The following is a 52,647-nucleotide window of genomic DNA, read 5'->3' on the forward strand; positions in this document are numbered from 1 at the left end:
TCTGGCGTTGACTTTTGGCACGCTGTTGAGTTCTCAAGGAACGGACGCTTCCTTTGGACTCCCTCTCGGGCTTCCTCCGGGCGCTTCCCTTCGGTGTTTCACACTCTATCAGGCCTTTTCGGGCTTTCGAACCGCCGCTTTTCTGCAGGCATGCAGAAGCGCTCAATTCTTGAGTCGCGATCAAGACGCTGAGAGTGCCGCCCACCTCGGCCGGGCCGCAGTTGATTGCGGCTGGCTGTCCGGGGCAGGTCTCAGACAGTACAGCTCTGCTGTGGGCGAGGCAAATCGATTCAGCGGGACTCGCGGGGTGCAACCGGCCTCTGTCATGCGGAAGCGTCGATTCTTATGACTTACGCTCTGAACGGTGCGCCGTCCAGGACAGGTAGTGACGGCGGCCTGATGAATCTCCACCCCTGGGAGGCTTCCCATGACCACCGTGACGTCCCCGCTCGCCGGACGCGCCATCGGACTCGCGGCAGTGCCCGACCCGGTGTTCTCCGGAGCGATGGTGGGACCCGGTACCGCCATCGATCCCGTTCGTGAGCCGTCCGCCGCCGTCTCCCCCGTGGACGGTGTCGTCGTGTCGCTGCACCCGCACGCCTTTGTCGTCGTGGACCCCGAGGGCCACGGTGTGCTCACGCACCTCGGTATCGACACCGTTCAGCTCAATGGCGAGGGCTTCGAGCTGCTCGTGAACAAGGGTGACAACGTGACCCGCGGTCAGGAGATCGTGCGCTGGGACCCCGCCGCGGTCGAGGCGGCCGGCAAGTCCCCGGTGTGCCCGGTCGTCGCGCTGGAGGCCACCGCCGACGCGCTCGGTGAGGTGCGCGAGGACGGCGATGTGAAGGCCGGCGACCAGCTCTTCTCCTGGCAGTAGGCCGGGCGCCGTCGCGGACGGCAGGTACGACATTCATCGCGACGGCCCGGGCCGTCGCATCACAACCGGAGACGGGTGCAATGGAGACAACGCTGCGGGGCGTCGGGGTGAGCCACGGTGTGGCCATTGGCGAGGTGCGGCACATGGGTACGGCGGTGCTGGAGCCGCCGGCCAAGCAGATCCCGGCGGAGGAGGCGGAGCGCGAACAGGGGCGCGCCCGCCAGGCCGTCGAGGCGGTGGCCGCCGACCTGATAGCGCGCGGGAACCTGGCCGGTGGTGAGGCGCAGGCCGTGCTGGAGGCCCAGGCGCTGATGGCGCAGGACCCGGAGCTGATGGCGGACGTCGAGCGGCGGGTCGCCGTGGGCAGCACCGCCGAGCGTGCGGTGTACGACGCGTTCGCGGCCTACCGGGCGCTGCTCGCCGGTGCCGGGGAGTACCTCGCGGGGCGGGTCGCGGACCTTGATGATGTGCGCAATCGGATCGTGGCGCGGCTGCTGGGCGTGCCGATGCCGGGTGTGCCGGACAGCGATGAGCCGTATGTGCTGATCGCGCGGGACCTGGCGCCGGCCGACACGGCTCTGCTGGACCCCTCGCTGGTGCTCGGTTTCGTGACCGAGGAGGGCGGGCCGACCAGTCACAGTGCGATTCTCGCGCGGGCGCTGGGGGTGCCGGCCGTGGTCGCGCTGCCGGGTGCGGGTGAGCTGGTCGAGGGCACGGTGATCGCCGTCGACGGCAGCACCGGGGAGATCTTCGTGGAGCCGGGCCCGGCGAAGCGGGCGGAGCTGGAGCGGGCCGCGGCGGAGCGGAAGGCGGCGCTGGCCGCGTCGTCCGGTCCGGGCGCCACCTCCGACGGGCACAAGGTGCCGCTGCTGGCGAACGTCGGTGGCCCGGGTGATGTGGATGCCGCGGTCGAGGCCGGGGCGGAGGGCGTCGGGCTCTTCCGTACGGAGTTCCTGTTCCTGGACGACAGCAAGCAGGCGCCGTCCGAGGAGAAGCAGGTCGAGGCGTACCGGAAGGTGCTGGAGGCCTTTCCGGAGGGGCGCGTGGTCGTGCGCGTGCTGGATGCCGGTGCCGACAAGCCGCTGGACTTCCTGACGCCGGCCGACGAGCCGAACCCGGCGCTGGGCGTGCGGGGTCTGCGCACCCTGCTCGACCACCCCGAGGTGCTGCGGACGCAGCTCTCCGCGCTGGCGAAGGCCGCCGAGGGGCTGCCGGTCTACCTCGAGGTCATGGCGCCGATGGTGGCGGACCGGACCGACGCCAAGGCGTTCGCGGATGCCTGCCGTGCGGCGGGGCTGCGGGCGAAGTTCGGCGCGATGGTGGAGATTCCGTCGGCGGCTCTGCGGGCGCGGTCGATCCTGCAGGAGGTGGAGTTCCTTTCGCTGGGGACCAATGACCTGGCGCAGTACACCTTCGCGGCGGACCGTCAGGTGGGCGCGGTGTCGCGGCTGCAGGATCCGTGGCAGCCGGCGCTGCTGGATCTGGTGGCGCTGTCGGCCGAGGCCGCGAAGGCCGAGGGCAAGAGCTGTGGTGTCTGTGGTGAGGCGGCCTCGGATCCGCTCCTGGCGTGTGTGCTGACGGGGCTCGGTGTCACCAGCCTTTCGATGGGTGCGGCGTCGCTTCCTTATGTGCGGGCGACGCTGGCCAAGCACACGCTGGCGCAGTGCGAGCGTGCGGCGGCCGCGGCGCGTGCGGCGGACACCGCCGAGGACGCGCGGGCGGCCGCGCAGGCGGTGCTCTCCGGGGAGTGAGGCCGGGCGGCGCGCGGCGCCGCACGGGCCTGACGGCCGTCCCGCCTGTGTGGCGGGGCGGCCGTTCTTTTGTGTTCCGGTGTCCGGTGGCCGGTCAGGGGTGGCAGGGGTGGTCGGGCGGGGGTGTCACGGGCAGGCCGGGGGCGTAGCTGACGCCTGGTTCGGGTGGGACGGGCTCGCCGCTGTCGGCGTCGGTGCAGTAGGCGGTGAAGACCTCGCCGGCGCTGAGGGCGTGCGGCCAGGCGGCGCGCAGGGACCAGCCGCGGACCGTGTCGCGGGGTGTGTCGCGCGATGTGCCGCGGATCGGGTGGGTGGCCGGGTCGCCATTGGTGTCATCGGCCGGGTCGGACGCGGTGTCGTCGGGGTCGGGGGTGCTGCGGGAGACGATGCCGCCGGGGGTGCGCAGGGCGAGGCCGGCGGCGAGGACCGTGCAGAAGACCAGGGCTTCGTGTTCGTCGAGCCGGGGGCGGGCGCCGGGGCGGCGGCCGGCGTGCAGGACGGCGAGCAGGGGTGGATCGTCGGCGGCGATGGAGCAGACGAGGTGGTGGGTGCCGTCGCCGAGGGCGTCGAGGATGCCTTGGACGGCCTGGCCGGCGCGGGTGAAGGCGGCGTGGGCGAGGTCGGCGCCGCAGGTCTCGCAGCGGCCGGCTCGGGTGAGCAGGGCGGTGGCGTGGTCCCAGGTCGCCTGGCGGTCGGCCTCGGCGGCGAGTAACGGGAGGAGCTGGGTCAGCGGCTCGCCGTCGTAGGTGACGGTGGCGCCGGTGCGGGCCACTTCGGCGGTGTAGCGGCTGCGGCTGTCGGGCCGGTCGGGGTCCAGGGAGCGGTCGGCGCAGTACCGCGCGTAGGCGGCCGGGTCGAAGAGGCCGACGGTGGTGAGGACGCCCTGGGCGGCGCGGGTGCGCAGCAGGGTCTCCATCTGGCGGAGGTAGCCGGCGTGGTCGTCGAACGGGAAGCTGGCGTACCGGCGCATGGCGGTGAAGTCGCGCTCGTCGGCGAGGACGGCGGCGGCGCCGGGCATTTCGCGGCGCAGGCTGCGGCGGGCGGCGGCCGGGTCGGTGGGCCGGGATGTGGTGGTCATGGTTCCCCCTCGGTGGTGTCGGTTGCGGAGTGGCCGCCGGGCCGGGCGGGTGCACGGCCCGGCGTCCACTCGTCACCGAGAGTAATCGGGGGGTCTGACAACGGCGTCCGGCGCCGGGCCCGGGTGCGGGTCGGCGGGTCCGGATCCGGCGGCGGCCCGGGGTGTTACCGAGCTCGGTCGCGGGCCACCTGCTCGTAGAAGCGGAGGAGTTCGAGGTTGTCGACCGAGCCGGGGTTGACGGCCTTGTCGAGCGGGGTGCCCTGGAGGAGGCGTTTGACGGGCACTTCGATGCGCTTGCCGGTGAGGGTGTGCGGGACGCCGGGGGCCTCGATGATGTCGTCGGGGACGTGGCGCGGGGAGAGCTGTTCGCGGATGGTGCGCTTGATGCGGTCGCGGAGCGCGTCGTCGAGGGTGGCGCCCGGGGCGAGGTGGACGAAGAGCGGCATCCAGTAGCCGCCGTCGGGGAGTTCCAGGCCGATGACGAGGGATTCGCGGATCTCGGGGAGGCGTTCGACGGCTTCGTAGATGTCGGCGGAGCCCATCCGGACGCCCTGGCGGTTGAGGGTGGAGTCGGAGCGTCCGTGGATGATGACGCTGCCGCGGGAGGTGACGGTGATCCAGTCGCCGTGCCGCCAGACGCCGGGGTACATGTCGAAGTAGCTGTCGTGGTAGCGGGTGCCGTCGGGGTCGTTCCAGAAGCGGGTGGGCATGGACGGCATGGGGTTGGTGACGACGAGTTCGCCGACCTCGTCGATGACGGGCTTGCCCTGCGGGTCCCAGGCCTGCAGGTCGGTGCCGAGGCAGGGGGCCTGGAGTTCGCCGATGTGGACCGGGAGGGTGGGGACGGCGCCGGCGAAGCAGCTGCAGACGTCGGTGCCGCCGCTGACGGAGGCGGTCCACAGGTCCGCGCCGCTCTCCGCGAAGGAGTCGTGCAGCCAGCGGAAGCCGTCCGGGGGGAGCGGGGAGCCGGTGGTGGCGACGCAGGTGACGGCGGAGAGGTCGAGGTCGCGGGCGGGGTGGATGCCGGCCTTGCGGCAGGCCATGACGTATGCGGCGGATGTGCCGAAGACGGTGGCGCGGGTGGCCTCGGCGACCCGCCATTGGGCGGCGATGTCGGGGTGTCCGGGGCTGCCGTCGTAGAGGACGATCGTGGCGCCGACCAGGAGGCCGGCGACGAGGAAGTTCCACATCATCCAGCCGGTGGAGGTGTACCAGAAGAACCGGTCGTCGGGGCCGAGGTCGCAGTGCAGGCCGGTCTGTTTGAGGTGTTCGAGGAGGATGCCGCCCTGGGACTGGACGATGGCCTTGGGCAGGCCGGTGGTGCCGGAGGAGTACAGCACCCAGAGGGGGTGGTCGAAGGGAAGCTGTTCGTAGACCGGTTCGGTGTCGTTTCCGGTCAGGTCCGACCAGTTGAGGGCGCCCTCGGGGGCGGGGGTGCCGAGCAGGGGGATGTGGACGACGGCGCGCAGGGTGGGGAGTTCGGCGCGGAGTTCGGTGACGGTGTCGCGGCGGTCGTGTTCCTTGCCGCCGTAGCGGTAGCCGTCGACGGTGAACAGGACGACCGGTTCGATCTGCTGGAAGCGGTCCAGGACGCTGCGGGCGCCGAAGTCGGGGGCGCAGGAGGTCCAGACGCCGCCGACCGCGGCGGTGGCGAGCAGGGCGACGACGGCCTGCGGGACGTTGGGGAGGTAGCCGCTGACGCGGTCGCCGGGGCGGACGCCGAGGCGGCGGAGTTCGGCGGCCAGCGAGCCGACCTGGGCGCGCAGCTGCCGCCAGGTGACGGGGGCCGGTTCGTGGGTCTCGTCGACGTACAGCAGGGCGGGGGTGTCGGCGCGGGCCGGGTCCTCGCCGGCGCGCAGGGCGTGTTCGGCGTAGTTGAGGGTGGCGCCGGGGAACCAGCGGGCGCCGGGCATCGCGCGGTCGGCGAGCACGGTCTCGTAGGGGGTGGCGAACCGGACGTCGAACCAGGCGGCGACGGCGCGCCAGAAGGCGGGGAGGTCGTCGACGGACCAGCGGTGCAGGTCGGCGTAGCTCGTGGCGGGGTCGCCCGGGGTGGGGGCGGGGGCGCCGTGGCGGGCGGCGGCCCAGGTGTGGAAGCGGGTGACCTGTGCGCCGGCGATCCGGTCCGGGCCGGGCTGCCAGAGGGGTTCCGGCCGGTGGGCGGAGTGCGGTGCGGTGGTCATGAGGCGGCTCCCGGGTGGTACGCGGCGTATGCGCCGGGCGCGCACCATGGTGGGGGTCTCCCGGCCTGACGTGTGCGCGTGACACGGCTTGTCTGGACGATGCCATGTGATCGTCTTGTGCACCAGGGCCGACCGCCCACATTCGGGGGGTGCGGAATGTGGTGGGCCTACGTGGCCGGGGCGGCGCGGGCGGATTCCGGCCACCGGCCGCCCCACCCCGGGCCTCGGCGTGGCCGAGCGTGACCCCGTGCAGGTGAACGGCAGTTGAACGATGCCCGCCCGCCCGGGCGGCAATGGCAGGCTGACCGGCATGGACGGGCGTGATCTGGTGCGATCGGTACGGGTGGTCAGGGCGGTCGGGCCGGCGCAGGGGCTCCGCTCCGTGCGCGCGGCGTGGCGGGCGCGGCGGGCGGATGCGGTGGCGTTGCCGGCGCGTGCGCCGGAGCGGGCGCGGGTGCCGGGGGCGGCCACGGGGGCGGAGCCGCAGCCGGGCGGCGGGGTGATCCACTTCGCGCGGTCGTCGCTGCGGGTGCGGGTGGCGACCGGTGGTGCGGTGTTCTGCGGCTGGGGCGGTGCCGGGCCGGAGCCGTCGTACGCGCTGGCCGGGGCGTGTCCCGAGGTGGACGCGCGGGCGGTGCTGGAGCCCGATACGGAGGGCGGCTGGCGGGTGGTGTCCGAGCGGGTGCTGGTGGCGGTGTCCCGGCACGGTGCGGTGGAGGTGCGCACGCCGGGCGGGGCGGTGCTGCGGCGGGAACTGCCACCGCGCTGGTGGGACCGTACGGCGGGGCCGGACGGGGCGGGTGAGCGGGCCGGGGGGCCGGAGGGCGGCGACGGGTCGCGGTGGGTGCAGCGGTCCGAGGTGGCGGCCGATGCGCGGTTCTTCGGGCTGGGCGGCCGGGCACACGGGCCGCGGCTGCGGGACGGTTCCTACCGGTTGTGGAACACCGATCCGGGCGGCGCGTTCGTGCCGGGGGACGATCCGCTGTCGCTGACGATGCCGGTGCAGTTGGTGGTGGCGGACGCCGGAACACATCTGGTTTTTCACGACAATTCATGGGACGGCCGGGTGCTGCTGCGCGAGGGTGCGGAGGGCGCCGGTTCCGGGCACGACCGGCCGGGCACGTGTGAGCTGCGGATGGACGGCGGGCCGCTGCGCTACTGGGTGCTGGCCGGGACGCCGGCCCGGGTGCTGCAGATGTGGACGGCGCTGACGGGGGCGCCGGCGCTGCCGCCCCGGTGGGCGCTGGGGTACCAGCATGCCCGGTGGGGGTTCGGCGGCCAGGACGAGGTGCGCCGGATCGTGGCCGGCTACAAGGAGCGGGAGCTTCCGCTGACGGCCGTCCATCTGGACATCGACCACTTCGACCGCCACCGGGGCTTCACCGTGGACCGTGCGCGCTATCCCGATCTGCCGGGCCTGGCACGGGAGTTGCGGGCCGACGGGGTGCGGCTGGTGTCGATCGTGGACCCGGCGGTGAAGGCGGAGCCGGGGGACGCGGTCTACGAGGGCGGGGCGGCGGCCGATGCCTTCGTACGGGACGCGCGGGGGCGGGAGGTGCGCGGGGTGGTGTGGCCGGGTGAGTCGGTGTACCCGGATTTCACCGATGCGCGGGTGCGCAAGTGGTGGGGTGCGCTGTACGCGGAGCGGCTGGCGCAGGGTTTCTCGGGGTTCTGGCACGACATGAACGAGCCGGTGTCGTTCGCGCCCTTCGGGGAGCAGACGCTGCCGCGGTCGGCCCGGCACGCGCTGGAGGGCCGGGGCGGGGACCACCGGGAGGCGCACAACGTCTACGGGCTGGCGATGGCCCGGGCGGGGTTCGAGGGGCTGTGTGAACTGCGGCCGGACGAGCGGCCGTTCCTGTTCTCGCGGGCCGGCTGGGCGGGGCTCCAGAGGTACGGGGGCACCTGGTCGGGGGATGTCGCGACGGGGTGGGAGGGGCTGCGGGCCTCGCTGTCGCTCGTCCTGGGGCTGGGGTTGTGCGGGGTGCCGTACAGCGGCCCGGACGTCGGCGGGTTCTCCGGGGTGCCGTCGCCGGAGCTGTATGTGCGCTGGTTCCAACTGGCCGCCTACCTCCCGCTGTTCCGGACGCATTCCGCGGTGTGGGCGGGCCGCCGGGAGCCGTGGGAGTTCGGTATAGCCGCGCTCGACCACGCCCGCGCGGCGCTGCGCGAGCGGGAGCGGTTGCTGCCGTACTTCGTGACGCTGGGCCAGTTGGCGCGGCTGGCGGGGGCACCGTATGTGCGCCCGGTGTGGTGGAGTTCGCCGCGGGACCGGGCGCTGCGGGACTGCGGGGACGCGTTCTTGCTGGGGGACGCGCTGCTGGTGGCGCCGGTGCTGCAGGCGGGGGTGACCCGGCGGGCGGTGCGGCTGCCGCGCGGGCGGTGGTACGACACCGCGACCGGGCGGGCCTACGAGGGGCCCGGGCAGGTGTGGGTGGACGCGCCGCTGTCGCGGATTCCGGTGCTGGCGCGGGCGGGGGCGGTGCTTCCGGTGGCGGACGGGGACGGGGGGACGGAGCTGGAGGTGTGGGCTCCGGTGGCCGGCCGGGAGGGCGGCGGGCTGGTGGTTCCGGACGCCGGGGACGGCTGGCAACGGCCCACGGTGGAGCGCTTCGTGACGCGGCGGGAGGCAGACGGCCGGGTGGTCGTGGAGCGGCGGGACGGGGGCGCGGTGGGGTATCGCGTACGGGTGCGGGGGCTGGCGGAGGAGGTGCCGGCGGGGGCGGACGGGTGACGCGGGAGGCCGGTCCCCGCCCCAGGGCTGCGGGCCGGTGATCGGGGTCTTCCGCCGGGCCGCCGCGCCTGATAGACGGGGGCCATGCCGAGACCGATACTCGCTGCCGCGCTGCGCGGCGCCGCCACCGTCGCCGCTGCCGCCGCCCTGCTGGCCGTCACCGCGCTCTCCCCCGCCACGGCGGCCCCGGCCGCCCGGCCCGCCCCGCCGTCCACGTCGGCCCACGACCCCAGGGCACCCGGGGAGTTCGTCGCCCTGCGGGACATCGATCCCACCGTCCTCCAGGAGATGCGTTACGCGACCCCGCACAACTTCATGGGCGTCGCGGTGACCGGCTACCGGGCGCCGATCTGCCTGCTGACCAGGGATGCGGCGTGGGCGCTGCACCGGGCGCAGCGCGCGTTCCTGCGCCGGGGCTACTCCCTCAAGGTGTACGACTGCTACCGGCCGCAGCGCGCCGTGAACCACTTCGTGGCGTGGGCGGAGGACCTCGGTGACCAGCGGATGAAGGGCGAGTTCTATCCGCGGGTCGACAAGTCGACGCTGTTCCGGGACGGCTATATCGCCGAGAAGTCCGGGCACAGCCGGGGCAGTACCGTCGATCTGACGCTGGTGCGTCTGCCCGCGCTGCCCACCCGCCCGTATGTGCCGGGTGAGCCGCTGACGCCCTGTTACGGGCCGCGGGCGGCCCGCTTCCCGGACAACTCGCTGGACATGGGGACCGGGTTCGACTGCTTCGACACCCTGGCGCACACCCTCGACCCGCGGATCGCGGGCGTGCAGCGGGCGAACCGGCTGCTGCTCAAGGACGGCCTGGAGCGGGCGGGGTTCGTCAACTATGCGGCGGAGTGGTGGCATTACACCTTCACCCCGGAGACGTTCCCGGACACCTACTTCGACTTCCCGGTGTCCCGCCGGTCGCTGACCGGGCACCGGCCGCGCGGCTGACCTGGCGGGACGTGACCGGGCGCGGTGCCGTCAGGAACCGTCCCGGTCCGGGCGCAGCAGGGCAGGGTGCAGCAGGGCGGCGTCGCCCGCCCGGTAGAGGCGGGCACGCGGGCCGCCGCGGGCTCCTCCGCGGGCCGCGGTGGCGCCGGTGGGCTCGACGAAGCCGGGGACGGAGAGCACCTTGCGGTGGAAGTTGCCGGCGTGCAGCGGGCTGCCCCAGACGGATTCGTAGACGCCGCGGAGTTCGGCGATGGTGAATTCCTCGCCGAGGAAGGCGGTGGCCAGCGGGGTGTACTCGATCTTGGCGCGGGCGCGGTCCAGGCCGTCGGCGACGATCCTGGCGTGGTCGAAGGCGAGCGGCAGCGGGGCCGGTGCGTCCGGCCCCGGCGCGGTGCCGTCCGGGGTCCGGGGCACGGAATCACCCCCGTCGATCCCGTGCCCCGGACCCTGCTGTGAGGGACGCGGGCGGGCCGCGTCCGGTTCGCCGGAGGTCCCTGCCGTACGGTCCCGGTCCCCGGCCGCGCTCCCCCGGGGCGGCGTCCGGTCCGTACGGCCGTCCTGGCACGCGCCGAGGGCGAGCCGGGAGACCGGGATCCAGGCCGCGGCGGTCGCGTCGCCGCCGCCGCGGGCCTCGGGGAGGTCGGGGGCGAAGGCGAGGTAGGCGACGGTGACGACCGGCATCCGCGGGTCGCGGGCCGGTTCGCCGTAGGAGCCGAGCTGTTCGAGGTGGACGCGTTCCAGGTGGGCGGCGTCCAGGCCGGTTTCCTCGGCGAGTTCGCGGGCCGCGGCGGCGTCGAGGGACTCCTGGCCGGCGCGGACGAAGCCGCCGGGCAGGGCCCAGGCGCCGCGGAAGGGGCGGCCGCCGCGTTCGACGAGCAGGACGTGCAGCGCGCCGCCGCGCAGGGTGAGCGCGACGATGTCGACGGTCACGGCGATGGCGGGGAAGTCCCGGGGGTCGTAGGCGGCGAGGAAGGCGCTGTCGTCGCCGCGGTCGGTGCCGACTTGCTTGGCGCGCCGTCCCTTTCCGGTCATGACCGTCACCCCCCAGCGGTTGTTCTCACCCTGAGTCTTTCTCGGGGCGAGAACAACATAGCAATCGGGGTGCGGCACGGTCCAGTCCGTTCTTCTCGTCCGGGCCGGCCGGGTCCTCGGCGGCGCGGCCGGCCGGCGTATCGCGCCCGGTCGAACGCGGTGTGTGCGTTGCGGGGGCAGCCGTCCGTACGCTCCGGAAGGATGCGTGAACAGTGCGTTAATCACACATCGTGGCGGTCCGTCACGGGGCATGCTGCTGCCCGTGCCTGCGTGGACGGACCAGCTTCGCTTCGCCTTCCAGCCCGTGGTGAACCTCTCGACCGGTTCGGTCGCGGCGATGGAGATACTCGCCCGCCCCGAGCCGGGTGCGGCCGACGTCCTGACGTCCGCGCGGCGCTGCCCGGACCTGGACGCCGAACTGGCCGCGCTCGCGGTCCGGGCGGCGTCGCACCAGGAGACCCTGCTGCCGCTGCACGTCAACGTCTTCGCCGGCACGGTCGCCGAGCTGCCCCGGCTGACGTCGCTGACCAAGGCCGTGCACGAGGTGGGCCGGCGCCCGTGGGAGGTCACCCTGGACATCGGCGGGCCGTTCCTGCACGTCCCGGGCGCGGCGCTGCTGGAGTCGGTGGCGGGCCTGCGGGACGAGGGCTTCCGGATCTGCGCGGACGGGGTCGGCGACGGCGATCTGCCGCTGCGGCTGCTCGGCGCGCTCGCACCGGACCTGGTCAAGCTCGACCGGTCGCTGTGCGCGGGCCTCGACGCCGACCGGGGCCGGCAGGCGGTGGTGGCCGCGATGCGGGAGCTGTGCGAGCGGACCGGCGGGCTGCTGGCCATCGAGGGGGTGGAGACCGAGCGGCAGTACGCGGCGGTGCGGGACGCCGGGGTGCAGCTGGCGCAGGGCCATCTGTTCGCCCCGCCGGCGCGGCGGCCGGCCACCGACGTGTACCTGCCGCCGTCGGTGTCCCCGGTGGTGAGCGGGCCGGCCGCGGCGACGTACCGGCCGCCGTCCGGGCCGCCGGTGGCGCAGTTCCTGCAGCCGGCCGCGCTGTTGCCGATGACGGCGTCGGCGGGCGCGGTGCGCAGCCATCTCACGGGTTTTCCCGAGGTGTCGGGGGTGCTGCTGGTGGACACCGACGGGGTGCCGGTCCGGGCGATCGACCGGGACCGGTTCCTGCTGTCGCTGTCCGGGCGGTACGGGCATGCGCTGTACGCGGACCGGCCGGCGCTGCGGCTGGCGGACCGGCCGCGGACGGTCGGTGCGGACGCCACCGCCTGGCAGGTGCTCGACGTGATCGCGGAGGGCGACCGGGCGCGTACCGGGGACGACGTGGCGGTGGTGGACGAGCGGGGCCGGTGCATGGGCGTGGTGCATCTCGCCGACATCCTGCGGGCGTTGGCGGAGAGCCGGGTGGAGGAGGCGGCCCGGCTCAATCCGCTGACCCGGCTGCCCGGTTCGGACGAGGTCAACGCGGAGGTGGACCGGCGGATCGCCGAAGGGCGGGCGTTCGCGCTGAGCTGGCTGGACGTGGACGGGTTCAAGCAGGTCAACGACGGTGCGGGGTTCGCGGCGGGCGATGAGCTGATCCGCTCGGTGGGGCGGACGCTGGCCGGGGTCGCAGCGGACGAGCCGTCCTGCCGGGTGGGCCACATCGGCGGTGACGACTTCCTGGTGCTGGCCGAACCGGACGGGCTGGAGCCGTTCGCGGCCGCGCTGCTGGACGTCGCCTGGGAGGCGGGCGGCCGGCCGGTGACGCTGTCGCTGGCGACGGTGGTGTGCCCGCCGGGCAGCGTCGGCGGGCACCACGAGGCCGCGGCCGCGCTCGCCCCGCTGAAGAAGGAGGCCAAGGCACTGCCGGGGGCGAGCTGGGTGGTGGGCCGGCCGGGTTCGGCGGGTACGGAGGTGCGCCGGGGGGCGGTGGCCCGGGTGCCGGGCCCGGCCGGGCCGGAGGGGCTGTGGGCACGGGGCTGACGGCGGTCGGCCGGCACGGGGAAGGGCCGCCGTTCGTGGTCAACGGCCGCTGCTGCGGGCGACCTTGACGCTCCCTCAGCCCGGGTGAACACTTCCCCGTGCCATGTCGGCAGCGCCGCACTCCGGCGCCCCGGCCGGGTGGCAGCGGCTGCCCGCTGCCCGCCGGTGGCACGCACCCGACCGCGGAGGACCGGGGGACGTCCCCGGGCCAGGGACAAGGAGCCGCCATGTATACCAATGGGGACATCGTCGTCGGTGAAGTGATCGGTACCGCGATCCTGATTCTCTTCGGTGCGGGGGTGTGCGCCGCGGTCACCCTGCACCACTCCAAGGCACGTGGCGCCGGCTGGGTCGTGATCGCCTTCGGCTGGGGCCTGGGCGTGCTGGCCGGGGCGTACACCGCGGCGCCGCTGTCCGGCGGGCACCTCAATCCGGCGGTGACGGTCGGCTCGGCGGTCGCGGGCGGCACGCCGTGGTCGAAGGTGCCGGTGTACGTGCTGGCGCAGATGGTGGGCGCGGCGATCGGGGCAGTGCTGGCCTGGGCGCTGTACTACGCGCAGTTCGCCGCGAACGCCGAGGAGGGCAAGGCGCAGCCCACGCTGGGGGTGTTCTCGACCGCCCCGGAGATCCGCAAGCCGGTGGCCAATCTCGTCACCGAGGTCATCGCCACCGTCGGGCTGGTCCTGCCGCTGCTGTTCTTCGGGGAGAACAAGGGCATCGGGATCGGCCAGGTGCCCGGCGAGCGGGCCGGGGTGTACGGGTCGGGCATCAATGTGCTGCTGGTCGCGCTGCTGGTGGTGGGGATCGGGCTGTCGCTGGGCGGGCCGACCGGTTACGCGATCAATCCGGCCCGGGACCTCGGTCCGCGGGTGGTGCACGCCCTGCTGCCGATTCCCAACAAGGGGTCGTCGGACTGGGGTTACGCCTGGATCCCGGTGGCCGGGCCGCTGATCGGCGCGGTGCTCTCCGGACTGGTCCACCAGGCGGCATTCTGACCGGTGCGGCCGCACGAAGGCGGGCGCACCACGGGTGCGACCCGGGTACCCACTCGGAGCCAGGAGGCCTGACGGCATGAACCAGCACACCGAGAAGTACGTCGCCGCGATCGATCAGGGCACCACGTCGAGCCGCTGCATCATCTTCGACCACGACGGGTCGATCGTCGCCGTGGACCAGCGCGAGCACCGGCAGATCTTCCCCCGGCCCGGCTGGGTGGAACACGACGCGACGGAGATCTGGACGAAGGTGCAGGCCGTGGTGGCGGGTGCGCTCACCAAGGCGGGGCTGCGCGCCGACCAGCTCAGCGCGCTGGGGATCACCAACCAGCGGGAGACCACCGTGCTGTGGGACCGGGCCACCGGCCGGCCGGTGCACCACGCGATCGTCTGGCAGGACACCCGCACCTCGCAGCTGTGTGCGGAGCTGGGCGGCGCGGACGGCCAGGACCGGTTCCGCGAGGCCACCGGTCTGCCGCTGGCGAGTTACTTCTCCGGGCCGAAGGCGGCCTGGCTGCTGGACGAGGTGCCGGGCCTGCGGGCGCGTGCCGAGCGCGGCGAGATCGCGTTCGGCACCATCGACTCCTGGCTGATCTGGAACCTGACCGGCGGCATCGACGGCGGGGTGCACGTCACGGACGTGACCAACGCGGGCCGCACGATGCTGATGAACCTCGCGACCCTGCAGTGGGATCCGGCGATCCTGGCGGCAATGAACGTGCCCGCCGCGATGCTGCCGGAGATCCGCTCGTCGGCGGAGGTGTACGGCTCCGCGGTGGGCCAGCTCCAGGGGGTGCCGGTGGCGTCCGCGCTGGGCGACCAGCAGGCGGCGGTCTTCGGGCAGACCTGTTACGGCGTCGGCGAGGCCAAGAACACCTACGGCACCGGTTCGTTCCTGCTGCTGAACACCGGCAACCGCCCGGTGGCGTCGAAGAGCGGGCTGCTGACGACCATGGGCTACCAGCTGGGCGGTGAGGACCCGGTCTACTGTCTGGAGGGGTCCATCGCCATCACGGGTGCGCTGGTGCAGTGGTTCCGCGACCAGCTCGGCATCATCTCCTCGGCCGAGGAGATCGAGCAGCTGGCGGCGAGCGTCCCGGACAACGGCGGGGCGTACATCGTGCCGGCGTTCTCCGGTCTCTTCGCGCCGTACTGGCGCTCCGACGCCCGCGGGGTGATCACGGGCCTGACCGGTTTCGTCACCAAGGCGCATCTGGCCCGCGCCGTTCTGGAGGCGACCAGCTGGCAGACCCGGGAGGTGGTGGACGCGATGTTCCAGGACTCCGGGGTGCGGATCACCCAGCTGAAGGTGGACGGCGGGATGACCGCCAACAAGCTGCTGATGCAGCATCAGGCGGATGTGCTGGGCGTGCCGGTGATCCGGCCGGTGATCTCGGAGACCACCTGTCTGGGCGCGGCCTACGCGGCGGGGCTGGCCACCGGTGTGTGGCAGGACCTGGACGAGCTGCGCAGCCACTGGAAGCGCGACACCGAGTGGGTGCCGCGGATGGACGGTGCGGTCCGGGACCGCGAGTACGCCAACTGGCGGCGGGCGGTGGAGCGGAGCTTCGGCTGGCTGACCGAGGACGGCTCGTCGGCTTCCTAGCGGCGGGCGGCGGACGTACGGCCCGGGCCCCGGACGGCGGGGTGCGGGCCGTACCCGTGCGGCTGGTCCCCGGTCAGGGCAGGGCGGGCTCCCGGCGCCGGCCGCCGGTCCGCATCGCGTGCTCGACGACGGCGATCAGCACGTCCCTGGCCGAGTCCCGCTCCCGGGCGTCGCAGAGCATCACCGGCACGTCGGGGTCGAGGTCCAGGGCGTCGCGGACCGCGTCGGGCGGGTAGCGGTCGGCGCCGTCGAAGCAGTTCACGGCCACGGTGAAGGGCAGTTGGCGGCGCTCGAAGTAGTCGATCGCGGCGAAGCTGTCGGCGAGCCGGCGGGTGTCGGCGAGGACCACCGCGCCCAGCGCGCCGCGGGCGAGCTCGTCCCAGAGGAACCAGAAGCGGTCCTGTCCGGGGGTGCCGAAGAGGTAGAGGACCAGTTGGTCGTTGACGGTGATCCGCCCGAAGTCCATGGCGACGGTGGTGGTGTTCTTGGCCTCCACCCCCTGGAGGTCGTCGACCGGGCGGCCCGCCTCGGTCAGCCGCTCCTCGGTGCGCAGCGGTTTGATCTCGCTGACGGCGCCGACCAGTGTGGTCTTGCCGACGCCGAAGCCGCCGGCCACCAGGATCTTGAGCGTCACCGGGTCGGCGGCGACGGTCTGCTGACGACGGTCCGAACGCCCGAAGACCATGGGTACCTTCTCCTGTATTGCCGGGTGTGCGGGTGGTGCTCACGTCTGTGCCCCCGGGCGTGGTGGGGAGCGGGCAGCAGGCGCACAGGCACCGTACAACGTGCTCGGCGCGCCGCCCACTTGAGATCCGTCACGCTTGGGACACGGCCGTGGGGGCGGCCGTTCAGCGCGGGGCGAGGGTCTGGGGCCGGTCGAGGAGGCCCAGCAGGCTCACATGGCCGGCCTCGATGAAGGCGCAGAGCTCCTCCTCGGTGCCGTGCTCCGCCATCTGCCAGGTGATGGCGGCCTCTTCGGCGAAGGCCATCCAGGCGCGGGTGGCGACCTCCAGCCGCGGGGCCTGGGGCAGGCCGAGCCGCCGCTGCCCCTCGCGGACCCGGCGGGCGACCGTGGCGCGGGTTTCGTCGACGAGGTCGGCGACCGCGGGGTGGCTGCCCGCCGCGCCGCGTACCAGGGCGAGGTACACCTGACGGTGTTCCAGGACGTAGGCCACGAAACCGGCGATGAAGGCGCGCATCCAGGCGACCGGTTCCAGGCCGGCGGCCGGTTCGGTCGCGGCGGTGAAGCGGTCGCAGGCGGCGCGGACCACGGCGCGGTAGAAGTCGCGCTTGGAGTCGAAGTAGTGGAAGAGCAGCCCGCGGGAGATGCCGGCGCGCCGGGCGACCTCGTCGGTGGACAGTTCGTCCAGGGCCCGGTCGGCGAGCATCTCCAGCCCGATGCCGACCAGTTGCTCCCGGCGCTGGTCGGGGGTGAGTCGGGTGCCTCGCTTGCCGGACATGCCCGCAGTGTACGGCGGTGCCGGGCCGGGTCCGGGCGGCCGTGGCGGCCCGGCCAGGCGTCAGGCGTGCCGGGCGAGGTGGTCGAGGATCGGGGGCGTGACGAGCCCGGGGACCTCTTCGGGGAGCCAGTGGCTGGCGCCCTCCAGGACCTCGAAGTGGTACGGGCCGTCCACCCACTCCCCCGTCGACGCGGCCGCGCCCCGGCCCAGGGCGACGTCCTCGCTGCCCCACAGGAAGAGGGTGGGCACGGCGATCCGGCCGGCCGGCACCGAGATGACGGACTCGGGGGCGCGGTACCAGTTGAGGGTGGCGGTGAGCGCGCCCGGTGCCGAGAGCCGGCGGAGGTTGCCGTCGACCAGCGCCTTGGGGACCTTTCCGCCGTAGACGGCGCGCAGCCGGGCCGCGTCGTCGGCGAGCAGGGCCGCCTCGGCGGCGCCGTCGTCACGGCGGAAGAAGCGGACGTAGTCGAGGCGGTGATGCTGTGTGGGGTCCTCGGCGGCGGCCCGGTTGAGGGCCTCCGGGTGGGGGGTGGCCAGCACGCTCAGGGACTTCAGCCGCTCGGGGTGGGCGCCGGCCAGCGCCCAGGCGACCATGCCGCCCCAGTCGTGGGAGACCAGGTGGAAGCGGCCGGCGCCCTGGGAGTCGGCGAAGGCGAGGGCGTCGGCGACGAGTTCGGGGACGGCGTAGTCCGCGATCCGGGGCGGGCGGGCGCCGGGGGCGTAACCGCGCTGGTCGACGGCGACGGCCCGGTAGCCGGCCGCGCCCAGGGCGGGCAGCACCTCGCTCCAGCAGTCGGCGAACTCCGGCCAGCCGTGCAGCAGCAGGACGAGGTCCCCGTCGGCGGGCCCGCAGGCCAGGGCGTCATGGGTGTGCGGCCCGACCTGGATCTCCAGGCGCTCGAAGTCGGCGGGGGCCGGGGCCGGGGTGGCGTCGGTGGGCATGGTGGTGCCTCTCGTCCGGTGGCGGCCGGCCGCGGTGACGGCGGGGCACGGCCGCGGTGACAACGGAACAACTGATCACCGAGCCTAGCCTGTTGACCATTGCTCAACAAGCTCGGCGGTGCCCGGCCGGCCGGGCGTAGGGTGAGAACAGACGCGAGCCGCATGCGGAGCGGAGTGCGCGATGAACCGACGCCGCGGCACCGGACCGTCGCCCGAGGAACTGCTGGGACTCCTCGGCCGGCTCACCGGCCAGGTCATGGAACGGATCAAGCTCCAGCAGGCCCGGGTGGCACTCGCCGTGGAACTGCAGCGGCACATGCTCCCGCCGGAGCTCCCGGGCCTTCCGGGACTGACCACCGCGGCCCGCTACGTCCCGGCGCAGACCGGGCTGGACATCGGCGGGGACTGGTACGACGCCTTCGCCCTGCCGGACGGCTCCCTCGGCTTCGTCATCGGCGACGTCCAGGGCCACGACGTGGAGGCCGCCGCCTTCATGGGCCAGGTCCGCACCGGCCTGCGCGCCGTCGCGGGCGCCACCACCGACCCCGGCGACGTCCTGGAACGGGCCAACAACCTGCTGCTGTCGATGAGCTCCGACCTCCTCGCCACCTGCACCTTCCTGCGGTTCGAGCCGACCTGCGGCGAGCTCGCCGGCGCCCGGGCCGGGCATCTGCCGGCGGTCTGGGGCACCGCCGCCGGTACCGAGGTGCTCACCGACCCGGGCGGGCTGCCGCTGGGGGTCTTCCCCGACCAGCGCTACCCCGTCACCCGCCGCCGGCTGGACCGGTCCGGGGCGTTCGTCCTGCTCACCGACGGGGTGGTGGAGGGGCCGAGCTACCCGATCGAGCAGGGGCTGGCCCGGGTGGCCGGCATCGTCGGAGCGGCGTACGAGGCCGCGGCCGACGACCTGGCCGGCCAGGTGGTCGCGGTCGCCGATCTGACCGGGCACACCGACGACGCCGCCGTACTGGTGCTCCGTCACGACGGCGGCCCCTACGGGTAGGCGGGCGCGGTGGACGGGCAGGCGCCGAGCGGACCCGGCAGCGTGGCCGGGCGGATGCTCGCGGCCACGGCGGGGCACCGGGCGCTCGCCGTGCAGATCCTGTGCACCGCCGGTGCCTACTACGGCAGTGCCCGGCTCGGTCTGCTGCAGGAACTGGTCCGCGGGCAGGTCACCCCGCTGTGGCCGCCGACCGGGATCGCCCTGGCCGCGCTGCTGCTGTTCGGGCGGCGGGTGTGGCCGGGCATCGCCCTGGGCGCGTTCCTGGTCAATGTGTCGCTGGGGCCGTCGTTCCTCGTCGTGTGCGCCATCGTGGCGGGCAACACGCTCGGCCCGCTGCTTTCCCACGGGCTGCTGCGCCGGGTGGACTTCCACACCCGGCTGGACCGGCTGCGCGACGCGGTGGCGCTGGTGGGCCTCGGCGCCCTGACCGGGATGCTGGTGAGCGCCACCGTCGGCAGCGGGGTCCTGGTCCTCTCCGGGGCGCTGACCGGCGCCGGCTTCTGGCCCGCCTGGGCGGTGTGGTGGACCGGGGACGCGATGGGGGTGCTGGTCGTCACCCCGGTGCTGCTGCTGTTGAGCACCGTCCGGTGGCCGCCCCGGGGCCGCTTCCACCCCTACCGGTGGGCGGAGGGGGTGCTGCTCGCGGCCTGCACGTTCGCCGTCACCGAGCTCGCCGTGAGCAGCCCGATGAACCTGCTCTTCCTCGTCTCGCCGTGCCTGATCTGGGCCGCGTTCCGCTTCGAGCGGGCCGGCGCGGCGCCGTGCGCGCTACTGGTCTCGACGGTGGCGATCGTGGCCGCCGCCCAGCGCTCGGGACCGTTCGCGCACCACGACCTGTTCACGAACATGGTCACCCTGCAGGCGTTCAACGGGATCACCGCACTGACCGCGCTGCTGCTCGCCGCGGTCGTCACCGAGCGGCACACCACCCACCGGCAGATCGAGCAGGTGGTCGCCCAGCTGACCGAGGCGCTCGCCCGGCTGGAGCCGGGCCGGGCCGGGGAGCAGTGGCCGCCGCCGCGCCGCACGGACCAGGGCGACGGCGGCGGCTGACGTCCCGGCCGCTCACAGCGCCCGCAGACCGTCGATCACCTCGCGCAGCACCTGCTCGTCCGGCAGTTCGGCCGGCGGCACCGGCCGGCTGACCCGGACCAGGCCGGCGTCGAGCAGATCGCCGATCAGCACCCGGACGACACCGACCGGCAGGTCGAGCTCGGCCGCGAGTTCGGCGACCGACAGCGGCGCGTCCCGGCACCGCTCGACGATCTCGACGTGCTCCGGGGACAGCGTCCGGTCCTCGGCCGTCCTTGCCGCACGGCTCTCGGCGATCACCTGCGCGATCAGGTCGAGGCGCCCCTCCGCGGCGGTCCGGGTGCGCCCGCGGGTCATGGCGTACGGCCGGACGACGGGACCCGCTTCGTCGTCGAACCAGCGGGCCGCCTCCCGCTCGCGCGCCGCCCGGCCGCCCTGGTCGCTCATGGTGTCACCGTCGTCTGGCTCAGCTGGCCGGACCGGACCGGGGCGCGGTGCCCAGGTGCGTACCCACGCGCTTGACCAGCAGGGTCATCTCGTAGGCGATCAGCCCGACGTCGGAGTCCGCGTCGGCCAGCACGGCCAGACAGCTGCCGTCGCCGGCCGCGCTGACGAACAGGAACGCCTCGTCCAGTTCGACCATGGTCTGCCGGACCCCTCCGGCGCCGAAGTGCCGGCCGACGCCCTTGGCCAGGCTGTGGAAGCCGGAGGCGACCGCGGCCAGGTGCTCGCCGTCCTCCCGCGTGAGGTCCTTGGAGGCGCCGGTGGCGAGCCCGTCGCTGGAGAGGACGAGTGCCTTGCGGATCGCGCCGACCCGCTCGACCAGGTCGTCCAGGAGCCAGTTCAGCTCGCCGGATCCCTTCGCCGAGCCCGGTGTGGTGAACGCTGCTGCCTGCGGTTCGGTCATGGACCGTCCCCTCCCGATGTGGTTCCTGGTGGTGCTGTGGTGCCCGGGGCGGTGCCGTCCTGCGTGGCGCCGTCCGGGGCATCCGGATCTGTGGTGTCCGCGGCGGCCGGTGGACCGCCGGGTTCGTGCGCGTCCGGGGGTGTGCCGTCCGCGCGGGTCTCGTCCTCCTCACCGTTGTGACGGCGGCCGCGCTGCCAGCCGCGCTGGAGCGAGGCCATCCGGGCGCGCACCGCCTCGGCGTCGCGGTCGTCGTCCGCGGACGGCGTGGCCGGCCGCTCCGGGCCGGGCCGGCCGCCCCCGTCGGCCTTGAGCTGCGGGGCGAGGCTGGCCTGCCGGACCCGTCGGGGCAGCCCGGTGGGCGTGGTGGCGGGGCCGGCCGGGGGGTCCTCGCAGGGCGGGGCTGCGGCGGGGCCGTCCGCGGGGACGTCCGCCGGGCCCTCGGCGGAGCCCCGGGCGGCGGGGCGCTCGTCCCGGCCCAGGCCCCGGTCGCGGTGCCGGTCCCGGTCCTCGACCGCGTGCTCCTCGCGCTCCCGGTCCCGCTCCCCGGCCCGGTCCCGGTCCCGGTCGTCGACCGTACGGCCGTGGTCGGAGACCAGCACCGGCGGGCGGTGGCGGCGCGGCAGCGGGGCGAGCCCGCCACCGGGCGCCTGGTCGCGGGTCTGCTGGTGCTGCTCGCCGTCGGGGACCGGCGGTACGGGGGCGATGCCGGCGCGCGGTCCGCGGTCCCGGCCCCGGCGCGGGCCGCCGAACAGGGCGTCCTCGTCGTCGAGCGGGCCGAGCTCGTCCGGTCGCAGCGGCGGTTCCAGTTCGACCGGTCCGTCGACGACGCCCCGCCCCTCCCTCGGGGGGAGCGGCACCGGCACCTGCGAGAGGGCGGCCAACTTCCCCGCCGCGTGGTCGAGTTCGTCGTCCACCGGGACGCCGGTCAGCGGTCCGGCGGCCGGCCCGCCGCCCTCCCGGCCGGCGCCCGCGTCGCCGGTCTCCGTGAGGATCGCGCCGGGGAGGAAGACCACGGCCGTGGTGCCGCCGTACGGCGAGGGCTGCAGGGTGACCCGTACGTCCTGGCGCTGGGCGAGCCGGCTGACCACGAACAGGCCGAGCCGGTCGGTGTCGGACAGCTCGAACTCGGGGGTCTCGGCGAGCCGGAGGTTGGCCTCCAGCAGCTGGTCGGGGGGCATGCCCAGACCGCGGTCGTGGATCTCCAGGGCGTAGCCGTTGGCGACGCGCTCGCCGAGCACCTGGACGGCGGTGTGCGGCGGCGAGAAGACGGTGGCGTTCTCCAGGAGTTCGGCTATCAGGTGGGTGAGGTCGGAGACGGCCGGGCCGTCCACCGCGAGCCGGGGCAGCCGGCGCACCTCGATGCGCTCGTAGTCCTCCACCTCGGCGACCGCCGCGCGCACCACGTCCATCAGCTGGATCGGTTTGCGCCACTGCCGGGAGGGCGCCGCGCCGGAGAGGATGACCAGCCCCTCGGCGTGCCGTCGCATACGGGTGGTGAGGTGGTCGAGCCGGAAGAGGTCGGCGAGCTCGTCGGTGTCCTCGGTGCGCCGCTCCATGGCGTCCAGCAGCGTCAGCTGGCGGTGCAGCAGCACCTGGCTGCGGCGGGCGAGGTTGACGAACACCTCGGAGACCCCGCGGCGCATCTCGGCCTGTTTGACGGCGGCCTCGATGGCGGCCCGCTGGAGGGTGTTGAGCGCCTGTCCGACCTGACCGGTTTCGTCCGGGCCGAATTCGAGCCGGGGCGCCTCGGTCTCCACGTCGACCTGTTCCCCGGCGGCCAGCCGGCGCATCACGCTCGGCAGCCGTACGCCGGACACCTCGTGGGCGGTCTTGCGCAGCCGGGTCAGGTCCCGCACGTGCCGGCGGCCGATGCGGAAGGAGACGATGACCGAGACCAGCAGGGCGACGAAGCCGAGGACGCCGGCGGCGACGGCCTTGAGCACGATGCTGGTGGCGGCCGGCGCGACCCGCTCCTGGTAGCGGTCGCCGGCCTCCTTGCCCATCCTGGCGAGGTCGCCGAGCACCTTCTCGGCGGTGGTGTTCCAGCGTTCGGCGTTGACCGCGTCCGGCCCGCCCCGGTCGCCGGCGGCGATCACCCGGTCCTCGTAGGAGGTGAGTTCGCGGGCGGTGGCGGAGCGCCAGTAGTCCCCGTAGAGGCCGCGGTCCCGGGCGGGCAGCAGGGGCAGGTTGGTGCCGTAGAGGACCCGGCGCTCGGCGATCCGGTCGGACAGCTCGCGCACATCGCGCCGGCTCATGCTGCCGGAGGCCAGCACCGCGGACATCAGGGCGTCCTCGCGGGCCAGCGCCTCGCGGGCGCGGGTGACGTTGACCAGGGCGCGGCCCTGCTTGTCCATCTCGACGTTGTCCAGGGCGTGGACCGCGGCGAGGAAGTCGTAACCGGGGTCGACGAGGGCGTCGTAGGACTCCATCGCCTCGTCGCGGGTGACGGTGTTGTCCTCGACCTGGTTGCGCAGCGAGCGGAGCGAGGACAGGCCCTTGAGGAGGGTGTTCATCCGGTCGCCGACGCCGGCTTCGAGGTCCTCGCGGACGTCGCGGCCGGCGGCGTCGGCGCGCAGCCGGGCGACCAGGTCGTCGGTGACCCGGGTCCGGGCGTGCAGTTCGCTCAGCGCGGTGGCGCCGCGGCGGTCGGCGAGGTAGAGCAGGCTCTGGCGGCGCTCGTGCTGCAGGGCCTGGATGACGTCCTCGACGGGGTAGCCCAGGTTCTTCACGACATTGCCGACGTCCAGCAGCTGGTTGGCCGAACGGCCGGTGACATAGGTGGTGACCGCCCACATCGTCGTCAGGGACACCAGCGGTACGAGCAGCAACGCCACGATCTTCCGACGGACCGACTTCCCGCGAAAGCGCATGGCCTCCCCTACGTCAACCCCGGCGCACGGGGGTGGTGTTCCGTCAACAAACGGCGCGAGCCTACTACTGTCGGGGGACCAACCCGAAGGGCTCTCCGGGCCCCGGTGCCGCGGCCCGCGGCCGGGTCGTCCTGAGTTGTCCGCCGATTCCCGGACAACCCGCCCGTATTTGTGCGCCGCGAGCCCACACCGGCACCGGAGGGCGCGGTGGGACGGTTGGCCGGTTTCGCTCTACCCCCGGGAACCCCGCGGTGCTTCCGTGCGTGCACCATGAGGGTGGACGGGTCCGGCGGCGGGGAATCTTCCGGTGGAAGCCGGGCACTCGGCAAGGAGCGGACGCGCGGGGTGGATGCGGGGAGTGTGACGCGGTCATGGACACCGGCAGGGAGCCGTTGTGGCAGGAGGAGCCGGCGGTACGGCCCCGGATGGCGGACCCGGTACGGACCGCCGCGGTGCGCGCCGTGATCATCGTGGCGATCACCCTGATCGGGGCCATGGTGGCGTTCCTGTGCACGCTGGCGGGGTCCTGGCTGGCGTTCCCCGCGGTGCTCGGTACGGTCGCCGGCACGGTGGTCGCCACCTGGGCGGTGCTGGACGTGTGGGTGACCCGGCAGGTCTGGGTGCAGCGCCACGGTGTGCAGTCGCAGCCGAGCAGTACGGCCCGGGAGCTGCGGCGCGAGCGGCGGCAGGAGCGCCGCCGTCAGCGGCGGGAGCGGCCGGCACCGGCGGACCGCGCGGCCGCCTGAGCGCCCCCTGCGGCCCGGCCGGCAGGCGGAGCCCTCACATCACCGCTACGCCACCGCCCCTTCCCTGACCCCGGGCCGACCATGGACCATCCCGTCGACCGCTAGGCCACCGCCTCTTCCCTGACCGCGGGCCGGACGTGCACCATCCCGTCGATGACGCCGACCTCGTGGGTACGTACCGGACGGCGGGCCGGCAGACAGGTCGGGGCTCCGGTGCGCAGGTCGAACAGCGCGGCGTGCAGCGGGCATTCGACGAAGCAGCCCTCGACCCAGCCCTCGGAGAGCGAGGCGTCCTGGTGGCTGCAGGTGTCGTCGACGGCGTAGAAGCCGTCCTCGGTGTGGAAGACCGCGATGGCCGGGGTGGTCTCGTCGATCTCGATCCGTACGGACTCGCCCTGGGGCAGGTCCTCGATGCGGCAGACGGCAATCATCTGGCCCCCCTCGCGCTGATCGGTATCATGTGTTCTGAATAACGCATCGCAGAGCGCGATGCGCAACAGAATCCAAGGCGTGGAGCGGGCCGTCAAGGGCTTCCCGGAAGATGCCCTCACACGGCCCCTCGGGGGCCACCGGGTGGTGAACGAAGACCCATGTCGAATACGAGCGGGACCTCGGACGACCGGTCCGAGGAGCGGCGCGGCGGGGCGGGTTCCGTCCAGTCCGTGGACCGTGCGGTGAGCGTGCTGGAGATCCTCGCCAGACTCGGCGAGGCCGGGGTGACCGAGATCTCCGCGGAGCTGGGCGTCCACAAGTCGACCGCCTTCCGGATCCTCGGCGTGCTGGAGGGCCGCGGGCTGGTGGAGCAGGAGAAGGAGCGCGGCAAGTACTACCTCGGGTCCGGGGTGCTGCGGCTGGCCGGCGCCGCGGCGATCCGGCTGGACATCTCGCAGGAGGGCCAGCCGGTGTGCCGGGCACTGGCCGACGACACCGGGGAGACCGCCAACATCGCGGTCCTGGACGGCGACGCCGCGGTCAACATCATGCAGGCCAGGGGCGCGGCCGCGGTCACCGCCTACAACTGGCTGGGCCGGCGCACCCCGCTGCACGCCACCGCGAGCGGCAAGGTGCTGCTGGCGCATCTGCCGCAGGAGCGCCGGGAGAGCCTGGTGACCCGCAAGCTGCCGCGCTTCACCGCGCACACGCTCACCACCGCGGCCGCGCTGCGCGCCCAGCTGACGGCCGCGCTGGAGGACGGATTCGCCTGCACCGGCGAGGAGTTGGAGATCGGGCTGAACGCGGTCGCGGCACCGGTGCGGGCCCACGACGGCGCGGTGATCGGCGCGATCGGCGTCTCCGGCCCGGCGTACCGGATGGAACGCGGGCTCCTGCCGGAGCTGGCCGAACGGTCCGTGAAGGCGGCCGTCGAACTGTCCCGCCGGATGGGCTACACGGGGTAGCGGGGCTTCCCACGTACTTGTCTGCGGCGCCGCGGGGGTTGCTCGCCGTTGCGCTTTGCGGCGCCCCCGCACGTAGTTGTCTGCGGCGCCGCGGGTGGTCTCGCCGTTGCGCCTGCGGCGGGCTGGGTTTGTGGTGGGTGCGGTGACGGGCCTCCGGGGCCGGTGTTTGGGACTGCTTCGCTTTACGTCCCAAACACCGGCCCCTCCGGCCCGTCCCCTCCCGTTGGGGGAGGGGAATGCGGTGGGTGGGGGCGAGCGTTGGGGGTGCAAGGGGTTTTGGGGACCCGTAGGGGACGGTCGAACAGAACCCGTAGGGGTCGCGAGCGCCCCTTGCGGGCCTCAACCCAACGGAACGGGGAGATATTCCTGACGCCCGCCCCCACCGGCCTCCCAACCTCCCCACCAACGGGAGGGGACAGACCGGAGGACGAAGTCTGTAGGGCTGTCACCGCACCCGACAACCACCCAGCCCGCCGCAGGCGCAACGGCGAACAACACCCGCGGCGCCGCAGACAGCCACGTGCGGGGCGCCGCAAAGCGCGCAACGGCGAGCGAGCCCCGCGGCGGGACAGACAGCTACGTGCGGGGCGCCGCAAAGCGCGCAACGGCGAGCAACAACCGCGGCGGGACGGCCAAGTGCGTGGGGGTCAGCCCACGGGCGCCGGGACGAGCCGGGCCAGTCGGTGAGGCAGGGTGCCGTACCAGAGGCAGGCCATGAGGAGGCCGAAGGCCATGCACAGGACGCCCCCCAGCGCGTCCAGCCAGAAGTGGTTGGCCGTGGAGACGATGACCAGCAGCGTCATGCTGGGGTAGAGAAGCCCCAGCACCTTGGCCCACAGCGGCTTCGCGAGCAGTGCGATCGTGATGCCGCACCACAGCGACCAGCCGATGTGCATCGACGGCATCGCCGCGTACTGGTTGGACATCGAGGCGAGGTTGCCGGACGCCATCGAGCCCCAGGTGCCGTGGTCGATGAGGGTGTCGATGAAGCCGCCGTCCGGCATCAGCCGGGGCGGCGCCAGCGGGTAGAAGTAGTAGCCGACCAGGGCGACGCCGGTGGTGGCGAAGAGCGCCAGGCGGGCCGCGGCGTACCGGCCCGGGTGCCAGCGGTAGAGCCAGATCAGCACCCCGATCGTCACGATGAAGTGCAGTGTCGCGTAGTAGTAGTTCATCGACACGATCAGCCAGGTCACCGAGTTCACCGCATGGTTGACGGTGTGCTCGACGGCGATGCCGAGGGAGTGCTCGGCCTGCCAGATCCAGTCCGCGTTCCGCAGGGCCTTGGCCTTCTGCTCCGGGACCGCGTTGCGGATCATCGAGTAGATCCAGTAGCTGACCGCGATCAGCAGGATCTCGAACCAGAGCCGGGGTGCGCGGGGGGTACGCAGGCGGGCCAGTCGGCCCTCTTCCACAGGCGGGTCCGCTCGGTCCCCCTTGGGTGGCGGGGTGGTCGGCAGGCCGTCCAGAGTCCTCGTCAGCGCATCACCCATAGGCAGACAGTCTGCCAGAAAGGGGTGTGTCGCCGATCATCCTTCGGTCGGGTATTCGAGCCGTCGTATGGCACTTGAGGGGGATGCTCGGCCCCGCCGTTCTCAGGGGCGGACCCTGAGAAGGCCTCAGGGCGGACCCATGGACGGTCTGTCAGGCCAGGCCCCGAGACCGTCCACCCGACCAGGCCCGAGACAGGGCCGTCAGTTGGCCCGCAGCGGCTTGGGGATGCGGGTCGTCTTCGGGACCGAAGCGGTCGAGCCGCGGACCACCAACTCGGGGTGGAAGACGAACTCGCTGTGCGGGGCCGGGGTGCCGCCGACCTCCTCCAGCAGTGCCCGCACCGCCGCCTGGCCCATGGCCGTCACCGGCTGACGGATCGTGGTCAGCGGAGGGTCGGTGAAGGCGATCAGCGGGGAGTCGTCGAAGCCGACGACGGAGATGTCGCGCGGTACATCCAGCCCGCGCTGCCGGGCCGCCCGGATCGCGCCGAGCGCCATCATGTCGCTGGCGCAGACGATCGCGGTCGCGCCCCGCTCGATCAGCGCGCTCGCCGCGGCCTGCCCGCCCTCCAGGGTGTAGAGGGAGTGCTGGATGTACGGCTCCGCCTCGGCCGGGCCGATCTGCAGTCGCTCCTGCATGGCGCGGACGAAGCCCTCGATCTTGCGCTGGACGGGCACGAAGCGCTTGGGGCCGAGTGCCAGCCCGATCCGCCGGTGGCCCAGCGCGGCGAGGTGGGTGACGGCCAGGTCCACCGCGGCGCGGTCGTCGGGGGAGACGAACGGTGCCTGGACCTTGTCGGAGAAGCCGTTGATCAGGACGAACGGCACGCCCTGGCCGCGCAGCTGCTCGTAGCGCTGCATGTCGGCGGAGGTGTCGGCGTGCAGTCCGGAGACGAAGATGATGCCGGCCACCCCGCGGTCGACGAGCATCTCGGTCAGCTCGTCCTCCGTGGAGCCGCCCGGGGTCTGCGTGGCGAGGACCGGGGTGTAGCCCTGGCGGGTCAGTGCCTGCCCGATGACCTGGGCGAACGCCGGGAAGATCGGGTTCTCCAGCTCGGGGGTGATCAGCCCGACCAGGCCCGCGCTGCGCTGCCGCAGCCGTACCGGGCGTTCGTAGCCCAGCACGTCGAGTGCGGCCAGCACGGACTGGCGGGTGGTGGCGGAGACACCGGGCTTCCCGTTGAGAACCCGGCTGACGGTGGCCTCGCTGACACCCGCCTGCGCTGCGATGTCGGCCAGCCGGGCGGTCATGGATGGGACCTTACCGTTCGGCTGTCGGATTGCCCACCGGGTGCAGCTGTCACCGGGTTGCCCACCAGGTGCAACTGTCACCGGGCAGTGCGGCCGTCGTGCCGTCGATGGCCACCGGGGCGCTGGACAGCAGTGGAGAGCCGGGCAGCGGGATCCCGACCTCGTGGCCGAGGGTGTTCACGGTGCACAGCACGCCGGGGCGGGCGATTGCGAGCACCCCGTCGGGGGCGGGCTGCCAGCTCATCTCGCCGTCGCCCAGGCCCGGCAGCTCCCGGCGCAGGGCGAGCGCGGTGCGGTAGAGCTCCAGGGTGGAGGACGGGTCGCCGGTCTGGGCGGCGACGGTCAGGGCGCGCCAGTCGGCGGGTTGCGGCAGCCAGCTGCCGCCGGACCCGAAGCCGTACGGCGGGGTCTCGCCGGACCAGGGGAGCGGGACGCGGCAGCCGTCCCGGAAGCCGTCCTGGCCGCTCGTCCCGGAGGCGTGGCCGCGGAAGAACGCGGGGTCCTGCCGGGCCTCGTCGGGCAGGTCGGTGACCTCGGGCAGGCCCAGTTCCTCGCCCTGGTAGAGGTACGCGGAGCCGGGCAGGGCGAGCATCAGCAGGGTGGCGGCGCGGGCCCGGGCGAGGCCGCCGCCGAGGCGGGTGGTGTGCCGGACCACGTCGTGGTTGGAGAGTACCCAGGTCGTGGGGGCGCCGACCGACGTGGTGGCGGCGAGCGAGGCGTCGATGACCCGGCGCAGTGCGTCGGCCCGCCAGGCGGTGTTCAGGAACTGGAAGTTGAAGGCCTGGTGGAGTTCGTCGGGGCGGACGTAGAGGGCGAGGCGTTCGGGGGTGGGGGCCCAGGCCTCGGCGACGCCGATCACCTGCCTGCCGTGCTCCTCGCCGTATCCGTCCAGCAGTCGGCGCCAGGCGCGGTGGATGGTGTGCACGCCGTCCTGGTCGAAGAACGGCAGGACCTGGTTGCCGATCAGCTTGGCCTGCTGGCCGTGGCCGATGTCGGGCAGGCCGGGCGCCTTGACCATGCCGTGGGCGACGTCGACCCGGAAGCCGTCCACGCCGAGGTCGAGCCAGAAGCGCAGGATGGCCTCGAATTCGGCGTGCACGTCCGGGTTGTCCCAGTCCAGATCGGGCTGTTCCGGGGCGAAGAGGTGCAGATACCAGTCGCCGCGCTCGGTACGGGTCCAGGCCGGGCCGCCGAAGACCGACTCCCAGTCGTTGGGCGGGAGTTCGCCGTGTGCGCCGCGGCCCGCGCGGAAGACGTACCGCTGCCGGGCGAGCTCGGGGTCGCGGAACCACGGGTGCCGGTCGGAGGTGTGGTTGGGGACGACGTCGACGATCACCCGCAGGCCGAGGTCGTGGGCGGTGCGGATCAGGTCGTCGGCGTCCTGGAGGTTGCCGAAGAGCGGGTCGACGGCGCGGTAGTCGGCGACGTCGTAGCCCCCGTCGGCCTGTGGCGAGGCGTAGAACGGGGTGAGCCAGACGGCGTCCACGCCGAGGTCCTTGAGGTACGGCAGCCGTGCGCGGGCCCCGCGCAGATCGCCGATGCCGTCGCCGTCGCTGTCGGCGAAGGAGCGCACGTAGATCTGGTAGATGACGGCGTCGCGCCACCACGCCGGACCTCGGCCCGGTCCGGGCATCTGGGGGGCGGGGCTGGGGGAAGTGAGCTCCTGGGTCATCTGCCGTCCCTGTCGAGGTCAAGGGTCATGAGAGGCGGGGCCGCGAGGCAGCGGGTCTGCCTTCACGGGGTCAACGCTCGGGCGGTCGCCGGGTGACGGTGCCGCAGGCCTCTCCAGGGTCTCTTTCCGGACATCGCGTTGCAATCCCTTCCACAAGTCTTGCAGCAATTTGCCGCAAGGTCTTTCGGTTTGTTTGCAGCGCTGTTACGTTCCTGACCGCCATCTGAGGCATTTCCCTAAGGAGTTCACATGCGGCGTGGCATGCGGGGCGCGATAGCCACCGCGCTGGTAGCGGGCCTGGCACTGGCGGCGACGGCGTGCGGCGGGGGTGACGGCGGAGGAAACACGGACAGCGGCGGCGAACTGTCGGGAACCGTGACCTTCTGGGACACCTCCAACGACGCCGAGAAGGCGACCTACCGCAAGCTTGCCGAGGGTTTCCAGAAGGAACACCCCAAGGTCCACGTCACCTATGTGAACGTCCCCTTCGGCGACGCCAACGCCAAGTTCAAGAACGCCGCCGGCGGCAACTCCGGCGCTCCCGACGTGATGCGCACCGAGGTCGCCTGGACCGCCGACTTCGCCAACCTCGGCTACCTCGCCCCGCTCGACGGCACCCCCGCCCTCGACAAGACCGACGACTACCTCCCGCAGGCCGTCGGCTCCACCAAGTTCAAGGGCAAGACCTACGCCGCACCCCAGGTCATCGACACCCTGGGCCTCTTCTACAACAAGAAGCTCCTCAAGGACGCCGGCGTCGAGGTCCCCAAGTCCTTCGCCGACCTGGCCGGCGCCGCCAAGAAGATCAAGGCCAAGACCGGCGCCACCGCCCTCTACCTGCGCGGTGACGACCCCTACTGGTTCCTGCCCTACCTCTACGGCGAGGGCGGCAACATGGTCGACGCCCGCGACAAGATCGTCCAGATCGACGACGGCGCCGGCGTCAAGGCGTTCAAGACCCTCAAGGACCTGGTCGACTCCAAGGCCGCCATCACCGACGCCACCGACGGCCAGGAGAACCAGCTCAAGGCCCTCAAGGACGGTACCGTCGCAATGGCCATCGACGGCCCCTGGGACATCGAGGGCGCCCGCGCCGGCAAGGCCTTCAAGGACAAGAAGAACCTCGGCGTCGCCCCCGTCCCCGCCGGCAGCGCCGCCCAGGGCTCCCCGCAGGGCGGCTGGAACCTCTCCGTCTACGCCGGCAGCAAGAACCTCCGCGCCGCCTACGCCTTCGTCAAGTACATGAGCTCCGCCAAGGTCCAGCAGCAGACCACCGAGCAGCTCAGCCTGCTGCCCACCCGCAGGTCCGTCTACGACATCCCGGCCGTCAAGAAGAACGAGATGGTCAAGTTCTTCAAGCCCGCCGTCGACGGCGCCGTCCAGCGCCCCTGGATCGCCGAGGGCAACTCCCTCTTCGAGCCCATCAAGGTCCAGATGAACAAGGTGCTCACCGGCGCAGCCACGCCCGAGCAGGCCGCCAAGGCGACCGGCGACGCCTACCGGAAGCTGCTCAAGGACTACAAGTGACCGTTGCTGTACGGGTGCGCCGGGCCTTCGGCACCCACTGGTACGCATGGACGATGGTCGCCCCGGTCGTACTCGTCATCGGGGTGATCATCGGCTACCCGCTGGTCCGCGGCGTCTTCCTCTCGCTCACCGACGCCAACGAGGCCAACGTCGAGCGCAACATCGGCGTCAACCACATCCCCGCCACCTACAAGTTCACCGGCCTGGACAACTACAAGGCGGTGCTCTCCGACGGCGTCTTCTGGGACCGCCTCGGCTGGACCGTCCTGTGGACCGTCGCCTGTGTCGGCCTCACCTTCCTCATCGGCCTGACGCTGGCCACCATGCTCAACCGGAAGCTGCGCGGCCGCACCTTCTACCGCCTCGCGCTGATCCTGCCCTGGGCCATCCCCGCGTTCATCTCCGTCTTCACCTGGCGGATGCTCTACAACGAGAAGAGCGGCATCCTCAACAAGCTGCTGGCCGGCGGCGGCATCGACGCCGTGCCCTGGCTCAACGACCCCACCTGGGCCAAGCTCTCGGTCATCGCCGTCAACGTCTGGCTCGGCGTGCCCTTCATGCTCGTCGCCCTGCTCGGCGGCCTGACCTCCATCCCCGCCGAGCTCTACGAGGCCGCGGAGATGGACGGCGCCAACGCCTGGCAGCGGTTCCGGCACATCACCGTGCCCGGACTGCGCACCGTCAGCAGCACCGTGATCCTGCTCTCCACCATCTGGACCTTCAACATGTTCCCGGTGATCTTCCTGCTGACCCGGGGCGGCCCCGGCGACGCCACCGAGATCCTGGTGACCTACGCCTACCGGCTCTCCTTCGTCGACAGCCCGCGCAACTTCTCCGAGTCCGCGACCTGGGGCGTCCTGATCCTGCTGCTGCTCTCCGCCGTCGCGGTCGTCTACCGCCGGGCGCTGCGCAAGCAGGGAGAGGTGTGGTGACCACCGCCATGACCCGCACACCGCGCAACCGGCGGAACGAGCGCTCCCGCCTGGCGTCCGCCGGACTGCACACCGGTCTGGCCCTCGCCGCCGTGATCGCCGTCTTCCCGCCCCTCTGGCTGCTGGTGACGTCCTTCAAACCGAAGAACGACGCCTTCTCCACCAGCCTCGTCAGCCACTTCACGCTCGCCAACTACACCCACGTACTGGCCGACACCGAGTTCCTGACCTGGTTCAAGAACTCCGTGGTGATCGTCGGGCTGACCACCGTCCTCGGCGTCTTCATCGCCGCCACCACCGGATACGCCGTCAGCCGCTTCCGCTTCCCCGGCATGCGCCCGCTGATGTGGCTGCTGCTGATCACCCAGATGTTCCCGGTCGCGGTGCTCATCGTGCCGCTCTACAACCTCATGGCGACCTTGGGCCTGCTGAACCAGCCCGCGGGCCTGGTCATCACCTACCTCACCATCGCCGTCCCCTTCTGCGCCTGGATGATGAAGGGCTTCTTCGACACCATCCCGGTGGAGATCGACGAATCCGGCCGGGTCGACGGCCTCAACCCCTTCGGCACCTTCTGGCGGCTCGTCCTGCCGCTGGCCCGCCCCGGCCTCGCCGTCACCGGCTTCTACACCTTCGTCACCGCCTGGGCCGAAGTCGCCTACGCCTCCGCCTTCATGACCGGCGAGGAGAACCTCACCCTCGCCGGCGGGCTGCAGACCTTCGTCAACCAGTACACCAACGACTGGGGCTCGATGACCGCCGCCGCCGTGATCATCGCCGTTCCGGCCGCACTCGTCTTCGCCTTCGCCCAACGCCACCTCGTCGCCGGCCTCACGGCCGGGACAACAAAGGGATGAGATGACCCTCCAGCACAACGCCGCCCCCGAGCAGGCCACCCCGGCCACCGACTGGTGGCGGGACGCGGTGATCTACCAGGTCTACCCGCGCAGTTTCGCCGACGGCAACGGTGACGGCATGGGCGACCTGGCGGGCATCCGCGCTCGCCTGCCGTACCTGCGGGACCTGGGCGTGGACGCCGTCTGGCTCAGCCCGTTCTACGCCTCGCCGCAGGCCGACGCCGGGTACGACGTCGCCGACTACCGCGCCATCGACCCGATGTTCGGCACCCTTGCCGACGCCGAGGCGGTCCTCCGCGACGCCCATGACCTGGGCCTCCGCATCATCGTCGACATCGTCCCCAACCACTGCTCCGACCAGCACGTATGGTTCCGCCGCGCGCTGGCCGAGGGCCCCGGCTCCACGGCCCGGGACCGCTTCCACTTCCGCAAGGGCCGCGGCGAGAACGGCGAACTGCCGCCCAACGACTGGGAGTCGCTCTTCGGCGGCCCCGCCTGGACCCGGGTCGCCGACGGCGAGTGGTACCTGCACCTCTTCGCCCCCGAACAGCCCGACTTCAACTGGGACCACCCCGCCGTCCAGGACGAGTTCCGCTCCATCCTGCGCTTCTGGCTGGACCTGGGCGTGGACGGCTTCCGGGTCGACGTCGCGCACGGCCTGGTCAAGGCCCCCGGCCTGCCCGACATGGGCCACGCCGAGCAGCTCACCCTCCTCGGTAACCAGGCCCTCCCGTTCTTCGACCAGGACGGTGTGCACGAGGTCTACCGCTCCTGGCGCACCGTCCTCGACGAGTACCCCGGCGAGCGGATCGCGGTCGCCGAGGCATGGACCCCCACCGCCGAGCGCACCGCGCTCTACCTCCGCCCCGACGAGCTCCACCAGGCGTTCAACTTCCACTACCTGAACACCGGTTGGGACGCGGACGCGTTGCGCCAGGCGATCGACTCCTCGCTCGACGCGATGCGTCCGGTCGGCGCGCCGACGACCTGGGTGCTGTCCAACCACGACGTGGTGCGCCACCGCACCCGGCTCGGCGGCGGCCCGGCCCGGGCCCGTGCCGCCGGCCTGCTGATGCTGGCCCTGCCCGGCTCCGCGTACGTCTACCAGGGCGAGGAACTGGGCCTGCCCGAGGTCACCGACCTGCCCGACGAGGTCCGCCAGGACCCGTCCTTCTTCCGCAACAGCGGCCAGGACGGACTGCGCGACGGCTGCCGGGTGCCGCTCCCGTGGAGCGGCGAGGCACCCCCGTACGGCTTCGGGACCGGCGGCAGCTGGCTGCCGCAGCCCACCGACTGGGCCCCGCTGACCGTAGAGGCGCAGACCGGCGACCCGGCCTCCACCCTGGAGCTCTACCGCACCGCGCTCTCCCTGCGGCGCACCCACCCCGGCCTCGGCGCCGGGGACACCGTCGAGTGGCTCGACGCCCCCGCCGGCGTGCTGGCCTTCCGCCGCCCCGGCGGCCTGGTCTGCACGGCCAACACCACGCAGGAACCGGTCACCCTCCCCGCATACGGCAGGGTCCTGCTCGCCTCCGGCCCGCTCGACGTACCCGAAACCGCTCCGGACAACGTCTCACTGCCCGCCGACACCACCGTCTGGTGGGCCGAGTGACCCTGACCGGTCCACCGCACCACCCGCCCCGGCTCTCCGACGTCGCCGCGCAGGCGCAGGTCAGCGAGGCGACCGTGAGCCGGGTGCTGAACGGCCGGGCGGGCGTGGCGGCGGGCACCCGGCAGCGGGTGCTCGCCGCGCTGGACGTCCTCGGCCACGAGCGGCCGGTGCGCTTACGGCGCCGCAGCGCGGGCCTGGTCGGACTGGTCATCCCCGAGCTGACCAACCCGATCTTCCCGGCGTTCGCGCAGATCATCGAGCAGGCGCTGGCCGGCCACGGCTACACCCCCGTCCTGTGCACCCAGATGCCGGGCGGGGCCACCGAGGACGAACTCGTCGAGCAGCTGGAGGAACGCGGCGTCACCGGCATCGTCTTCCTCTCCGGCCTGCACGCCGACACCCGCGCGGACCCGTCCCGCTACGCCCGCCTGACCGCCCGCGGCGTCCCGTACGTCCTGATCAACGGCTACCACCCGGGGATCGACGCGCCGTTCGTCTCGCCCGACGACGGGGCGGCGGCCCGGATGGCGGTGCGCCACCTGGCCGAGCTGGGGCACGAACGCATCGGTCTCGCCGTCGGCCCGGTCCGCTATGTCCCCTCCCGCCGCAAGGCCGAGGGCTTCGTGACGGCGCTGGGCGAGTCGTTCGGCCTGTCGAGGGGGCAGGCCGAACGGCGCGTCCAGCACACCCTGTTCAGCGTCGAGGGCGGCGACGCGGCGGCCGCCGCCCTGCTCGACCAGGGCTGCACCGGCATCGTCTGCGGCAGCGACCTGATGGCCTTGGGGGCCGTCCGCGCGGCCCGCCGCCGCGGCCTGGACGTACCCGGCGACCTCTCCGTCGTCGGCTTCGACGACTCCCAGCTGATCGCCTTCACCGACCCGCCGCTGACCACGGTCCGCCAGCCGGTGCACGCCATGGCGACCGCGGCCGTCGGCGCCCTGATCGAGGAGATCCACGACCGTGACCGCGGCGAACGGGACGCCGTCCGCCGCACCGAGTTCGTCTTCCAACCGGAACTGGTCGTACGGGGGTCGACGGGGCCTGCGCCGTCCTGACCTCCGACGATCAGGCCGTCGCTGCCTTGGTCGTCGCGTACGCCACGAACGCCGCCCATGCCCCTGCCGTCACCGCGAGTTGCGGGCCGTCCTTGTCCTTGGAGTCGCGGACGTGGACGGTGGCGGGGGTGGCGGCGATTTCTATGCAGTCGCCGGAATCATCGCCGCTGTAACTGGACTTGCGCCAGGAGAGGGCGACTTCTACGCAGCTGTCGCCCGAGTCGCCGCTGTAGCTGCTTTTGAACCAGGTCAGTTCAGGGGCGGTCGTCATGACGCTCCTCTGTCTGGCAGTCAGGCTTCCTTGGTCGCGTACGCCACGAACGCCGCCCATGCCCCTGCCTCCACCGCGAGTCGCGGGCCGTCTTTGTCCTTGGAGTCGCGGATGTGGACGGTGGTGGGGCAGGCGGCGATTTCTATGCAGTCGCCGTCTCCACTGCTGCTGTAGCTGGACTTGCGCCAATCGAGAGCGATCTCTACACAGTCGTCGCCGTCGCCACCGCTGTAGCTGCTTTTGAACCAGGTCAGTTCGGGGGTGCTGCTCATAGCGCTCCTCGGATCTGCTTCAGCAGGCTCCGGGAGTCTTTGGGGGTCAGAGCCTGCGAAAGCAGTCTCGCATACCGCATTTGAAGGATGCTGAGCTCTTTCGGGTCGGAAATGAACAGCCCGCCCCGCTGCCCTTCGCAGTAGCCGAACCACTCGTTGTCCGGGGTCTCCAGTAGCCGCATCGGCCCGTCCAGACCTGCATGGTTCTCCTGTACAAGCGGCATGAGCAGGATGTCTACGTTCCGGAGTTCGCAGACTTCGAGGACGTGGTCGATGGCCTGCCGGGTGACCTCCGCCCCGCCCGTACGGCGAAGGAAGATTTGCTCTTCGAGGATGAACCGGAAGGCGGTGTTGGGGCGCTCGCGCAGCAGTCGCTGGCGCTCGGACCGTGCCGCCCACTGGACATCGATCTGCTCGTCGTCCTGATGCGGAAGCTGCTCCGTGAACAGCGTCCGCGCATACGCCTCCGTCTGTAACAGCCCCGGCACCAGCCGGCATTCGTACGTATACAGGCTGATCGCCTGCTTCTCCAGCTCCGCCCACTCGCGGAACCACCGTGCCAGTCCGGGCTGCTTCGAAAGCCGCTTGGCGGCCTTCCTGAGCACCCCGTTCGCGTGGAGTGTCTCCTCCGAGCGGTCGATGAACTTCTTCGACGGGAGGCGTCGGCCCTGTTCGACGGAGCCGATGTAGTGCGCCGAATACCGGATCGCCGGTGCCAGCGCCTCCTGCGTAAAACCCGCGTTCTCGCGGAACCCTTGATAGACCGCGCCGAAGGTCCGCAGACTGCCGGACGGCTCGGGCCTGCCGCTGTCGTAGTGGTCGGTGCTGCTGTCTTCCATGTCGGGTACTCCCGAGGTGACTGGTACTGACCCCGCAAGTCACCCATGGTTACGGCCCGTTACCCGACCCGTCCACGTACTCAGCTCGTACAGTTCCCGAAGTACGAGTCGAGTTTCTGGTGTACGTGCCTGCTGACCAGCACCGTTGGCCGTATGCAAGCCCAAGCAACCGTCACCGTACGTATGTTCACGCAGCGTTTCAGCGCCACCCGGCGCGGGGCCCGCCTCGCGCGCTATCTGGCCGTCCAGCAGCTCGACGTCTGGGGCTTCCCGTACGGCGGCGAGGTCTCGGACACCGCCGCCGTCATCGTCGGAGAGCTCGCCGCCAATGCGGCCACGCACGGCCGGGTGGCCGGCCGGGACTTCGAACTGCGTCTGCTGAAACTGCCCGGCTCGGCCCGGCCGGGCACCCTCCGCATCGAGGTCGCCGACACCCGTACGGAGCGGCGCCCGCCGGCCCCCGGGACCCTCGTGCCGCCGGCGCCCGATGCCGAGACCGGCCGGGGGCTGGTCCTCGTCGCCGCGCTCGCCACCTGCTGGACCGTCCTCGACCGGCCCGCGGTGGGCAAGATCGTCCGGGCGGATCTGGACCTGCCGGGCCGGTGAGGAGCCGGGGACGGACGACCTCAGCCCGCCGGCCGCCGGGCGTGGAAGAGGCCCCAGCGGAGCAGGCCGCGACGGGTGACGTCGGTCCAGAGGGGGAGGTTGGCCAGCAGGTCGTCGACGTAGGCCGGGCTGATGCGGTCGCGCAGTTCGGCCGCGCGGTGGTGGACGTCCTCGTCGAGGCGGGCGTAGTGGGTGGCGAGGTCCGGGGTGCGGTCCTCGAAGTCGGCGCCCTTGAGGCCGAGTTCGGACAGCTGCGCCAGATAGAAGGCCGGGGTGGCCGGGGTCTGTACGCCGAGCCGGGCGAACGCGGGGCGTACCGCCTCCGCCGGGGGCTCCTCGGGCGCCATGATGTCCGAGAAGACCAGGGCGCCGCCCGGTCGTAGTACGCGTACGGCCTCGGCCAGCGCGCCTTCCCGGTCCTCCACGTGGCACAGCACCTCCAGGGACCAGACGACGTCGAACCGTCCGTCCTCGTAGGGCAGGTCGTTGAGGGAGCCGGTGACGACCTCGATCAGGCCGTCCAGGCCGCGTTGGGCGTTGGCCGCGCGGTGGCGGCGGTTGTGGGCCTCGCTGAGGTCGAGGGCCACGACGCGGCAGCCGAAGCGTTCGGCGAGCGCGCGGGCCGAGCCGCCGTATCCGGAGCCGAGGTCGAGCACGGTGGCGTGCGGGCCGAGCAGGTCGGCGACCTTGTCCGCGGTGTGCTCGACGGTGCGGTGCGAGGCCTCCCCGATCGGTTCGTCGCCCTCGGCGTAGATGCCGACGTGGATGTCCTCGCCGCCCCAGACGGCGTCGTAGAAGGCGTCGACGTCGCCGGTCTCGTAATAGCGGCGGGTCGCGTCGTCGTGGTCCGGTGTGCCGGCGGTGTGCCGTGCGTCGGCGGTGTCGTGCCCAGGATCGTCGATCATGCGGGGTGACTTCCCCGCTCGCGCAGGACTGACGCGGTATGTGCGGCGGTACGGGTGACAATGCGCCACTTCAGCGGTACTTGGCGGCACTTCAGCAACCACTTCACGGGGATGGGGCCGGTCCGATTCACGGGAATGGGGCCGGTCCGACCGGCCGGGCGCGTAGGGCCCGTTGTGATGGACCTCCGGCCGGCCGGACCGGCTGTGCCAGCAACGTAACACCCTTGCAATGTCTTGCGTAAGGTCTTGCAACGTCGGATCGTCGCGGATAGAACCATGAGCCATGTTCACCACCGCACGCCGGGGCCCCGCCCGGCGCCTGGCCGCAGCCCTCGCCCTGGCCGTCGGCGCGGCAGCCCTCCTGGTCTCCTCCCCGCAGCAGCCGGCCCACGCCGCCCCGCCGCCCGGCCCGCAACCGGCCCTGGCGCAGTGGATCGACCGCGACACCGTGGTCTGGAAGGGCGCGGAACGGTCCGACGCCCAGCTGGAGTTCGGGACCGGGCGAGCAGGGGCGTCCGGCCAGCGCCTCCGGCTCACCCCCGGCAGCCTCACCCCCGCCGAACGCGCCGCCTTCCCGCACCTCACCGGCTATCCGGCCTTCACCGTCGACCCCCGCGACCGCGGCCTCGCCCGTACGGCGCTGCGCGGACGCCTGGTCGCCACCCAGCGCACCGCGGACGGTCGGAGCACCACAACGGGCGTGCAGATACCCGGCGTTCTCGACGACCTGTACGGCACGCAGGCCCAACACGCCGCGCTCGGGCCGGTCTTCCACCACGGCCGCCCCACCCTCTCCGTATGGGCACCCACCGCCCGTACCGTCGCCCTGGAACTCGACGGCCGTACGGTCCCGATGCGGCGCGACGACCGCAGCGGCGTCTGGCGCGTCCAGGGGCAGCGCGACTGGGCCGGGAAGCCCTACCGCTACCTCGTCACCGTCTGGGCGCCCACGATCGGCAGGACCGTCACCAACAAGGTCACCGACCCCTACTCCACCGCCCTGACCGCCGACTCCGCCCGCAGTCTGGTCGTCGACCTCGACGACCCGCGGCTCGCCCCCAAGGGCTGGGCGGACTTGCGCAAGCCCGCCGCGGTGCCGCTGCGCCGGGCCCGCATCCAGGAACTGCACCTCCGCGACTTCTCCGTCGAGGACCGCACCCCCCGCCACCCCGGCCAGTACCTCGCCTTCACCGACCGCCGTTCCGACGGCATGCAACATCTGAAATCCCTTGCAGCCGCCGGAACTTCTTACATCCACTTGCTGCCGGCCTTTGACGGCGCCACCGTCCCCGAAAAGCGTGCCGACCAGGACCGCCCCCGCTGCGACCTCGCCTCCTACGCGCCGGACTCCGAGAGCCAGCAGGAGTGCGTGACCAGGTCCGCCGCCCGCGACGCGTACAACTGGGGCTACGACCCGCTGCACTACACCGTGCCCGAGGGCTCCTATGCCTCCGACCCCGAGGGCCCGGCCCGCACCGTCGAATTCCGCCGCATGGTGCAGGGCCTCAACGGCATCGGCCTGCGCACCGTCATGGACGTCGTCTACAACCACACCGCCGCCTCGGGCCAGGACCCGCACTCGGTCCTCGACCGGATCGTCCCCGGCTACTACCAGCGGCTGCTCGACGACGGCTCGGTCGCCACCTCCACCTGCTGCTCGGGCACCGCACCCGAACACACCATGATGGGCAAGCTCGTCGTCGACTCGGTGGTCACCTGGGCCAAGGAGTACAAGGTCGACGGCTTCCGCTTCGACCTCATGGGACACCACCCGAAGGCCAACATCCTGGCCGTCCGCAAGGCCCTCGACGCGCTCACCCCGGCCCGGGACGGCGTGGACGGCAAGAAGATCATCCTCTACGGCGAGGGGTGGAACTTCGGCGAGGCCGCGAACGACGCCCGCTTCGTCCAGGCCACCCAGCGGAACATGGCCGGAACCGGCATCGCCACCTTCAACGACCGGGCCCGGGACGCGGTGCGCGGCGGCGGCCCCTTCGACGCCGACCCCCGCGTCCAGGGCTTCGGCTCGGGCCTCTTCACCGCCCCCAACTCCTCACCGGCGAACGGCGATCCGGCCGCCCAGCGCTCCCGGCTCCTGCACTACCAGGACCTCCTCAAGGTCGGCCTCACCGGCAACCTCGCCGACTACACCTTCACCGACACCGCCGGCCACCGCGTCAAGGGCGCGCAGGTCGACTACAACGGCGCCCCGGCCGGCTACGCCGCCGCCCCCGGCGATGCGCTCGCCTACGCCGACGCGCACGACAACGAAACGCTTTACGACGCCCTCGCCTACAAGCTTCCGCAAGGAACCAGCCCCACCGACCGCGCCCGCCTGCAAGTTCTTGCACTCGCCACCGCGGCCCTTTCACAGGGCCCCGCGCTCTCCCAGGCCGGTTCGGACCTGCTCCGCTCCAAGTCCCTGGACCGCAACTCCTTCAACAGCGGCGACTGGTTCAACGCCGTGCACTGGAATTGCGCCGACGGCAACGGCTTCGGCCGCGGGCTGCCGCCGGCCGCCGACAACAAGGACAAGTGGCCCTACGCCAAGCCCCTGCTGGCCGATCCGGCCCTCCGCCCCGACTGCGCGACCATCCGCGGCGCCTCGGCCGCCTACCGCGACCTGCTCCGCCTCCACGCCACGGAGCCGGCCTTCGGCCTGGCCACCATCGCGCAGGTCCAGTCGCAGCTCTCCTTCCCCCTCTCCGGGAAGGACGAGACGCCGGGCGTGCTCACCATGCGCCTCGCCGACCTGGTGATCGTCTTCAACGCCACGCCGCGGGAGCAGCACCAGACCGTCGCCGCCCTGGCCGGCCGGCCCTACGCCCTGCACCCCGTCCAGGCCCACGGCACGGACCGCACCACCGCCACCGCCTCGTACGCCGAGGCCACCGGCACGTTCACGGTGCCGCCCTACACGGTCGCGGTCTTCCACCGCCGCTGAGCCCGCACCGCTGACCGCGGGCCGACCGGCTAACCGCCCACCGGCTAACCACCCAGCCGCTTCTCAAGGAGGGTGACGGCGTACGGACTTCCGCCGCCATCCTCCTTGAACGGCTGCTCCCCGACGACCGTGTACCCGGCACCCTCGTAATACGACCGCAGCCGCGGATTGGACGAGAGGCAGTCCAGCCGCGCCCAGGTGCGGCCGGCCTCCGCGATCCGCCGCTCCGCATGCGCCAGCATCGCCCGCCCGGTGCCCGCCGGTGCCCGCTCCCGGTCCACCATCAGCCGGTGCACATACCCCGCCTCCGGCGGCTGCGGCCCCCACGCGGGCTCGTCCTCCCACCACAGCTCGTAGGCCCCGGCTATGTGCCCGCCGGCCTCCGCGAGCCAGACCTCGCCCTCCTTCATCCGCAGCCGGAAGTGCTCGGCGCTCTTCCCGCCCGGCTTCCACTGCTCGATGCCGGACCGCTGCATCCACCGTGCGGCCGCGTCGTACAGGCCGACGAGGACCTGCGGATCGCCGTCGCCGGCGAGCCGGAACATGATCTTCTCTGTCATGCGCGGAATTGTGCCGTAGCGACAAATTTCCCGTCCCAGCCGCCCTCGGACGCCGGCGCTGCGAATAAGAGGGTGATACCTCGCCGAGGTGTCGCTTCGCACCTGGATGATGCGGGCCTCCGCCGTGGAGGGCCGTCGGAAAGGAACGAACGTGATCCCCACGCGTACCAGCCGCCTCGCCGCACTCGCCGCGCTGCCGGCCGCCCTGGCCCTCACGGTCGGCGCTGCCTCCCCGGCAGCCGCCGCCGACGGGGCCTACCAGATCAACCTGGCACAGCTGAACAACTCCGGTTCCAAGGGCGTCGCGATGCTCAGCCTCAAGGGCAACCAGCTGACGGTGAAGATCGAGTCCGAGGGGCTCGTCCCCGGGCAGCCGCACGCCCAGCACCTCCACGGCTCCACCGACGGGCACGACTTCCACTGCCCCGACCCGAGCGCCGACACCAACGGCGACGGGGTCATCAACAACACCGAAGCCACCGTCCAGTACGGAAACATCAACATCTCGCTGACCACCCGGGGCTCCACCGACGCCAAGAGCGGCCTCGCCGTGGACCGGATGCCGACGGCCGACGCCCAGGGCAAGCTCTCCTACGAGCGCACGCTCACCGTCTCCCAGGACGTCGTCGACCACATCAAGGACCTGCACATCGTGCAGCACGGCATCGACCGCAACGGCAACAACAAGTACGACTTCGACGGCGCGGGCAAGAGCGAACTCGACCCCAAACTCCCCCAGGAGGCCACCGCCCCGACCAACTGCGGTGAGGTCCAGGGCGCCGCGGTCGGCTCCATCCCGGTCGGCGGGGTCGAGACCGGGACCGGGCCGGTGGACCCGCCCGCCGGCAGCAGCGTTCCCCTCGCGCTGCTGGGCGCCGGCGCGACCGCCGTGGCGGCGGCGACCGGCACCCTGGTCCTGCTGCGCCGCCGCCGGGCGCCACTCGCCCCGGTACGCGGCGAGAACGGCGGGGCCGCCGCATGACCGCCCCCGTCAGGGCCGCCGTGACCACCGGCCGCCGGAGCCGCCGGGCCCTCGGCGGCGGGCTCGCCGCTGCGGTCGCGGCCGTACTGCTCGCCGGGTGCGGAGGACAGGACGCCGCGCCGCCGCGCTCGCTCCCCGCCGAGCCGCCGGGCCAGGGCGGTCACGCCGCCCACGACGAGGCGTCCGCAGCGACGGACGGACCGGGCGCCGCCACCGCGAGCATGCCGACGTCGGACCCCGTGCGGCTGTCCATCCCCGCACTGAAGGTGTCCTCCACGCTGGAGACGCTGGGACAGCACCCGGACGGGACGATGGAGACGCCGCGCGATCCGGCCAAGGCGGGCTGGTACCGGCCCGGCCCGACGCCGGGGGCCCGCGGACCGGCCGTCATCGCCGGCCACGTCACTTGGAACGGCACCCCGTCGGTGTTCCAGAAGCTGTCGTCGATGAAGCGCGGGGACACCATCGACGTCGCCCGGAAGGACGGCAGCACGGCGAAGTTCACCGTCGACCGCGTCGCCCAGTATCCGAAGAACAAGTTCCCCACCGTGGAGGTCTACCAGAACCTCGACCACGCGGGCCTCCGCCTGATCACCTGCGGCGGGGACTACGACCAGGGCAAGCACTACTACCCGGACAACGTGGTGGTGTTCGCCAGCCTCACCGGCAAGGCCTAGACGTCATCCGTGCGGCCGTCCCCCGAGCCCCAGGGGGACGGCCGCACGGCCACCACCCCACGGGGCACCCACCTAGACCGGCTGCGGCAGCGCCATCAAGCGGCCCACCAGGTCCGCGAACATCCCGTCCGCCGGTTCGTCCGCCAGGATGCGGCGGACGATCCCGGCCATGCGGTCGTCGTACGCCGCGCTCACCGCCGCCAGCGCGGCGAAATCATGGACGAGCTGGCGTTCCAGCTCGGCGCGGGGGACCCGGCGGCCGTCCAGCCAGAGAAGGGCGGTGGTCTCCGCCAGCGAGATCCACGAGCGCACCACCATCTCCAGCCGCGGCGGCGGGTCGGTGAGGGCGAGGTGTGCGAGGATCTGGTCGTACGCGGCCTGGCGGACGCCGTCGATCAGGGCGCTGGTACGGGTCGAGCCGATCGCCGGGCCGCCGCGCATCAGCGCGGAGAAGCCGGGGCCGTGCTCGTCGACGAAGTCGAAGAAGCGCTCCATGACGCGCAACAGGCGGGCGCCGAGCGGGCCTTCGTGCGGTTCCACGAAGCGGGTGGTCAGCTCGTCCGCGGCCCGCCGCAGCGCGGCCTCGTACAGCTGCTGCTTGCCCGGGAAGTAGTGGTAGACCAGCGGCCGCGAGATGCCGGCCGCCTCGGCGATCTCGTCGATCGACACGTCCTCGGGCGCGCGGTGGCTGAACAGGCCGAGGGCGACCGCGATCAGCTGATCGCGCCGCTCCTCGACGCCCATCCTGCGCCGCGCCCCGGTCGTCATGCGGACCACCCTAACGACCCGGGGCGCGGCGCGGAATCACAGATCGAGCACCAGCCGTTCGCCGGCCCGCGCCCGCGAGACGCAGATCAGCACCGAGTCGTCGCGCTCGGCGTCCGTCAGCAGCTCATCGCGGTGGTCCACCTCGCCGGCCAGCACCCGCTGCCGGCAGGTGCCGCAGAACCCCTGCTCACAGGAGTACGGCAGATCCGGCAGCGCCTGGTCGCGGATCGCCCGCAGGATGCTGGTCCCGGCGGGCACCGGGACCGTGCGGCCGGTGCGCCGCAGCTCCACCTCGAACGGCAGCTCCCCGCCGGCCGCCGGGGGAGCGGCCGGGGCGAAGCGTTCGGTGTGCAGGGTGAGGCCGTCCGGGCCGCCGGGCAGCAGGGCGGCGACCGCGTCCATCAGGGGCTGCGGGCCGCAGCAGTGGACCGCCGCGTGCGGCGGCGCGGCGGCGAGCAGCGCGGCCAGGTCCGGCCGGCCGTCCTCGTCCTCGGCGACCACCGTGACCCGGCCCGGCTCGGCCCCCGCCAGCTTCTCGACCTCCGCCAGGAACGGCATCGAGGCCCGGGACCGCCCGCCGTACAGCAGCCGCCAGGGCACCCCCGCCCGTTCGGCCCGGCGGACCATCGGCAGGATCGGGGTGATGCCGATGCCGCCGGCGATGAAGACGTAGGCGTGGCTGTCGGTGAGGGGGAAGCGGTTGCGGGGGCCGCGGACCTCCACCTCCGTGCCCTCGTGCAGCTGCTCGTGGACCTCGCGCGAGCCGCCCCGGCCGTCCTCGATGCACCGGACGGCGATGGTGTAGGCATCCGGGGTCGCGGGGTCGCCGCACAGGGAGTACTGGCGGACCGCACCGGAGGGCAGGACCAGATCCACGTGCGCGCCCGGTTCCCAGGCGGGCAGATCGGTGCCCGCCAGGCGGAGCCGGAGCACGCCCTCGGCCTCCATCGTCCGCTCCACGACCGTCAGCCGTCGCGCCTTCGCGCGTACCCCGGCCCGGCCGCGGCCGGAGACGGGCTCGTCCAGGGCCGGCAGCGGCCACAGCGGCGAGGCCCGCACGCGCCGGCGCAGCGCCCGCCGGGCGACCAGGGCCGCCGCACCCACCGCGACGACCGTGCCCATGCGCGGCATCTCAGGCACCTCCGGACGTACGGGCCGCGGCCGCGATGGCGGCGGGGGAGCCGGCGAGATAGGCCACGGCCCGGGCGGTGTCGCCGTGCTGGGAGGGGTGGTAACTGCGGCTCAGATACTGCGGGATGGAGCGGACCATGGCGCCCGCGGTGGGCAGTACGCCCTCGCGCCCGCCGCGGAGGAACTCCCGGAACGTGGCCCGGCCGTCGGCCAGCGTCGGGTCGTTCTCCAGGAAGAAGCGGGTGCCGCGCTGCCACAGGAAGACCAGTGCGCCGAAGGCCGTGGCCCAGGTGCGGGCCCGGCGCCGGTAGCCGCCGTCGAGGTGGACGAACAGGTCGAAGGCGACCGAGCGGTGCTCGACCTCCTCGGCGCCGTGCCAGCGCAGCAGGTCGAGCATGGTCGGATCGGCGCCCCTGGCGTCCAGCGCCTCGGCGCCCAGCACCCAGTCGCCCAGGAACGCGGTGTAGTGCTCGATGGCGGCGATCAGGGCGACCCGCTCCAGCAGCCACCACCGGCGCGCCCGGCCCGGCGGCAGGGTGCGGTCGCCGAGCAGCTTCTCGAAGAGCCAGTCGACCTGTGCGGTGTACGGGGTGGGGTCCAGCCCCTGCTCCTTGAGGTGCGGCAGCACCTCGTCGTGCGCCTGGGAGTGCATCGCCTCCTGGCCGATGAACCCGAGCACGTCCGCACGCAGTTGCGGATCGCGGACGTACGGCAGCGCCTGCTTGTAGACGTGCACGAACCAGCGCTCGCCGGCCGGCAGCAGCAGGTGCAGCACATTGATCGTATGGGTGCTGGCGGGGTCGCCGGGGATCCAGTGCAACGGGGTGTCCGCCCAGTCGAAGACGACGTTGCGGGCCTTCAGCGGGGTGTGCTCGGACGCGACCGGCCGGGGCCGCAACGAGGCCTTGTTAGACATGGCGTCAATGTACTGGCGGGTAAGGAGTTGTCGATACCCCTCGTACGACGAAAATCCGGCGCCGCTCCCATCAGCCCACCGCGTCGACCTTCTTGCCGTTGGCCAGCCGGCCGGCCAGCTCCGCGTTGTCGCCCGCCTTCGCCGGCAGCGTCAGGAACCGGCCCGGCGCCGCACCGTGCACCGCACCGGACGCGGTGATCGACCTGACCTGCTCGCTGCCGGCCGCCAGCAGCCACCACTGGCCGGCCGGAGCCTTCCACAACGCCCCCGCCAGCGCCCGCGGCGCCCGCGGACCGCAGGCCGTACCGCCCTCCGCACGGGCGGTCACCGCACCGGGGGCGTACGGCTGCCCGTTCGGCACCGGGGTCTGGACCTGGGCCAGCGTCCGGCTGCCCGCACCCCGCCAGGTCTCCGCCCGGGTGCACAACCAGGCCGCGACTCCCGCACCGCCCGGCAGCGGCTGCCGGGCGAACTCCCAGGCGTTGACGCTGCGCACGCCCTGCCCGCGCACCGCGGCGAGCTCACAGGCCGTCCGCGCCCAGGCCGTCCTGGCCTCCGGGGCGGCCACCTCACCCGGCCTGCGCGGCCTGCCGTACGTCAGCCGGGCCGGGGTCAGCTCGCCGAGGTCGGTCAGCAGGTGACCGCCGAGCCGCAGGGCCGGCCAGCCGGTGCACCTCTGGTCGGGGCGGGGCACCGGCACCGGACCGGTCAGCCCGTCCGGCCCGACGGGCACCGGCTCGGCGGCCGCGTCCGGCCTGGCCAGATCGACCAGCGTGGCCCTCCCCTTCACCCACGGGGCGGTCAGATAACGGACGTTGCCCTGGGTGCGGCCCACCACCACGGCGCTCGCCGTGCCGTCCGCGGCGCCGTCCGTACGGGCGAAGTCCAGCGCCGCGCCGGTGCCCTCGCCCTGACCCGCGCCGTCCGCCGCCTCGGCGTACCGGACCACCCGCAGACCGTCGTGGAAGAGCGCCACCACCGCGTGGTCCACCACCCCCGCGAAGAGCAGCTGCGGCGGGCCCGCCGCGGGACCGGCCGGAGTACCGGGCGTGGCCGACACCTGCACCCCCGACCCGGGACGCGCCCACACGGCCAGCGCGCGGCGCAGCAGGGCCTTGTCATGGATGCGGTCCCCGCGGGCCGGCCAGGCCGCGAAGTCCTGACGTGCCGCGTTCTTCCAGGCCGTGGCCGAGGTGACCGTCAACCTGCCCGGATCCAGGGCCGCTTCGGACGCGGCGTTGCGCGCATACGGCGGGGCGGCCGCACCGTCAGGGCCCCAGCCGTCGCCCGGCAGCCCCAGCAGCGCCCCGCACACCAGGACCGCGGCCCCCGCCGCCAGCACCGCCCGGCCGTTCTGACGCCGCCGGATCAGATCCGTCGGCCGGGCCTGCAGCGCGCACGGGTCGAACTCCGGCGACTCCAGCAGCGACCGGTCCCGGCTGCCGGCCGGGGTCGCGACCCGCTCCGCCTCGTCCCAGGCCTCCCGCGGCTCGGCCACCCCCGCCGCCTCCAGCACCCGGCGCGCCTCGGGCAGGCTCAGCCGCTCCAGATCACGCAGCACGAACGCGGCCCGCCCGGGCCCGGACAGCGCCGACAGCGCCTGGTCCAGGGCGAGTTCATCGGCACCGCCGGAACGGGGGAACAGCCGCAGCCCCCACACCTGAGGGAGGAGCGGCGCCGGGGCCGGCAGCCGGCGGCGCGGCCGGGCGGCGGCCAGCGCCGCGCGCAGCACCCGCATCCGGAGGAAGGCGTAGCCCGGGTCGATCGCCGCTTCCGCACCGGCGCGCTGGCCCGGCAGCCCCAGGGCCCGGGTGGAGCTGCGCTGGCGCGGCAGGGCCCGCTGCACCACGCCGTGCGCGGCCAGCACCCGGCGGCCACGACTGCGGCCGGGCGGCAGGACGAGATAGGCCAGCCGGACCAGCCGGGGATAGTGCTCGACCAGCGCCGCCTCGGCCTGCTCGACATCGATGACCTCGTCGAGGTCCGCGGAGCTGCCGGCGGGGGTGCGGTCCGCACGCGCGGGGGAGGACTGCTGCTGCTTCACGTTCCGTGAAACGAGTGAATCCTGTGATGGTCACCGCCACGGGCACACGCCCCTACGGGTGACCGGGCCCGGGGGCGGCCACCGGCCGGCCCCCGGCGACGGGCCGCGCTCAGCGCTCCAGGTCGAACTCGCCGTCCTTCGCGCCCAGCACGAACGCCCGCCACTCCGCCTCGGTGTAGCGCAGCACCACGTCGGGCTCGGTGGAGTTCCGCATGGCCACCGCACCGCGCTCCAGGAAGGCGATCTCCACCGCTTCCTCGGCATCGCCGGGCGGGCGCTGCCAGACGGCGTCGGAGATGTCGAGGGCGTAGAGCCACTCCTTCTCTGCTGCGGCACTCATACCGAAAATCCCCTCGCTCGTGGTGCAGTTGCCGGTCAGCGTACGCGCTGGCCGGGCGTGCTTCCAGTGACGGTCCAGTGACGGAACGCGGCCGTCCCGCGGTCCCCGGAACCGGAGTTGGCGGCGGACTGGTGCAGCCCGGCGTCCTGCCGGCCGGCCGCTCCGGGCACCGTCACGGTGGCGATCTCCCGCCAGGTCGCGCCCCCATCGGTGGAGCAGGCACCGGTGTACGTACCCGAGTGCCCGCCCTCCGGCCCGCGGGTCAGCCGCAGCAGGACGGGCGCGGTGACGCCGGCGAGCCGGCGGTAGGTGTCCAGCCGGCCGTCGCCGTCGGCGTCGTAGGACAGCACGACGCCGTTGCCCGGGGTGACGGAGAGATTGAGGAAGCCCAGAGCGGCGTCCGGTGCGTCCGGGCCGGGCGGGGCGAGACGGTTGCGGACGATCAGACCGGCCCGGGCCCAGGGACCGGTCGGGTCCTGGGCCGTGACCTCCACCGTCACCGCACCGCCCGCCCCCAGGGCGCCCGGCCGGAACAGCGCGCCGAACTCCGCGGTGGACCGCCACAGATCCGCACCGGAACCGTTGATCGCGAAGCGGTCGCCGAGCTGCCCGAAGACGGCCGCGTTCGTGGTGACCGTCCGCAGATCCGCGTCCAGGCGCCCGGCGACGAAGAGCGTGCCCACTCGGGTGGCGCGGACCCGGGGCTCGCCCCTGGGGCCGTAGTCGGCGGTGAGGCGGTAGGGGAGGGGCTGCAACGGCTCCTTCACCGGGCCGGCCGGGGCGGTGATCCGCCAGCGGGCCCGGCCGGTGCCGCCCGGCGGCAGGGACGCCACGGTGCGGGGGCCGTCGGCGGTGGCCGGCAGCCCGGTCAGCGCGAAGTCGACCCGCCCGGTGGCCCGCAGACCGTTCTCGTTGCGCAGCGCCGCGGTCAGGGTGGCGCGGCCGCCCGGAGGCAGCGCGGCCGGCTCGGCGGCCACCGTGAGCGTGCCCTGGTACGGGGCCGCGGCGAGGACGTCGTGCACCCGCCGGGCGGTGCGGTACGGATCGGCGGTCGGCCGCAGCGGATGGCCCGTCCGCGCCCGGGTCCAGGGCTCCTCCAGCGCGTACCAGTCGAAGGTCTTCGGCGGGCGGCCGGCGGCCAGCGCGTCCGCGAGCTCGTCAAGATACGCCTGCCACTGCGGGAGGTGGACCTCGGAGATCAGGCCGTGCCAGTCGCGGTTGGCGTAGTTGGCGAGCGCCCCGCCGTCCGCGGTGGCCCGGTCCGCCCAGGTGGTGAGCAACGCCCGCGCCGAATGCTCCAGTTGAGCCGCCTCCTCCGGACCGGACGCCCTCGCCTTCGCGTCCGCGAGCCAGGGCCCCAGCAGGAAGTGCCGGTGCGCGCCGGCGACCTCGTCGCTCAGCCGCATCAGCCGCAGCCACAGCCCGGACAGCGCCCGGAACGCCGCCCGGTCCTTGCGCCGGTAGGCCTCCTGGAGTTGCCCGATCAACTGCCAGGAACGATTGGCCAGCGCCTGCCGGGCGGCGTCGGTCAGATCGTGGCGGTAGGCATCACTGCCGCGCAGCGCCGGCCGGACCGCGAGCAGCGCCGCGAACGCGGTGTCGAAGGCGGCCGGATCGAAGGCCGGGGTGTGGGTGGCGTAGGTGGTCCCGGAACGGGCGGCCAGGCTCGGCCGGGCGGCGAAGACGGAGTCGTGCGGCCGGCCGTCCTTGCTGGCGATCTCGTACGCGCTCGTGCGCAGCGCGGCGAACGCGGCCCGGGCGTGCGGATCACGCGCGCCGTAACGGAACGCGGCATAGCCGTCGAACCACGCCGCACGGTCCACCGCCCGCTCTCGCCACGCCAGTTCGCTGAACAGCTCGAAGGCGGCCGGATCCCGCTCGGCTGCCTCCGGCATGTAGGCGGTCCCGACCAGCCGGCTTCCCGGCTTGTCCCGCCAGGCCGGGAAGCGCTCCGCCCAGATGTGGGTCTTCGCACCGATCGTGGTGCGCCCGCCGAAGTTGGGGATCGACCCGAAGGCGTACGGCACCCCGCCCCAGTCCCGCTCCCGGTCGGTGACCGTGTCCAGGTCACCGAGCCCGTCCACGATCAGCATCCGGTCGTGGTCGACGGCGTCCAGCAGGTCCCGGCGCGGATTGTCCTGCCAGCCGAGGATCACCCAGGTCGCGCCCGGGTGCGCGGTACGCAGCGCCCGCTCGACGGCGCGCGCCGCCTCCGCCACCGGTACGTCACCGGGATCGCCGCCCTCGTGCAGCAGATCCATCTTGAAGTGCGCGGCGGGGCCCATCAGTTGTTCCTGATGACGGTAGAAAGCGGCCGCCACCTCGGCGAAGACCCCGGTGCGCGGATCCAGCCAGTCGGGACGCTTCAGCCCCGACCAGGTGCCCTGCGGAACGGTCCGCGCACCCGGATTCCGGGCGGTGAAACCATCCGGAACGGTACCGAAATACCCGGGCAGCACCGGCCGCATCCCCAACTCCCGCAGCCGCCCCGTGATCCTCCGCCCCAACTGTCCCCGCATCGCGAGCAGTTCGGCGCTCATGGGCCCCCCGTACCCGCTCATGTTCTGCAGCAGCCACCACGGCTGGTGCGAGGGCGCCGGAAGCCAGCGGCGGGCCTCGGCGTCGGAGTACCCGAACCCGGTCAGCAGCCGGTGGTACACGGCCTCGGTACCCGGCGTGACCAGCACCTCGTTCACACCGTGCAACGCCAGAACGTCGATCAGCCGCTCCCACCGCGCCCAGTCGGCGTACGGGGCGGTGTACCCGTCGTGGGTGTCGTTCAGCGCGAACCGGTGCGGAACGGTGCTGCCCCGCTCCAGGGGCGAACGGGGCGCGGGCAACCTGGCGGGCAGCTCGACCTGATCACCGGCCCAGGACAGATGAGCCCGGCAGGTGTATTTGAGGTACCAGTGGACGCCGGTGAGGAGCGTGGCGGGGGAGGTCCCCGCCACCGTGATCCGGCCGGCCGTTCCATCGACCCGGAACCGGTCGGTGCGCCCCGCGGCCGCCAGCGCGACCAGCTGGAACTGGTCGGCATGCGTCGGCAGCAACCGCTCCAGCGCGGCCCGCGCCGGACCGGTATCGAAGGGCGCGGCCCCTCGCCCACGGTCCGCGGCCCCACCAGGCGCGGCCCCACCGAGCGCCGCCCCCGCACCGATCGCTCCGGCTGTCCCTAACAACGCACGTCGTGACGGTTGACCCATGGGGCAGTATCCCCACGTTTCGCTGCGCTTTGCGGCGCCGCGTACGTAGCTGGCCGTCCCGCCGCGGTGGTTTCTCGCCGTTGTGCGCTTTGCGGCGCCCCGCACGTACTCGTCTGCTGCGCCGTGGGGCTCGCTCGCCGTGGCGCCTGCGGCGGGCTGGGTGGGTGTTGGGTGCGGTGACGGACCTCCGGGGCCGGTGTTTGGGACTGCTGTCGCTTTACGTCCCAAACACCGGCCCCTCCGGCCCGTCCCCTCCCGTTGGG

44 protein-coding genes are annotated in these 52,647 nt (G+C 73.1%); 20 read left to right on the forward strand and 24 right to left on the reverse strand.

Features of this window, described 5'->3' with window-relative positions; translation table 11 throughout:
- The first annotated feature begins 427 nt into the window (after positions 1 to 427).
- Both ACGF4C_RS35355 and ptsP read left to right on the forward strand, forming a co-directional pair.
- On the forward strand, positions 428 to 877 hold the full coding sequence (locus ACGF4C_RS35355) for a PTS glucose transporter subunit IIA (protein ID WP_393572139.1): 450 nt from the start codon (positions 428 to 430) through the stop codon (positions 875 to 877).
- Between the two features lie 80 nt (positions 878 to 957).
- Positions 958 to 2,628 carry a phosphoenolpyruvate--protein phosphotransferase gene (gene ptsP, locus ACGF4C_RS35360; RefSeq protein ID WP_393572141.1) on the forward strand — a complete coding sequence of 557 codons (1,671 nt, stop codon included), beginning with the start codon at positions 958 to 960 and terminating at the stop codon, positions 2,626 to 2,628.
- 94 nt (positions 2,629 to 2,722) lie between these two features.
- Here the strand turns inward: ptsP and ACGF4C_RS35365 are convergent, their stop codons facing one another.
- Both ACGF4C_RS35365 and ACGF4C_RS35370 read right to left on the reverse strand, forming a co-directional pair.
- The gene (locus tag ACGF4C_RS35365) at positions 2,723 to 3,706 is read right to left on the reverse strand and encodes a hypothetical protein (RefSeq protein ID WP_393572143.1); all 984 of its coding nucleotides are present in this window, start codon (positions 3,704 to 3,706) and stop codon (positions 2,723 to 2,725) included.
- Positions 3,707 to 3,870: 164 nt separating this feature from the next.
- Positions 3,871 to 5,889 carry an acetoacetate--CoA ligase gene (locus ACGF4C_RS35370; protein WP_393572146.1) on the reverse strand — a complete coding sequence of 673 codons (2,019 nt, stop codon included), beginning with the start codon at positions 5,887 to 5,889 and terminating at the stop codon, positions 3,871 to 3,873.
- A 310-nt stretch (positions 5,890 to 6,199) separates the two neighbouring features.
- Between ACGF4C_RS35370 and ACGF4C_RS35375 the strand changes: the two genes are divergently transcribed.
- On the forward strand, positions 6,200 to 8,623 hold the full coding sequence (locus ACGF4C_RS35375) for a glycoside hydrolase family 31 protein (protein ID WP_393572148.1): 2,424 nt from the start codon (positions 6,200 to 6,202) through the stop codon (positions 8,621 to 8,623).
- A gap of 84 nt (positions 8,624 to 8,707) precedes the next feature.
- On the forward strand, positions 8,708 to 9,571 hold the full coding sequence (locus ACGF4C_RS35380) for a M15 family metallopeptidase (RefSeq protein ID WP_393572150.1): 864 nt from the start codon (positions 8,708 to 8,710) through the stop codon (positions 9,569 to 9,571).
- Positions 9,572 to 9,601: 30 nt separating this feature from the next.
- On the opposite strand, the gene ACGF4C_RS35385 is transcribed toward ACGF4C_RS35380, so the two are convergent.
- Positions 9,602 to 10,507, reverse strand: a complete 906-nt coding sequence (locus ACGF4C_RS35385; RefSeq protein ID WP_393572210.1) for an NUDIX domain-containing protein — start codon at positions 10,505 to 10,507, stop codon at positions 9,602 to 9,604.
- Between the two features lie 358 nt (positions 10,508 to 10,865).
- Between ACGF4C_RS35385 and ACGF4C_RS35390 the strand changes: the two genes are divergently transcribed.
- From ACGF4C_RS35390 to glpK, 3 genes are all read left to right on the forward strand, one after another.
- The gene (locus ACGF4C_RS35390) at positions 10,866 to 12,572 is read left to right on the forward strand and encodes an EAL domain-containing protein (RefSeq protein WP_393572152.1); all 1,707 of its coding nucleotides are present in this window, start codon (positions 10,866 to 10,868) and stop codon (positions 12,570 to 12,572) included.
- A 227-nt stretch (positions 12,573 to 12,799) separates the two neighbouring features.
- Positions 12,800 to 13,567: an MIP/aquaporin family protein gene (locus ACGF4C_RS35395; protein WP_393572154.1), complete on the forward strand. Its 768-nt coding sequence runs from the start codon at positions 12,800 to 12,802 to the stop codon at positions 13,565 to 13,567.
- 76 nt (positions 13,568 to 13,643) lie between these two features.
- On the forward strand, positions 13,644 to 15,173 hold the full coding sequence (glpK, locus tag ACGF4C_RS35400) for a glycerol kinase GlpK (RefSeq protein ID WP_393572156.1): 1,530 nt from the start codon (positions 13,644 to 13,646) through the stop codon (positions 15,171 to 15,173).
- Positions 15,174 to 15,246: 73 nt separating this feature from the next.
- Here the strand turns inward: glpK and ACGF4C_RS35405 are convergent, their stop codons facing one another.
- The 3 genes from ACGF4C_RS35405 to ACGF4C_RS35415 all read right to left on the reverse strand — a co-directional run bounded on the left by ACGF4C_RS35405 (position 15,247) and on the right by ACGF4C_RS35415 (position 17,575).
- On the reverse strand, positions 15,247 to 15,858 hold the full coding sequence (locus tag ACGF4C_RS35405) for an ATP/GTP-binding protein (RefSeq protein WP_393572158.1): 612 nt from the start codon (positions 15,856 to 15,858) through the stop codon (positions 15,247 to 15,249).
- Between the two features lie 163 nt (positions 15,859 to 16,021).
- Positions 16,022 to 16,633, reverse strand: a complete 612-nt coding sequence (locus ACGF4C_RS35410; RefSeq protein ID WP_030416101.1) for a TetR/AcrR family transcriptional regulator — start codon at positions 16,631 to 16,633, stop codon at positions 16,022 to 16,024.
- 60 nt (positions 16,634 to 16,693) lie between these two features.
- Positions 16,694 to 17,575, reverse strand: a complete 882-nt coding sequence (locus ACGF4C_RS35415; RefSeq protein WP_393572160.1) for an alpha/beta fold hydrolase — start codon at positions 17,573 to 17,575, stop codon at positions 16,694 to 16,696.
- Between the two features lie 181 nt (positions 17,576 to 17,756).
- On the opposite strand from ACGF4C_RS35415, the gene ACGF4C_RS35420 reads away from it, so the two are divergent.
- Both ACGF4C_RS35420 and ACGF4C_RS35425 read left to right on the forward strand, forming a co-directional pair.
- Positions 17,757 to 18,578, forward strand: a complete 822-nt coding sequence (locus ACGF4C_RS35420) for a PP2C family protein-serine/threonine phosphatase (RefSeq protein ID WP_393572162.1) — start codon at positions 17,757 to 17,759, stop codon at positions 18,576 to 18,578.
- 54 nt (positions 18,579 to 18,632) lie between these two features.
- Complete coding sequence (locus tag ACGF4C_RS35425) at positions 18,633 to 19,631, forward strand: MASE1 domain-containing protein (RefSeq protein WP_393572212.1); 999 nt, start codon at positions 18,633 to 18,635, stop codon at positions 19,629 to 19,631.
- Positions 19,632 to 19,643: 12 nt separating this feature from the next.
- Here the strand turns inward: ACGF4C_RS35425 and ACGF4C_RS35430 are convergent, their stop codons facing one another.
- Genes ACGF4C_RS35430 through ACGF4C_RS35440 form a run of 3 tightly spaced genes read right to left on the reverse strand, consistent with a single transcriptional unit; the run spans position 19,644 to position 23,387 of the window.
- Positions 19,644 to 20,057, reverse strand: a complete 414-nt coding sequence (locus tag ACGF4C_RS35430; RefSeq protein WP_030416097.1) for a DUF742 domain-containing protein — start codon at positions 20,055 to 20,057, stop codon at positions 19,644 to 19,646.
- 19 nt (positions 20,058 to 20,076) lie between these two features.
- The gene (locus ACGF4C_RS35435) at positions 20,077 to 20,517 is read right to left on the reverse strand and encodes a roadblock/LC7 domain-containing protein (protein WP_030813977.1); all 441 of its coding nucleotides are present in this window, start codon (positions 20,515 to 20,517) and stop codon (positions 20,077 to 20,079) included.
- Entirely contained in the window at positions 20,514 to 23,387 is a 2,874-nt protein-coding gene (locus ACGF4C_RS35440; protein ID WP_393572164.1) for a nitrate- and nitrite sensing domain-containing protein, read from the reverse strand. The genes ACGF4C_RS35435 and ACGF4C_RS35440 overlap by 4 nt, the downstream gene beginning before the upstream one ends.
- Before the next feature lie 263 nt (positions 23,388 to 23,650).
- Here ACGF4C_RS35440 and ACGF4C_RS35445 point away from each other — a divergent pair, with 263 nt between their 5' ends.
- The gene (locus tag ACGF4C_RS35445) at positions 23,651 to 24,133 is read left to right on the forward strand and encodes a hypothetical protein (protein WP_393572166.1); all 483 of its coding nucleotides are present in this window, start codon (positions 23,651 to 23,653) and stop codon (positions 24,131 to 24,133) included.
- A gap of 101 nt (positions 24,134 to 24,234) precedes the next feature.
- On the opposite strand, the gene ACGF4C_RS35450 is transcribed toward ACGF4C_RS35445, so the two are convergent.
- Positions 24,235 to 24,564, reverse strand: coding sequence for a bifunctional 3-phenylpropionate/cinnamic acid dioxygenase ferredoxin subunit (locus ACGF4C_RS35450; RefSeq protein WP_393572168.1), 330 nt, complete (start codon positions 24,562 to 24,564; stop codon positions 24,235 to 24,237).
- 159 nt (positions 24,565 to 24,723) lie between these two features.
- Between ACGF4C_RS35450 and ACGF4C_RS35455 the strand changes: the two genes are divergently transcribed.
- Positions 24,724 to 25,530 (forward strand): IclR family transcriptional regulator, encoded by an 807-nt coding sequence (locus ACGF4C_RS35455; RefSeq protein ID WP_393572170.1) that lies wholly within the window; start codon positions 24,724 to 24,726, stop codon positions 25,528 to 25,530.
- A 647-nt stretch (positions 25,531 to 26,177) separates the two neighbouring features.
- Here ACGF4C_RS35455 and ACGF4C_RS35460 read toward each other — a convergent pair.
- From ACGF4C_RS35460 to ACGF4C_RS35470, 3 genes are all read right to left on the reverse strand, one after another.
- Complete coding sequence (locus ACGF4C_RS35460; protein ID WP_393572172.1) at positions 26,178 to 27,020, reverse strand: phosphatase PAP2 family protein; 843 nt, start codon at positions 27,018 to 27,020, stop codon at positions 26,178 to 26,180.
- Positions 27,021 to 27,221: 201 nt separating this feature from the next.
- A complete protein-coding gene (locus tag ACGF4C_RS35465; RefSeq protein WP_393572174.1) occupies positions 27,222 to 28,271 on the reverse strand; it encodes a LacI family DNA-binding transcriptional regulator in 1,050 nt (349 codons plus the stop codon).
- Positions 28,272 to 28,320: 49 nt separating this feature from the next.
- Entirely contained in the window at positions 28,321 to 29,943 is a 1,623-nt protein-coding gene (locus tag ACGF4C_RS35470) for an alpha-amylase family glycosyl hydrolase (protein WP_393572176.1), read from the reverse strand.
- 249 nt (positions 29,944 to 30,192) lie between these two features.
- On the opposite strand from ACGF4C_RS35470, the gene ACGF4C_RS35475 reads away from it, so the two are divergent.
- From ACGF4C_RS35475 to ACGF4C_RS35495, 5 genes are read left to right on the forward strand one after another with little or no spacing between them, the layout of a single operon-like run.
- Positions 30,193 to 31,470, forward strand: coding sequence for an extracellular solute-binding protein (locus ACGF4C_RS35475; RefSeq protein WP_393572178.1), 1,278 nt, complete (start codon positions 30,193 to 30,195; stop codon positions 31,468 to 31,470).
- 53 nt (positions 31,471 to 31,523) lie between these two features.
- Complete coding sequence (locus ACGF4C_RS35480) at positions 31,524 to 32,402, forward strand: carbohydrate ABC transporter permease (RefSeq protein ID WP_393572214.1); 879 nt, start codon at positions 31,524 to 31,526, stop codon at positions 32,400 to 32,402.
- An 8-nt stretch (positions 32,403 to 32,410) separates the two neighbouring features.
- Positions 32,411 to 33,259 (forward strand): sugar ABC transporter permease, encoded by an 849-nt coding sequence (locus ACGF4C_RS35485; protein ID WP_393572216.1) that lies wholly within the window; start codon positions 32,411 to 32,413, stop codon positions 33,257 to 33,259.
- A 1-nt stretch (position 33,260) separates the two neighbouring features.
- Positions 33,261 to 34,871 carry a glycoside hydrolase family 13 protein gene (locus tag ACGF4C_RS35490; RefSeq protein ID WP_393572180.1) on the forward strand — a complete coding sequence of 537 codons (1,611 nt, stop codon included), beginning with the start codon at positions 33,261 to 33,263 and terminating at the stop codon, positions 34,869 to 34,871.
- Positions 34,856 to 35,926 (forward strand): LacI family DNA-binding transcriptional regulator, encoded by a 1,071-nt coding sequence (locus ACGF4C_RS35495; protein WP_393572218.1) that lies wholly within the window; start codon positions 34,856 to 34,858, stop codon positions 35,924 to 35,926. The genes ACGF4C_RS35490 and ACGF4C_RS35495 overlap by 16 nt, the downstream gene beginning before the upstream one ends.
- Before the next feature lie 10 nt (positions 35,927 to 35,936).
- On the opposite strand, the gene ACGF4C_RS35500 is transcribed toward ACGF4C_RS35495, so the two are convergent.
- From ACGF4C_RS35500 to ACGF4C_RS35510, 3 genes are read right to left on the reverse strand one after another with little or no spacing between them, the layout of a single operon-like run.
- Complete coding sequence (locus ACGF4C_RS35500; protein ID WP_393572182.1) at positions 35,937 to 36,197, reverse strand: DUF397 domain-containing protein; 261 nt, start codon at positions 36,195 to 36,197, stop codon at positions 35,937 to 35,939.
- 20 nt (positions 36,198 to 36,217) lie between these two features.
- Complete coding sequence (locus ACGF4C_RS35505) at positions 36,218 to 36,469, reverse strand: DUF397 domain-containing protein (protein ID WP_393572184.1); 252 nt, start codon at positions 36,467 to 36,469, stop codon at positions 36,218 to 36,220.
- Positions 36,466 to 37,308, reverse strand: a complete 843-nt coding sequence (locus ACGF4C_RS35510; protein WP_393572186.1) for a Scr1 family TA system antitoxin-like transcriptional regulator — start codon at positions 37,306 to 37,308, stop codon at positions 36,466 to 36,468. The genes ACGF4C_RS35505 and ACGF4C_RS35510 overlap by 4 nt, the downstream gene beginning before the upstream one ends.
- A gap of 183 nt (positions 37,309 to 37,491) precedes the next feature.
- Between ACGF4C_RS35510 and ACGF4C_RS35515 the strand changes: the two genes are divergently transcribed.
- Positions 37,492 to 37,914, forward strand: coding sequence for an ATP-binding protein (locus tag ACGF4C_RS35515; protein WP_393572188.1), 423 nt, complete (start codon positions 37,492 to 37,494; stop codon positions 37,912 to 37,914).
- Positions 37,915 to 37,934: 20 nt separating this feature from the next.
- Here the strand turns inward: ACGF4C_RS35515 and ACGF4C_RS35520 are convergent, their stop codons facing one another.
- Positions 37,935 to 38,819, reverse strand: coding sequence for an SAM-dependent methyltransferase (locus ACGF4C_RS35520; RefSeq protein WP_393572190.1), 885 nt, complete (start codon positions 38,817 to 38,819; stop codon positions 37,935 to 37,937).
- Between the two features lie 283 nt (positions 38,820 to 39,102).
- On the opposite strand from ACGF4C_RS35520, the gene pulA reads away from it, so the two are divergent.
- Positions 39,103 to 41,763 (forward strand): pullulanase-type alpha-1,6-glucosidase, encoded by a 2,661-nt coding sequence (pulA, locus tag ACGF4C_RS35525; RefSeq protein ID WP_393572192.1) that lies wholly within the window; start codon positions 39,103 to 39,105, stop codon positions 41,761 to 41,763.
- A 44-nt stretch (positions 41,764 to 41,807) separates the two neighbouring features.
- Here the strand turns inward: pulA and ACGF4C_RS35530 are convergent, their stop codons facing one another.
- Positions 41,808 to 42,323 carry a GNAT family N-acetyltransferase gene (locus ACGF4C_RS35530; protein ID WP_393572194.1) on the reverse strand — a complete coding sequence of 172 codons (516 nt, stop codon included), beginning with the start codon at positions 42,321 to 42,323 and terminating at the stop codon, positions 41,808 to 41,810.
- Positions 42,324 to 42,474: 151 nt separating this feature from the next.
- Between ACGF4C_RS35530 and ACGF4C_RS35535 the strand changes: the two genes are divergently transcribed.
- Together ACGF4C_RS35535 and ACGF4C_RS35540 are read left to right on the forward strand one after the other, a co-directional pair.
- A complete protein-coding gene (locus tag ACGF4C_RS35535) occupies positions 42,475 to 43,305 on the forward strand; it encodes a hypothetical protein (RefSeq protein WP_393572196.1) in 831 nt (276 codons plus the stop codon).
- Positions 43,302 to 43,982: a class F sortase gene (locus tag ACGF4C_RS35540; RefSeq protein WP_393572198.1), complete on the forward strand. Its 681-nt coding sequence runs from the start codon at positions 43,302 to 43,304 to the stop codon at positions 43,980 to 43,982. Before ACGF4C_RS35535 ends, ACGF4C_RS35540 begins: the two co-directional genes overlap by 4 nt.
- Positions 43,983 to 44,054: 72 nt before the next feature.
- Here ACGF4C_RS35540 and ACGF4C_RS35545 read toward each other — a convergent pair whose 3' ends face one another.
- The 6 genes from ACGF4C_RS35545 to ACGF4C_RS35570 all read right to left on the reverse strand — a co-directional run bounded on the left by ACGF4C_RS35545 (position 44,055) and on the right by ACGF4C_RS35570 (position 52,384).
- Positions 44,055 to 44,750, reverse strand: a complete 696-nt coding sequence (locus tag ACGF4C_RS35545) for a TetR/AcrR family transcriptional regulator (RefSeq protein ID WP_393572200.1) — start codon at positions 44,748 to 44,750, stop codon at positions 44,055 to 44,057.
- Positions 44,751 to 44,786: 36 nt separating this feature from the next.
- Positions 44,787 to 45,881 carry a PDR/VanB family oxidoreductase gene (locus ACGF4C_RS35550; protein WP_393572202.1) on the reverse strand — a complete coding sequence of 365 codons (1,095 nt, stop codon included), beginning with the start codon at positions 45,879 to 45,881 and terminating at the stop codon, positions 44,787 to 44,789.
- A 1-nt stretch (position 45,882) separates the two neighbouring features.
- A complete protein-coding gene (locus ACGF4C_RS35555) occupies positions 45,883 to 46,797 on the reverse strand; it encodes a metal-dependent hydrolase (RefSeq protein ID WP_393572204.1) in 915 nt (304 codons plus the stop codon).
- 70 nt (positions 46,798 to 46,867) lie between these two features.
- On the reverse strand, positions 46,868 to 48,841 hold the full coding sequence (locus ACGF4C_RS35560; RefSeq protein WP_393572206.1) for a hypothetical protein: 1,974 nt from the start codon (positions 48,839 to 48,841) through the stop codon (positions 46,868 to 46,870).
- A gap of 109 nt (positions 48,842 to 48,950) precedes the next feature.
- Positions 48,951 to 49,181, reverse strand: coding sequence for a DUF397 domain-containing protein (locus ACGF4C_RS35565; protein WP_030414810.1), 231 nt, complete (start codon positions 49,179 to 49,181; stop codon positions 48,951 to 48,953).
- A gap of 35 nt (positions 49,182 to 49,216) precedes the next feature.
- Complete coding sequence (locus ACGF4C_RS35570) at positions 49,217 to 52,384, reverse strand: alpha-N-acetylglucosaminidase TIM-barrel domain-containing protein (protein ID WP_393572208.1); 3,168 nt, start codon at positions 52,382 to 52,384, stop codon at positions 49,217 to 49,219.
- Between the last annotated feature and the right edge of the window lie 263 nt (positions 52,385 to 52,647).

The sequence above is a fragment of the Streptomyces sp. NPDC048197 genome (assembly GCF_043202395.1).
Lineage (GTDB): Bacteria > Actinomycetota > Actinomycetes > Streptomycetales > Streptomycetaceae > Streptomyces > Streptomyces siderophoricus.

Excerpts from the sequence above, each read along its gene's own strand:
- ACGF4C_RS35410 (WP_030416101.1), bottom strand. The coding sequence starts at position 16,633 with ATGTCCGGCAAGCGAGGCACCCGACTCACCCCCGACCAGCGCCGGGAG.
- ACGF4C_RS35435 (WP_030813977.1), bottom strand. The coding sequence starts at position 20,517 with ATGACCGAACCGCAGGCAGCAGCGTTCACCACACCGGGCTCGGCGAAG.
- ACGF4C_RS35455 (WP_393572170.1), top strand. The coding sequence starts at position 24,724 with ATGTCGAATACGAGCGGGACCTCGGACGACCGGTCCGAGGAGCGGCGC.
- ACGF4C_RS35480 (WP_393572214.1), top strand. The coding sequence starts at position 31,524 with ATGGTCGCCCCGGTCGTACTCGTCATCGGGGTGATCATCGGCTACCCG.
- pulA (WP_393572192.1), top strand. The coding sequence starts at position 39,103 with ATGTTCACCACCGCACGCCGGGGCCCCGCCCGGCGCCTGGCCGCAGCC.
- ACGF4C_RS35375 (WP_393572148.1), top strand. The coding sequence starts at position 6,200 with ATGGACGGGCGTGATCTGGTGCGATCGGTACGGGTGGTCAGGGCGGTC.
- glpK (WP_393572156.1), top strand. The coding sequence starts at position 13,644 with ATGAACCAGCACACCGAGAAGTACGTCGCCGCGATCGATCAGGGCACC.
- ACGF4C_RS35430 (WP_030416097.1), bottom strand. The coding sequence starts at position 20,057 with ATGAGCGACCAGGGCGGCCGGGCGGCGCGCGAGCGGGAGGCGGCCCGC.
- ACGF4C_RS35510 (WP_393572186.1), bottom strand. The coding sequence starts at position 37,308 with ATGGAAGACAGCAGCACCGACCACTACGACAGCGGCAGGCCCGAGCCG.
- ACGF4C_RS35520 (WP_393572190.1), bottom strand. The coding sequence starts at position 38,819 with ATGATCGACGATCCTGGGCACGACACCGCCGACGCACGGCACACCGCC.
- ACGF4C_RS35355 (WP_393572139.1), top strand. The coding sequence starts at position 428 with ATGACCACCGTGACGTCCCCGCTCGCCGGACGCGCCATCGGACTCGCG.
- ACGF4C_RS35515 (WP_393572188.1), top strand. The coding sequence starts at position 37,492 with ATGTTCACGCAGCGTTTCAGCGCCACCCGGCGCGGGGCCCGCCTCGCG.
- ACGF4C_RS35475 (WP_393572178.1), top strand. The coding sequence starts at position 30,193 with ATGCGGCGTGGCATGCGGGGCGCGATAGCCACCGCGCTGGTAGCGGGC.
- ACGF4C_RS35405 (WP_393572158.1), bottom strand. The coding sequence starts at position 15,858 with ATGGTCTTCGGGCGTTCGGACCGTCGTCAGCAGACCGTCGCCGCCGAC.
- ACGF4C_RS35465 (WP_393572174.1), bottom strand. The coding sequence starts at position 28,271 with ATGACCGCCCGGCTGGCCGACATCGCAGCGCAGGCGGGTGTCAGCGAG.
- ACGF4C_RS35505 (WP_393572184.1), bottom strand. The coding sequence starts at position 36,469 with ATGAGCAGCACCCCCGAACTGACCTGGTTCAAAAGCAGCTACAGCGGT.
- ACGF4C_RS35570 (WP_393572208.1), bottom strand. The coding sequence starts at position 52,384 with ATGGGTCAACCGTCACGACGTGCGTTGTTAGGGACAGCCGGAGCGATC.
- ACGF4C_RS35540 (WP_393572198.1), top strand. The coding sequence starts at position 43,302 with ATGACCGCCCCCGTCAGGGCCGCCGTGACCACCGGCCGCCGGAGCCGC.
- ACGF4C_RS35530 (WP_393572194.1), bottom strand. The coding sequence starts at position 42,323 with ATGACAGAGAAGATCATGTTCCGGCTCGCCGGCGACGGCGATCCGCAG.
- ACGF4C_RS35415 (WP_393572160.1), bottom strand. The coding sequence starts at position 17,575 with ATGCCCACCGACGCCACCCCGGCCCCGGCCCCCGCCGACTTCGAGCGC.
- ACGF4C_RS35500 (WP_393572182.1), bottom strand. The coding sequence starts at position 36,197 with ATGACGACCGCCCCTGAACTGACCTGGTTCAAAAGCAGCTACAGCGGC.
- ACGF4C_RS35440 (WP_393572164.1), bottom strand. The coding sequence starts at position 23,387 with ATGCGCTTTCGCGGGAAGTCGGTCCGTCGGAAGATCGTGGCGTTGCTG.
- ACGF4C_RS35420 (WP_393572162.1), top strand. The coding sequence starts at position 17,757 with ATGAACCGACGCCGCGGCACCGGACCGTCGCCCGAGGAACTGCTGGGA.
- ptsP (WP_393572141.1), top strand. The coding sequence starts at position 958 with ATGGAGACAACGCTGCGGGGCGTCGGGGTGAGCCACGGTGTGGCCATT.
- ACGF4C_RS35450 (WP_393572168.1), bottom strand. The coding sequence starts at position 24,564 with ATGATTGCCGTCTGCCGCATCGAGGACCTGCCCCAGGGCGAGTCCGTA.
- ACGF4C_RS35555 (WP_393572204.1), bottom strand. The coding sequence starts at position 46,797 with ATGTCTAACAAGGCCTCGTTGCGGCCCCGGCCGGTCGCGTCCGAGCAC.
- ACGF4C_RS35365 (WP_393572143.1), bottom strand. The coding sequence starts at position 3,706 with ATGACCACCACATCCCGGCCCACCGACCCGGCCGCCGCCCGCCGCAGC.
- ACGF4C_RS35460 (WP_393572172.1), bottom strand. The coding sequence starts at position 27,020 with ATGGGTGATGCGCTGACGAGGACTCTGGACGGCCTGCCGACCACCCCG.
- ACGF4C_RS35395 (WP_393572154.1), top strand. The coding sequence starts at position 12,800 with ATGTATACCAATGGGGACATCGTCGTCGGTGAAGTGATCGGTACCGCG.
- ACGF4C_RS35545 (WP_393572200.1), bottom strand. The coding sequence starts at position 44,750 with ATGACGACCGGGGCGCGGCGCAGGATGGGCGTCGAGGAGCGGCGCGAT.
- ACGF4C_RS35380 (WP_393572150.1), top strand. The coding sequence starts at position 8,708 with ATGCCGAGACCGATACTCGCTGCCGCGCTGCGCGGCGCCGCCACCGTC.
- ACGF4C_RS35550 (WP_393572202.1), bottom strand. The coding sequence starts at position 45,881 with ATGCCGCGCATGGGCACGGTCGTCGCGGTGGGTGCGGCGGCCCTGGTC.
- ACGF4C_RS35425 (WP_393572212.1), top strand. The coding sequence starts at position 18,633 with ATGCTCGCGGCCACGGCGGGGCACCGGGCGCTCGCCGTGCAGATCCTG.
- ACGF4C_RS35470 (WP_393572176.1), bottom strand. The coding sequence starts at position 29,943 with ATGACCCAGGAGCTCACTTCCCCCAGCCCCGCCCCCCAGATGCCCGGA.
- ACGF4C_RS35485 (WP_393572216.1), top strand. The coding sequence starts at position 32,411 with ATGACCCGCACACCGCGCAACCGGCGGAACGAGCGCTCCCGCCTGGCG.
- ACGF4C_RS35490 (WP_393572180.1), top strand. The coding sequence starts at position 33,261 with ATGACCCTCCAGCACAACGCCGCCCCCGAGCAGGCCACCCCGGCCACC.
- ACGF4C_RS35370 (WP_393572146.1), bottom strand. The coding sequence starts at position 5,889 with ATGACCACCGCACCGCACTCCGCCCACCGGCCGGAACCCCTCTGGCAG.
- ACGF4C_RS35565 (WP_030414810.1), bottom strand. The coding sequence starts at position 49,181 with ATGAGTGCCGCAGCAGAGAAGGAGTGGCTCTACGCCCTCGACATCTCC.